The organism is Candidatus Mycobacterium methanotrophicum (assembly GCF_023515995.1).
Classification (GTDB): Bacteria; Actinomycetota; Actinomycetes; order Mycobacteriales; family Mycobacteriaceae; genus Mycobacterium; species Mycobacterium methanotrophicum.
Genome location: NZ_CP097320.1, coordinates 1,530,645 through 1,587,188, shown reverse-complemented (window position 1 = coordinate 1,587,188; position 56,544 = coordinate 1,530,645). Strand labels below are relative to the sequence as shown.

General features: G+C 64.6%; 54 protein-coding genes and 12 pseudogenes (2 of these 66 running past the window's edge). 36 read left to right on the top strand and 30 right to left on the bottom strand.

Translation table 11 applies throughout. The features are described 5' to 3' along the window. Positions 1-231, top strand: partial view of a DUF732 domain-containing protein gene (locus tag M5I08_RS08595; protein ID WP_219066829.1) — the 3' portion only. The gene continues 183 nt to the left of window position 1, outside the view; 231 of the gene's 414 nt are visible here — the last part of the coding sequence; its start codon lies beyond the left edge, outside the window; the stop codon is at positions 229-231. Here the strand turns inward: M5I08_RS08595 and M5I08_RS08590 are convergent. Further along, positions 228-500, bottom strand: coding sequence for a DUF3017 domain-containing protein (locus tag M5I08_RS08590; RefSeq protein ID WP_219066766.1), 273 nt, complete (start codon positions 498-500; stop codon positions 228-230). The genes M5I08_RS08595 and M5I08_RS08590 overlap by 4 nt on opposite strands. Further along, a complete protein-coding gene (locus M5I08_RS08585) occupies positions 497-1,342 on the bottom strand; it encodes a bifunctional methylenetetrahydrofolate dehydrogenase/methenyltetrahydrofolate cyclohydrolase (RefSeq protein ID WP_219066765.1) in 846 nt (281 codons plus the stop codon). Before M5I08_RS08585 ends, M5I08_RS08590 begins: the two co-directional genes overlap by 4 nt. 43 nt (positions 1,343-1,385) lie before the next feature. On the opposite strand from M5I08_RS08585, the pseudogene M5I08_RS08580 reads away from it, so the two are divergent. Further along, positions 1,386-1,733 (top strand): annotated as a pseudogene (locus M5I08_RS08580) (oxidoreductase); the annotation flags it as partial. A gap of 137 nt (positions 1,734-1,870) precedes the next feature. After that, positions 1,871-4,483 (top strand): FHA domain-containing protein, encoded by a 2,613-nt coding sequence (locus tag M5I08_RS08575; protein ID WP_219066764.1) that lies wholly within the window; start codon positions 1,871-1,873, stop codon positions 4,481-4,483. 22 nt (positions 4,484-4,505) lie between these two features. Here the strand turns inward: M5I08_RS08575 and M5I08_RS08570 are convergent. Next, positions 4,506-4,823: pseudogene (locus M5I08_RS08570) on the bottom strand (ATP-binding protein); the annotation flags it as partial. Positions 4,824-4,885: 62 nt separating this feature from the next. Between M5I08_RS08570 and M5I08_RS08565 the strand changes: the two are divergent. Together M5I08_RS08565 and M5I08_RS08560 are read left to right on the top strand one after the other, a co-directional pair. Further along, positions 4,886-5,170 carry a hypothetical protein gene (locus tag M5I08_RS08565; RefSeq protein ID WP_219066763.1) on the top strand — a complete coding sequence of 95 codons (285 nt, stop codon included), beginning with the start codon at positions 4,886-4,888 and terminating at the stop codon, positions 5,168-5,170. A gap of 677 nt (positions 5,171-5,847) precedes the next feature. Next, entirely contained in the window at positions 5,848-6,300 is a 453-nt protein-coding gene (locus M5I08_RS08560; RefSeq protein ID WP_370328628.1) for a tRNA (cytidine(34)-2'-O)-methyltransferase, read from the top strand. 77 nt (positions 6,301-6,377) lie between these two features. Here M5I08_RS08560 and M5I08_RS08555 read toward each other — a convergent pair whose 3' ends face one another. Next, complete coding sequence (locus tag M5I08_RS08555; RefSeq protein ID WP_219066762.1) at positions 6,378-7,022, bottom strand: nitroreductase family protein; 645 nt, start codon at positions 7,020-7,022, stop codon at positions 6,378-6,380. Positions 7,023-7,105: 83 nt separating this feature from the next. Beyond that, positions 7,106-10,387: an error-prone DNA polymerase gene (locus tag M5I08_RS08550; RefSeq protein WP_219066761.1), complete on the bottom strand. Its 3,282-nt coding sequence runs from the start codon at positions 10,385-10,387 to the stop codon at positions 7,106-7,108. A 55-nt stretch (positions 10,388-10,442) separates the two neighbouring features. On the opposite strand from M5I08_RS08550, the pseudogene M5I08_RS08545 reads away from it, so the two are divergent. From M5I08_RS08545 to otsB, 3 genes and pseudogenes are all read left to right on the top strand, one after another. After that, positions 10,443-10,611, top strand: a pseudogene (locus M5I08_RS08545) (membrane dipeptidase); the annotation flags it as partial. 234 nt (positions 10,612-10,845) lie between these two features. After that, a complete protein-coding gene (locus M5I08_RS08540; RefSeq protein ID WP_219066760.1) occupies positions 10,846-12,237 on the top strand; it encodes a WS/DGAT/MGAT family O-acyltransferase in 1,392 nt (463 codons plus the stop codon). A 59-nt stretch (positions 12,238-12,296) separates the two neighbouring features. Beyond that, on the top strand, positions 12,297-13,400 hold the full coding sequence (gene otsB / locus M5I08_RS08535) for a trehalose-phosphatase (RefSeq protein WP_219066759.1): 1,104 nt from the start codon (positions 12,297-12,299) through the stop codon (positions 13,398-13,400). On the opposite strand, the gene M5I08_RS08530 is transcribed toward otsB, so the two are convergent. The 4 genes from M5I08_RS08530 to ltrA all read right to left on the bottom strand — a co-directional run bounded on the left by M5I08_RS08530 (position 13,401) and on the right by ltrA (position 16,253). Then, complete coding sequence (locus M5I08_RS08530; protein WP_219066758.1) at positions 13,401-13,520, bottom strand: hypothetical protein; 120 nt, start codon at positions 13,518-13,520, stop codon at positions 13,401-13,403. After that, complete coding sequence (locus tag M5I08_RS08525) at positions 13,517-13,801, bottom strand: PaaI family thioesterase (RefSeq protein WP_219066757.1); 285 nt, start codon at positions 13,799-13,801, stop codon at positions 13,517-13,519. Before M5I08_RS08525 ends, M5I08_RS08530 begins: the two co-directional genes overlap by 4 nt. A gap of 4 nt (positions 13,802-13,805) precedes the next feature. Continuing rightward, a complete protein-coding gene (locus M5I08_RS08520; protein ID WP_219066756.1) occupies positions 13,806-14,063 on the bottom strand; it encodes a hypothetical protein in 258 nt (85 codons plus the stop codon). A gap of 381 nt (positions 14,064-14,444) precedes the next feature. Further along, positions 14,445-16,253 (bottom strand): group II intron reverse transcriptase/maturase, encoded by a 1,809-nt coding sequence (gene ltrA, locus M5I08_RS08515; RefSeq protein WP_219066755.1) that lies wholly within the window; start codon positions 16,251-16,253, stop codon positions 14,445-14,447. An 822-nt stretch (positions 16,254-17,075) separates the two neighbouring features. On the opposite strand from ltrA, the gene M5I08_RS26310 reads away from it, so the two are divergent. The 3 genes from M5I08_RS26310 to M5I08_RS08500 are packed head-to-tail and all read left to right on the top strand — an operon-like array spanning position 17,076 to position 19,567. Then, complete coding sequence (locus tag M5I08_RS26310) at positions 17,076-17,315, top strand: hypothetical protein (protein ID WP_219066754.1); 240 nt, start codon at positions 17,076-17,078, stop codon at positions 17,313-17,315. Between the two features lie 39 nt (positions 17,316-17,354). After that, entirely contained in the window at positions 17,355-18,281 is a 927-nt protein-coding gene (locus M5I08_RS08505) for a Rossmann-fold NAD(P)-binding domain-containing protein (protein WP_219066753.1), read from the top strand. Then, positions 18,281-19,567 carry a glycosyltransferase family 2 protein gene (locus M5I08_RS08500; RefSeq protein ID WP_219066752.1) on the top strand — a complete coding sequence of 429 codons (1,287 nt, stop codon included), beginning with the start codon at positions 18,281-18,283 and terminating at the stop codon, positions 19,565-19,567. The genes M5I08_RS08505 and M5I08_RS08500 overlap by 1 nt, the downstream gene beginning before the upstream one ends. A 251-nt stretch (positions 19,568-19,818) precedes the next feature. Here M5I08_RS08500 and M5I08_RS08495 read toward each other — a convergent pair whose 3' ends face one another. Beyond that, complete coding sequence (locus M5I08_RS08495; protein ID WP_249763208.1) at positions 19,819-20,265, bottom strand: DUF4352 domain-containing protein; 447 nt, start codon at positions 20,263-20,265, stop codon at positions 19,819-19,821. 824 nt (positions 20,266-21,089) lie between these two features. Between M5I08_RS08495 and M5I08_RS08485 the strand changes: the two are divergent. Together M5I08_RS08485 and M5I08_RS26305 are read left to right on the top strand one after the other, a co-directional pair. After that, positions 21,090-21,191, top strand: a pseudogene (locus tag M5I08_RS08485) (helix-turn-helix domain-containing protein); the annotation flags it as partial. A gap of 58 nt (positions 21,192-21,249) precedes the next feature. Further along, positions 21,250-21,957 carry a hypothetical protein gene (locus M5I08_RS26305; protein ID WP_219066750.1) on the top strand — a complete coding sequence of 236 codons (708 nt, stop codon included), beginning with the start codon at positions 21,250-21,252 and terminating at the stop codon, positions 21,955-21,957. Positions 21,958-22,485: 528 nt separating this feature from the next. On the opposite strand, the gene M5I08_RS27440 is transcribed toward M5I08_RS26305, so the two are convergent. Both M5I08_RS27440 and M5I08_RS08465 read right to left on the bottom strand, forming a co-directional pair. Then, positions 22,486-22,596: a DUF3761 domain-containing protein gene (locus tag M5I08_RS27440; protein ID WP_502213841.1), complete on the bottom strand. Its 111-nt coding sequence runs from the start codon at positions 22,594-22,596 to the stop codon at positions 22,486-22,488. After that, positions 22,562-22,774, bottom strand: coding sequence for a DUF3761 domain-containing protein (locus M5I08_RS08465; RefSeq protein ID WP_219070527.1), 213 nt, complete (start codon positions 22,772-22,774; stop codon positions 22,562-22,564). Before M5I08_RS08465 ends, M5I08_RS27440 begins: the two co-directional genes overlap by 35 nt. Positions 22,775-22,942: 168 nt before the next feature. On the opposite strand from M5I08_RS08465, the gene M5I08_RS08460 reads away from it, so the two are divergent. Together M5I08_RS08460 and lepB are read left to right on the top strand one after the other, a co-directional pair. Continuing rightward, entirely contained in the window at positions 22,943-23,392 is a 450-nt protein-coding gene (locus M5I08_RS08460; protein WP_219070529.1) for a hypothetical protein, read from the top strand. 810 nt (positions 23,393-24,202) lie between these two features. Beyond that, positions 24,203-24,959: pseudogene (gene lepB, locus M5I08_RS08455) on the top strand (signal peptidase I). Positions 24,960-25,028: 69 nt separating this feature from the next. Here lepB and M5I08_RS08450 read toward each other — a convergent pair. Further along, on the bottom strand, positions 25,029-25,895 hold the full coding sequence (locus tag M5I08_RS08450) for a helix-turn-helix domain-containing protein (RefSeq protein WP_249763205.1): 867 nt from the start codon (positions 25,893-25,895) through the stop codon (positions 25,029-25,031). 110 nt (positions 25,896-26,005) lie between these two features. Between M5I08_RS08450 and M5I08_RS08445 the strand changes: the two genes are divergently transcribed. Both M5I08_RS08445 and M5I08_RS08440 read left to right on the top strand, forming a co-directional pair. Beyond that, positions 26,006-26,251: a hypothetical protein gene (locus tag M5I08_RS08445; RefSeq protein ID WP_219070530.1), complete on the top strand. Its 246-nt coding sequence runs from the start codon at positions 26,006-26,008 to the stop codon at positions 26,249-26,251. Between the two features lie 4 nt (positions 26,252-26,255). Then, positions 26,256-27,104 (top strand): alpha/beta fold hydrolase, encoded by an 849-nt coding sequence (locus M5I08_RS08440; protein ID WP_219070532.1) that lies wholly within the window; start codon positions 26,256-26,258, stop codon positions 27,102-27,104. 3 nt (positions 27,105-27,107) lie between these two features. Here the strand turns inward: M5I08_RS08440 and M5I08_RS08435 are convergent, their stop codons facing one another. Continuing rightward, positions 27,108-27,341 (bottom strand): hypothetical protein, encoded by a 234-nt coding sequence (locus tag M5I08_RS08435; RefSeq protein ID WP_219070534.1) that lies wholly within the window; start codon positions 27,339-27,341, stop codon positions 27,108-27,110. A 58-nt stretch (positions 27,342-27,399) separates the two neighbouring features. After that, a complete protein-coding gene (locus tag M5I08_RS08430) occupies positions 27,400-28,272 on the bottom strand; it encodes a MaoC/PaaZ C-terminal domain-containing protein (RefSeq protein ID WP_219070536.1) in 873 nt (290 codons plus the stop codon). 93 nt (positions 28,273-28,365) lie between these two features. On the opposite strand from M5I08_RS08430, the gene M5I08_RS08425 reads away from it, so the two are divergent. The 3 genes and pseudogenes from M5I08_RS08425 to M5I08_RS08415 form a co-directional block, all read left to right on the top strand. Then, positions 28,366-29,070: a histidine phosphatase family protein gene (locus M5I08_RS08425; protein ID WP_219070538.1), complete on the top strand. Its 705-nt coding sequence runs from the start codon at positions 28,366-28,368 to the stop codon at positions 29,068-29,070. Positions 29,071-29,391: 321 nt separating this feature from the next. Then, positions 29,392-30,132 carry an SHOCT domain-containing protein gene (locus tag M5I08_RS08420; RefSeq protein WP_219070540.1) on the top strand — a complete coding sequence of 247 codons (741 nt, stop codon included), beginning with the start codon at positions 29,392-29,394 and terminating at the stop codon, positions 30,130-30,132. A gap of 155 nt (positions 30,133-30,287) precedes the next feature. After that, positions 30,288-30,848 (top strand): annotated as a pseudogene (locus tag M5I08_RS08415) (MMPL family transporter); the annotation flags it as partial. 157 nt (positions 30,849-31,005) lie between these two features. Here the strand turns inward: M5I08_RS08415 and M5I08_RS08410 are convergent. Beyond that, a pseudogene (locus M5I08_RS08410) lies at positions 31,006-31,542 on the bottom strand (ISAs1 family transposase); the annotation flags it as partial. Between the two features lie 192 nt (positions 31,543-31,734). On the opposite strand from M5I08_RS08410, the gene M5I08_RS08405 reads away from it, so the two are divergent. Genes M5I08_RS08405 through M5I08_RS08395 form a run of 3 tightly spaced genes read left to right on the top strand, consistent with a single transcriptional unit; the run spans position 31,735 to position 34,852 of the window. Continuing rightward, positions 31,735-32,937, top strand: a complete 1,203-nt coding sequence (locus M5I08_RS08405; protein WP_219070837.1) for a site-specific integrase — start codon at positions 31,735-31,737, stop codon at positions 32,935-32,937. Continuing rightward, positions 32,934-33,866 (top strand): tyrosine-type recombinase/integrase, encoded by a 933-nt coding sequence (locus M5I08_RS08400; protein WP_249762920.1) that lies wholly within the window; start codon positions 32,934-32,936, stop codon positions 33,864-33,866. The genes M5I08_RS08405 and M5I08_RS08400 overlap by 4 nt, the downstream gene beginning before the upstream one ends. After that, positions 33,863-34,852 carry a tyrosine-type recombinase/integrase gene (locus M5I08_RS08395; RefSeq protein ID WP_219070835.1) on the top strand — a complete coding sequence of 330 codons (990 nt, stop codon included), beginning with the start codon at positions 33,863-33,865 and terminating at the stop codon, positions 34,850-34,852. The genes M5I08_RS08400 and M5I08_RS08395 overlap by 4 nt, the downstream gene beginning before the upstream one ends. 102 nt (positions 34,853-34,954) lie before the next feature. On the opposite strand, the pseudogene M5I08_RS08390 reads toward M5I08_RS08395, so the two are convergent. After that, a pseudogene (locus M5I08_RS08390) lies at positions 34,955-35,629 on the bottom strand (ISAs1 family transposase); the annotation flags it as partial. 195 nt (positions 35,630-35,824) lie between these two features. Here M5I08_RS08390 and M5I08_RS08385 point away from each other — a divergent pair. The 3 genes from M5I08_RS08385 to M5I08_RS08375 all read left to right on the top strand — a co-directional run bounded on the left by M5I08_RS08385 (position 35,825) and on the right by M5I08_RS08375 (position 37,368). Next, a complete protein-coding gene (locus M5I08_RS08385; protein ID WP_219070808.1) occupies positions 35,825-36,226 on the top strand; it encodes a hypothetical protein in 402 nt (133 codons plus the stop codon). Continuing rightward, positions 36,219-36,800 (top strand): DUF6262 family protein, encoded by a 582-nt coding sequence (locus M5I08_RS08380; RefSeq protein WP_219070807.1) that lies wholly within the window; start codon positions 36,219-36,221, stop codon positions 36,798-36,800. The genes M5I08_RS08385 and M5I08_RS08380 overlap by 8 nt, the downstream gene beginning before the upstream one ends. A 421-nt stretch (positions 36,801-37,221) precedes the next feature. Continuing rightward, positions 37,222-37,368 carry a hypothetical protein gene (locus M5I08_RS08375; RefSeq protein WP_219070806.1) on the top strand — a complete coding sequence of 49 codons (147 nt, stop codon included), beginning with the start codon at positions 37,222-37,224 and terminating at the stop codon, positions 37,366-37,368. A gap of 172 nt (positions 37,369-37,540) precedes the next feature. Here M5I08_RS08375 and M5I08_RS08370 read toward each other — a convergent pair whose 3' ends face one another. From M5I08_RS08370 to M5I08_RS08355, 4 genes are all read right to left on the bottom strand, one after another. Further along, on the bottom strand, positions 37,541-38,173 hold the full coding sequence (locus tag M5I08_RS08370; RefSeq protein ID WP_219070805.1) for a hypothetical protein: 633 nt from the start codon (positions 38,171-38,173) through the stop codon (positions 37,541-37,543). Next, a complete protein-coding gene (locus tag M5I08_RS26650) occupies positions 38,155-38,349 on the bottom strand; it encodes a hypothetical protein (RefSeq protein ID WP_307728273.1) in 195 nt (64 codons plus the stop codon). Before M5I08_RS26650 ends, M5I08_RS08370 begins: the two co-directional genes overlap by 19 nt. A gap of 895 nt (positions 38,350-39,244) precedes the next feature. Beyond that, positions 39,245-39,817 (bottom strand): DUF6431 domain-containing protein, encoded by a 573-nt coding sequence (locus M5I08_RS08360; protein WP_249763204.1) that lies wholly within the window; start codon positions 39,815-39,817, stop codon positions 39,245-39,247. Positions 39,818-39,948: 131 nt separating this feature from the next. After that, positions 39,949-40,095, bottom strand: a complete 147-nt coding sequence (locus tag M5I08_RS08355; RefSeq protein WP_249763203.1) for a hypothetical protein — start codon at positions 40,093-40,095, stop codon at positions 39,949-39,951. A gap of 53 nt (positions 40,096-40,148) precedes the next feature. Between M5I08_RS08355 and M5I08_RS08350 the strand changes: the two genes are divergently transcribed. The 3 genes from M5I08_RS08350 (at position 40,149) to M5I08_RS08340 (ending at position 43,172) form a co-directional block, all read left to right on the top strand. After that, positions 40,149-40,322 carry a hypothetical protein gene (locus M5I08_RS08350; RefSeq protein ID WP_219070746.1) on the top strand — a complete coding sequence of 58 codons (174 nt, stop codon included), beginning with the start codon at positions 40,149-40,151 and terminating at the stop codon, positions 40,320-40,322. Positions 40,323-40,690: 368 nt separating this feature from the next. Next, positions 40,691-41,497 (top strand): L,D-transpeptidase, encoded by an 807-nt coding sequence (locus tag M5I08_RS08345; RefSeq protein ID WP_219070744.1) that lies wholly within the window; start codon positions 40,691-40,693, stop codon positions 41,495-41,497. Positions 41,498-41,732: 235 nt separating this feature from the next. Then, the gene (locus M5I08_RS08340; protein WP_219070742.1) at positions 41,733-43,172 is read left to right on the top strand and encodes an ISNCY family transposase; all 1,440 of its coding nucleotides are present in this window, start codon (positions 41,733-41,735) and stop codon (positions 43,170-43,172) included. Positions 43,173-43,262: 90 nt separating this feature from the next. On the opposite strand, the gene M5I08_RS08335 is transcribed toward M5I08_RS08340, so the two are convergent. Next, positions 43,263-43,703 (bottom strand): hypothetical protein, encoded by a 441-nt coding sequence (locus tag M5I08_RS08335; protein ID WP_219070733.1) that lies wholly within the window; start codon positions 43,701-43,703, stop codon positions 43,263-43,265. A gap of 186 nt (positions 43,704-43,889) precedes the next feature. On the opposite strand from M5I08_RS08335, the pseudogene M5I08_RS08330 reads away from it, so the two are divergent. Next, a pseudogene (locus tag M5I08_RS08330) lies at positions 43,890-44,024 on the top strand (recombinase family protein); the annotation flags it as partial. A 571-nt stretch (positions 44,025-44,595) separates the two neighbouring features. Here the strand turns inward: M5I08_RS08330 and M5I08_RS08325 are convergent. The 5 genes and pseudogenes from M5I08_RS08325 to M5I08_RS08305 form a co-directional block, all read right to left on the bottom strand. After that, positions 44,596-45,132 (bottom strand): annotated as a pseudogene (locus tag M5I08_RS08325) (ISAs1 family transposase); the annotation flags it as partial. 131 nt (positions 45,133-45,263) lie between these two features. Continuing rightward, the gene (locus M5I08_RS08320) at positions 45,264-46,253 is read right to left on the bottom strand and encodes a tyrosine-type recombinase/integrase (RefSeq protein WP_219070835.1); all 990 of its coding nucleotides are present in this window, start codon (positions 46,251-46,253) and stop codon (positions 45,264-45,266) included. Further along, positions 46,250-47,182 (bottom strand): tyrosine-type recombinase/integrase, encoded by a 933-nt coding sequence (locus M5I08_RS08315; protein WP_249762920.1) that lies wholly within the window; start codon positions 47,180-47,182, stop codon positions 46,250-46,252. The genes M5I08_RS08320 and M5I08_RS08315 overlap by 4 nt, the downstream gene beginning before the upstream one ends. Continuing rightward, complete coding sequence (locus M5I08_RS08310; protein WP_219070837.1) at positions 47,179-48,381, bottom strand: site-specific integrase; 1,203 nt, start codon at positions 48,379-48,381, stop codon at positions 47,179-47,181. The genes M5I08_RS08315 and M5I08_RS08310 overlap by 4 nt, the downstream gene beginning before the upstream one ends. A gap of 163 nt (positions 48,382-48,544) precedes the next feature. After that, a pseudogene (locus M5I08_RS08305) lies at positions 48,545-49,219 on the bottom strand (ISAs1 family transposase); the annotation flags it as partial. A 339-nt stretch (positions 49,220-49,558) separates the two neighbouring features. Here M5I08_RS08305 and M5I08_RS08300 point away from each other — a divergent pair. Continuing rightward, positions 49,559-49,990 (top strand): hypothetical protein, encoded by a 432-nt coding sequence (locus tag M5I08_RS08300; RefSeq protein WP_249763202.1) that lies wholly within the window; start codon positions 49,559-49,561, stop codon positions 49,988-49,990. Here the strand turns inward: M5I08_RS08300 and M5I08_RS08295 are convergent. The 3 genes from M5I08_RS08295 to M5I08_RS08285 form a co-directional block, all read right to left on the bottom strand. Then, a complete protein-coding gene (locus M5I08_RS08295) occupies positions 49,881-50,681 on the bottom strand; it encodes a transposase family protein (protein WP_249763201.1) in 801 nt (266 codons plus the stop codon). The genes M5I08_RS08300 and M5I08_RS08295 overlap by 110 nt on opposite strands. Positions 50,682-50,754: 73 nt before the next feature. Then, positions 50,755-51,309, bottom strand: coding sequence for a hypothetical protein (locus M5I08_RS08290; RefSeq protein ID WP_219070872.1), 555 nt, complete (start codon positions 51,307-51,309; stop codon positions 50,755-50,757). 803 nt (positions 51,310-52,112) lie between these two features. Further along, positions 52,113-52,868, bottom strand: coding sequence for a hypothetical protein (locus tag M5I08_RS08285; RefSeq protein ID WP_219070873.1), 756 nt, complete (start codon positions 52,866-52,868; stop codon positions 52,113-52,115). Positions 52,869-53,124: 256 nt separating this feature from the next. Here M5I08_RS08285 and M5I08_RS08280 point away from each other — a divergent pair, with 256 nt between their 5' ends. The 5 genes and pseudogenes from M5I08_RS08280 to M5I08_RS08260 form a co-directional block, all read left to right on the top strand. Beyond that, positions 53,125-53,925 carry a transposase family protein gene (locus M5I08_RS08280; protein WP_249762759.1) on the top strand — a complete coding sequence of 267 codons (801 nt, stop codon included), beginning with the start codon at positions 53,125-53,127 and terminating at the stop codon, positions 53,923-53,925. Positions 53,926-54,070: 145 nt separating this feature from the next. After that, entirely contained in the window at positions 54,071-54,871 is an 801-nt protein-coding gene (locus M5I08_RS08275; RefSeq protein WP_249763201.1) for a transposase family protein, read from the top strand. Between the two features lie 225 nt (positions 54,872-55,096). Next, complete coding sequence (locus M5I08_RS08270; protein ID WP_219070833.1) at positions 55,097-55,693, top strand: TetR/AcrR family transcriptional regulator; 597 nt, start codon at positions 55,097-55,099, stop codon at positions 55,691-55,693. Positions 55,694-55,741: 48 nt separating this feature from the next. After that, complete coding sequence (locus tag M5I08_RS08265; protein WP_219070834.1) at positions 55,742-56,188, top strand: MmpS family transport accessory protein; 447 nt, start codon at positions 55,742-55,744, stop codon at positions 56,186-56,188. Beyond that, a pseudogene (locus M5I08_RS08260) lies at positions 56,185-56,544 on the top strand (MMPL/RND family transporter) (it continues 2,555 nt past the right edge of the window). Before M5I08_RS08265 ends, M5I08_RS08260 begins: the two are co-directional and overlap by 4 nt.

Below are 56,544 nucleotides of genomic sequence, written 5' to 3'. Positions count from 1 at the left end.
GCGATGGCCGTGGGTCAGTCGATCTGCCCGATGCTCGCCCAACCGGGCGGCAGCTTCGCCGCTGCCGCGTCGGGCGTCGCCCACCGGGGCATGTCACCGCAGATGGCGCAGCTGTTCACCACCATCGCGATCCAGACCTACTGTCCGCAAGAGATGGCGAACATAATGGGCGGCAACGTTTCTGGACTGCAGCAACTCCCGGGCACCGCAGGGATGATACCGGGGATCTAACGGGTGCCCAGCGGGTCGATCGTCCAGGCGATATACACCATTCCCACGGCGACCAGCGCCATCGTGGTGAAGTCAATTCCCTTGCTGCGCAGCACCAGAAGCCCGGCACGATCGTCGGTGAGCGTTAACCGCAGCACCGCGGCGACCCCGACGCCGATCCCGATCAACAGCGCGCCGCGACGCCAGAAGTTCGCCGCCGCCAACCCGAACGCGACGACGAAGATCAGCATGACCGTCACGATCGGCCATTGCGAGCGGAACAGGCTCATTCTTCTTCAGCCAATTCGACGACATTCGTCAGCAGGAAAGCGCGGGTCAGCGGGCCGACACCGCCGGGATTCGGCGACACCTGACCGGCGACCTCCCACACCCCCGGGTGCACGTCACCAACCAGCCCGTCGGCGGTACGGCTGACACCGACATCGACGACCGCGGCGCCCGGACGCACCATGTCCGCGGTCAGCATGTGCGGCACGCCGACCGCGGCCACGACGATGTCGGCCTGCCTGGTCAACGCGGGCAGATCACGAGTTCCGGTGTGACACAGCGTCACAGTGGCGTTCTCCGAGCGGCGCGTCAGGATCAGCCCCAGCGGACGACCAACCGTTACACCGCGACCGAGGACCACGACGTGTGCGCCGGCGGTCTCGACGTCAAAGCGGCGCAACAGGTGGACGATGCCGCGCGCGGTGCACGGCAGCGGCGCCGGGGTGCCGAGCACCAGCCGGCCCAGGTTGGTCGGGTGCAACCCGTCGGCGTCCTTGTCCGGGTCGACGCGCTCCAGGGCGGCGTTCTCGTCCAGCTGCTTGGGCAGCGGCAACTGCACGATGTAACCGGTGCACTCGGGGTTGGCGTTGAGCTCGTCGATGGTCTCGTTGAGCTTGGCCTGACTGATGTCGACGGGCAGGTCGCGGCGCAGCGAGATGATGCCGACCTTGGCGCAGTCAGAATGCTTTCCGCGGACGTAGGCCTGCGACCCCGGATCGTCGCCCACCAGGATTGTGCCCAGGCCCGGTGTGCGCCCCGACGCCGTCAAAGCTGCCACCCGTTGCTTCAGGTCGACGAAGATCTCGTCGCGCGTAGTTTTGCCGTCAAGCGTGATCGCACCCACGCTCGACAGTCTTCCATGCCCGCGACACCCACAATGGCGACCCGCCGCGGCCCTGGCGCCGGTGCGGTTCTTCAACCCCATCGGCATGCGGTTCGCCAAGAAGGCGACCCGCGACGACATCGACGACGTTATCGCCGCGCACGCGAACGCCGCCCGACTTGCCATCGAGGCAGGCTTCGATGCCGTCGAAATCCATTTGGGCCACAACTAGCTGGCGAGTTCCTTTCTTTCGCCGTTGATCAATCGGCGCACCGACGGGTTCGGCGGATCGCTGCAGCACCGGGCCAAGGTCGCGCGCGGGACGCTGATGGCCGTTCGACGCGCAGTGGATCACGGGGGCACGCCGATCGCGGTCACCGCCAAGCTCAACATGGCCGACGGTGCGGTCGGCGTGCAGCCACCTGCAACCGGTGCGCGCCGACGATCTACACCCGCACCCGCTGCGTGGTGACCGGCGCGCCGGACACTGCCCGATGACACGCCGGTGTCGCGCTGAGCGGCTTAACACAAGCGGCTAAGGTTGAGACGATGAGTCAAGCAGCGCCGCCCGTGCTGACAGTCCGCTACGACGGATCTCAACGCACTTTCGCCGCCGGCCATGACGTCGTTGTCGGGCGCGATCTGCGCGCCGACATGCGTATCACGCATCCGCTGATCTCGCGCGCGCATCTATTGCTGCGCTTCGAGCAAGGGCGCTGGATCGCCATCGACAACGGCTCGTTGAACGGGACGTACGTCAATGGGCGTCGGGTCCCGGTGGTCGACATCCACGACGGCCAGACCATCAACATCGGCAATCCCGACGGACCGCAACTTGCGTTCGAGGTCGGCCAGCACGCGGGTATGGCCGGCCGGCCACCCCAAACCACGTCGATGCGGGCTGTTCACCAGTCCGCGGCGCCGCCGCGGCCGACGCGCCCGCTAGGCGTGCCCCCGGCAGCCGGGCCCCCGCCCGGCCTGATCCGGCCACCGGCAACCGGACCGCAACCGCATGCGGGCGGTCCCCCTGCACCACCAACCCTGGCGCATCAGGGCAGCGGGGGCCAGCGGCCGCCGGTTTACCCGCACCAGCCACCGCCGCCCCACCGGCCGTCCCCGCCGCCGCGGCAGCCGCCCACCCAGATCGCTCCGCCGATGGCCAGCAAGCCGCCCGAGGAGAGCAATCTGGCGACGAAGATGATGCAGGCGATCCTGCCTGGATCCGGCATACCGGCGACACCACCCGGATCCGCCACCATCGGCCGCGCCAACGACAACGACATCGTCATTCAGGACGTCCTCGCGTCGCGCCATCACGCGTTTCTGGTTCAATCCCCGCTGGGGACCGAAATCCGCGACGCCCACAGCGTCAACGGCACGTTCGTCAACGGCGTGCGCGTCGGTTCCGCGGTGCTGACCGAGGGCGACGTGATCACGATCGGCAACGTCGACCTGGTCTTCACCGACGGCAATCTGGTCCGCCGCACCGAAGCCGCCACCCGCACCGGCGGCCTGGAGGTCAACGGCGTTCACTTCAAGATCGACGGCAAGGAACTGCTGGACAACATTTCCCTGATCGCCCGGCCCGGCACGCTGACGGCGATCATCGGCGGCTCCGGTGCGGGCAAGACCACGCTGGCGCGGCTGATCGCCGGCTACACCCGTCCCAGCGCCGGGTCGGTCACCTTCGAGGGCCACGACATCCATGCCGAGTACGCGACCATGCGAAGCCGGATCGGGATGGTCCCGCAGGACGACGTGGTGCACCGCCAGCTGACGGTCAACCAGGCGCTCGGCTACGCCGCCGAGCTGCGGCTACCGCCAGACACCAGCAAAGAAGAGCGCGCCCAAGTGGTCGCGCAGGTGCTTGAAGAACTCGACCTGCCCAAACACGCCGACACCCGAGTGGAAAAGCTCTCCGGTGGGCAGCGCAAACGCGCGTCGGTGGCCCTCGAGCTGCTTACCCAGCCGTCGCTGCTGCTCCTCGACGAGCCGACGTCCGGTCTGGACCCGGCGCTGGACCGGCAGGTCATGCTGATGTTGCGCCAGCTCGCCGACGCCGGTCGTGTGGTGCTGGTGGTTACGCACTCGGTGTCCTACCTCGACGTCTGCGACCAGATTCTGTTGATCGCGCCGGGCGGTAAGACCGCCTTCAACGGCCCGCCCAGCCAGGTAGGTGCTGCATTGGGCACCACCAATTGGGCGGACATCTTCGCCAATGTCGGCGCCGACCCCGACGAAGCCAATCGCCGCTTCATCGAAAGTGAAGGCCGACAGCAACAGTCGCAAGCACCGGCCCGGGGAAGCCCCGCCGACTTGGGCGAACCGGTGCACACCGACCAGGTGCGTCAGTTCTCCACGATTGCGCGTCGCCAGGTGCGGCTCGTCGTCTCGGACCGCGGCTATTCGGTCTTCTTGGCGGTACTGCCGTTCCTGATCGGTGCGCTGTCGCTGACGGTGAAGGGACCCAAGCCGGGACTCGGTCCCGCCAACCCGCTCGGGGTGGCGCCGACCGAACCGCAGTACATCATGGTGCTGCTTAATATCGGCGCGGTGTTCATGGGCACGGCGTTGACCATTCGCGACCTGATCGGCGAGCGCCCGATCTTCCGCCGCGAGCAGGCGGTCGGTCTGTCGACCACGGCGTATCTGCTGGCGAAAGTTTTCGTCTTCACGGTTTTCGCGACCGCCCAGGCGGCGATCGCGACCTTTATCGTCAGGATGGGCAAAGGCGCGCCCACGGCGCATCCTCCATTCTTCGACAACGCCACGTTCTCGCTGTTCGTCACCGTCGCGGGAACCTGCATCGCCTCAGCGATCCTGGGCCTGATGCTGTCGGCGGTGGCACAGTCCAACGAGCAAATCATGCCGCTGCTGGTGGTATCGATCATGTCGCAGCTGGTGCTCGCCGGCGGGATGATCCCGGTGACCGGCCGGGCGGGTCTTAATCAGCTGTCCTGGGTGACACCCGGACGGTGGGGTTATGCCGCGGGGGCGTCGTCGATCGACTTCCCGGGCCTGGTGAAGGTCAAGCAGATTCCGACCAACGATCCGCTGTGGCAGTACTCCAAGCACATCTATCTCTTCGACATGGTCATGCTCGCGGTGTTGTCGCTGTTCTACGCCGGCTATGTGCGCTGGAGTATCCGACTAAAGCGCTGAATCAACCCAGTGCACGACGCAATCACCTGCCGGTAGGGCTCAACGTTGCCAGCGCGTACTCGCTGACCGCGATCAGTGCATCCGTCGCCGATCGACGGCCCGGGCGTCGATGTTGACGACCGGCACGTTCGGGCAGGGTCAGCGCTTTGCGCACCTCCGCGACGGGATATTTCGGGGCGCTTTCAAACTCGTTGACCGCTATAAGAAATGGCAAGTTGCGATGTTCGAAGAAGTCGACCACGGTGGTGCGTTCGTCCGGGGTGGCCTCCACCATGTCGACGCCTACCGAAGCGTCGGTGAGCATCGCCTCGGTTCGCAGTTTCAGATGGCCATTGACAGACGATCTTCGTCGACGCGGTATCGCGCGTCTTCGGCTGCGGTTGGGCCGCTGGCTTAGCACAGTTGGACGATCCTGCCCCGGGCCTCGGCAGCGTTGTGGTGGCCGGCGTGAATATCCCGATTGTGGTTGCTCGCGATATCGCTCCGCTGACGGTGGCCGGCACTGGCCGTGCGTTCTACCTGATCGACAAGACAGCGATCCAGCTCGTGTCTAACCCAACCGCTACGCGGGTCATCGCGAACTACTGGCAACCGGATGACACCTACCTGCTCACCGCTATTCAGCGTTGGGGACTGGCGGTTGTGCGTCCTGCGGCTATTGCAGTCGCCTACGACGTCAGCCCGTGACACTGAGTTGATCTAACCGCCGGTTGATCACCGGCGTTGAATGATGGCAGGCCCCGCAGTCCCTTCCGGCTGCGGGGCTTTGCCACACACAAGGGCCGCGCTGGCGCGGTCAAGCCCGCGGTAGGGCTCAAACTCAACCGGGAGCGTAACGCGCTCGTCCCACGTCGTGAGTCCGTCGCCGCATACGTACCGCCAAAGCCCGCCGTCCCGTACCCACAGGGTGCCCTGACGGTCTACGAGAACGTCGTAGGCACCCGATTCGGCCACCATGGCTAGCATGTCTCGGTCTCGGTTCATCGCAGGTATTTTTCCTCAGCTTCCGACAGTGTGCGGCCCATGCCGATCATGCCGATCATATTGTAGGCACCTGCCAGATAAACCTTGTAGTGCCGGGTCGGCTTGCAGCCCAGGGTGCCGGAAAAGTTGATCTGTAGCCCTGTGACCTTGGCTGTTATCGTCGTGTGACCGGCGTGGCGTAGGTGAAGGATGTGACCTACGGGCTTGGATGGGACTGCGAAACCAACCGTCCGAACCCGAGGTCACACCCACATGCCATCCTGTCCGACATCGGCCCCCGAGGCGAGCCTGACGCCAGCAGCAACTGCTCAACGTGCTGGGCGCCATTCCAGACCCTCGTGACCGGCGCGGGGTTGATAGCTTATCTTGTGTTCAAGGTGATGTTTTACTCCCCGCGTATCGCGCCCAATACCGGCAATGCGATCAGGACCGCGGCGGCCACCGGAGCCGAACTGCATCTCGTCGAGCCGCTGGGTTTCGACCTTTCCGAACCCAAGCTGCGCCGAGCGGGGCTGGACTACCACGACCTCGCCTCGGTCACCGTGCACCCATCACTGGACGCCGCCTGGAAGGCGCTGTCGGCGCGACGGGTGTTCGCCTTCACCGCCCATGCCACTTCGTTGTTCACCGAGGTGAGCTATCAGGGCGGTGACGTGTTGATGTTCGGCCCCGAGCCCACGGGGCTGGACTCGACGACGTTGGCCGACGTTCACATCACCGACCGCGTGCGCATCCCCATGCTGGCGGGACGACGGTCACTGAACCTGGCCAACGCGGCGGCGGTCGCTGTCTACGAGGCGTGGCGTCAGCACGGGTTCGCCGGCGCCCGGTGAGGTTTTTTCGCCGAGTGGCCAGTTGTGATACGCGATAGCGCATTTCACGTGCAATAACTGGCCACTCGGGACGAGGTCTACCAGCTGTTCCAGTGGGTCAGCTGTGCGGCCGGCAACCGCTTGGCCGGCCGGAAGTCCGTGCCTTTGGTGTAGGCGATCGGGAACAGTCCGCCCTGGCTGTACTGCTGGAAGGGAATGCCGAGCAGCTCGGCGACTTTTTCCTCGCCGCCGCGAACCAGGTGCAGCGTCGTCCAGCAGGAGCCCAAGCCACGGGAGCGCAGCGCCAGGCAGAAACTCCACACCGCCGGGAACAGCGACGCCCAGAGCGAGGCGCCGCCCAGCGGCGACGTCTCCTCCCGGCCCTCGATGCACGGGATCAGCAGGACCGGCGCCTCGTGCATGTGCTCGGCAAGATAGGCCGCAGAATCGCGCACCGCGCCCATTCGCTCACCGCGGGTGTCTCCCTCGGCGTATTCGGGCGAGGCCGAGCTGAGATAACCCCGCGCATTGGCCAGGTAGACCTCGCCGATCGCCTTTTTCTTGTCGGCATCCTCGATGAAAACCCACTGCCAACCCTGCGAGTTGGAACCGGTGGGCGCCTGCAGCGCCAAGTCCAGGCATTCCATCAACACGTCGCGGGATACCGGCTTGTCGAAGTCGAGGCGCTTGCGAACCGAGCGGGTGGTGGTCAGGACTTCGTCGACAGATAGGTTCAGGGTCATGGTGCGGAGACTACCGATGCCGCGAAAGTGCATTCGCCGACGTATTTCCCAAGTGCATGTGTCGGCGGTTGCACTTTCGCGTGTTAACGGAAGTCGCGGGACGTCGATCCCATCTTCAGGGTGAGCGTGGCCAACCGCTCGGCCACGACGGTGACTGCGCCACTGGCGTTTTGGACCTGCCCCCGGATTAGTAGCGCCGATGCCGTCTGCGCCAGTTTGCGGTGTCGGGCCCATACCCCAGGTGTGCAGAGCACGTTGACCATCCCGGTCTCGTCCTCGATGTTGAGAAACGTCACTCCCTGTGCGGTCCCGGGCCGCTGCCGATGGGTGACCGCGCCGGCGATCAGTACCCGGTCGCCGTCGGGCACCGACAGCAGCGCGTCGGCGGGCAGCACCCCCATCTCATCGAGATTCGACCGCAGAAACTGGGTTGGATAGCTGTCGGGGGAAATGCCGGTAGCCCACACGTCGGCCGCGGCCAACTCCAGCTCGCTCATCCCGGGTAACGCCGGGATGTGCGACGACGAGCCCACACCCGGCAAGCGGTCCGGACGTCCCGTGGCGGCCGCACCGGCCGCCCACAGGGCCTCGCGCCGGGAGATCCCAAAGCAGCTCAATGCTCCTGCAGTGGCCAGCGCCTCGGTCTGCGGCACGGAAAGCTGCACCCGGCCCGTCAAATCCAATAGAGAAGCAAAGGGGCCGTGCGCTTTTCGCTCTTCGACGATTTTCTCGGCCAGGTCATCTCCGATATGACGGACACCGCCCAGCCCCAGCCGCACGTCCAAACCGCCGTTTTCCAGCGTGGCGTGCGCCAGGCTGGCATTGGCGTCCGGGCCGTGCACGATCACGCCGTGCCTGCGGGCATCGGCCACCAGCGACTGCGGCGAGTAGAAGCCCATCGGCTGCGCGCGCAGCAGCGCCGCGCAGAACGCCGCGGGGTGATGCAGCTTGAACCACGACGAGTAGAACACCAGTGATGCGAAGCTCAGCGCGTGGCTTTCGGGAAAACCGAAATTAGCGAAAGCTTCCAGCTTTTCGTATATCCGGTCGATCAACTCGTCGTCGGCGCCGTGCATTCGCCGCATGCCGTCGTAAAACCGGCCGCGCAGCCGTCGCATGCGTTCCGCCGACCGCTTGGATCCCATCGCGCGCCGCAGCTGATCGGCCTCGGCGGCGGAAAAACCCGCGCAGTCCACCGCGAGCTGCATCAGCTGCTCCTGAAACAGCGGCACTCCCAACGTTTTCCGCAATGCCGGCTCCATCGACGGATGGTCGTAGACTATCCTGTCGACGCCGTTGCGCCGGCGGATGTACGGATGCACCGAGCCACCTTGAATAGGGCCAGGACGGATCAACGCGACCTCGACCACCAGGTCATAGAACACCCTGGGCCGCAGCCGCGGCAGGGTGGCCATCTGCGCGCGGGACTCCACCTGGAACACTCCGACGGAGTCGGCGCGGGCCAGCATCTCATACACCGCCGATTCGGACAGGTCCAACGTGGCCAAGTCCACCTCGACGCCTTTGTGCTCGGCCAGCAGATCGATGGCGTAGTGCAGCGCCGAGAGCATACCCAGTCCGAGCAGGTCGAACTTCACCAAACCGATTGCCGCGCAGTCGTCTTTGTCCCATTGCAATACGCTGCGGTTCTCCATGCGCGCCCATTCCACCGGACAGACATCAGCGATCGGACGATCGCAGATCACCATGCCGCCGGAGTGGATGCCCATGTGTCGCGGCAGGTTCTGGATCTGGGTGGCCAGGTCGATCACCTGCTCGGGAATGTCCTCGATATCCGACGGTCGCGCATTCCAGTGAGCGATCTGCTTGCTCCATGCATCCTGTTGGCCCTGAGAGAAACCCAGCGCGCGGGCCATGTCGCGCACGGCGATCCGCGGGCGATAGGTGATCACGTTGGCGACCTGAGCGGCATAGTCACGGCCGTATTTGCCGTAGACGTACTGGATGACCTTTTCACGTTGATCCGATTCGATGTCGATGTCGATATCGGGTGGCCCGTCGCGTACCGGCGACAAGAAACGCTCGAACAACAGCTCGTTGGCCACCGGATCGACCGCGGTGACGCCGAGGGCATAACAGACTGCCGAGTTGGCCGCCGATCCCCTGCCCTGACACAGAATGTTGTTCTCTCGGCAGAATCGGGTGATGTCGTACACCACCAGGAAATAGCCCGGAAAGCCCAGTTGCGCGATGACTTCCAGTTCGCGCTCGATCTGAGCATATGCTCGACGCGCCTGTGCTCTCGGCCCGTAGCGGCGCTGGGTACCCGCCATCGCCAGCTCGCGCAACCAGCTGTCCTCGGTATGGCCGGGCGGAACGTCGAACGGCGGCAGCTGCGGAGCGATGAGCGCCAAACCGAAGGCGCACTGCTCGCCGAGTTCGGCCGCGGCGGTCACCGCGCCGGGGTGCTGTGCGAACAGCCGCGCCATCTCCTCACCCGATCGCAGGTGGGAACCGCCCAGCGCGGCCAGCCAGCCGGCCGCCTCGTCCAGCGACTGCCTGGCCCGGATGGCTCCCATCGCCATCGCCAGCCGGCGCCGCGACGGCGCGGCGAAATGCGCACCGGTAGTCGCAACACAGCTAAGCCCGAATCGGGTTGCCAGGTCGGCCAGTTGGGCGTTGGTTTCGTCGTCGAGCGGATGCCCATGGCGGGTCAGCTCGACGCTGACCCGCGCACGTCCGAATCGGTCCACCAGATCGGCCAACGCCGCCGCGGCCGCGTCCGGTCCGCCGGTGGCCAATGCCGCGCGGACGTGACCTTTACGGCAACCGGTCAGGATGCGCCAGTGCCCGCCCGCCGCGTCGCTGAGCGCGTCGAAGTCAAACCGCAGCTTGCCTTTCTCGCCGCCGGCCAGATGCGCCGCGGCCAGTTGCCGCGACAACCGCCGGTAGCCTTCCGGGCCGCGAGCCAACACCAGCAGATGCGGGCCCGCCGGATCGGGGTCGTCGGTCCGGGCGCTGGACCCCAATGACAGCTCGGCGCCGAACACGGTTTGCATGTCCAATTCCGCGGCCGCTTCCGCGAACCGCACCGCCCCATAGAGGCCGTTGTGGTCGGTCAGCGCGATCGCCCGCAGATCCAGCCGCGCCGCCTCCTCGACCAGCTCCTCTGGCGTGCTGGCCCCGTCGAGGAAGCTGAACGCCGAATGCGTGTGCAACTCGGCATACACGACGGATGAGCGGACCGTCCGGCTATCGTCCGGCGGCTGATACGCCACCCGCTTGCGAGACCAGGGCACATCATCCGGTGGCCCCCACACAGATGGCGTGCCGGCACGGCGCGGCTTCCCGTCGAGCACCCGCTCCATTTCCGCCCAGCTCGGCGGGCCGTTGCTCCAACCCACAGCTGCAGTCTATCGAATGCACGTTCGATATTGCCATCGCAGCAGCAAATAGCCCACCATGCTGCCCACCTACAACCACGCCAACATTGCCGGCTGCGGTTGCCTCGACGCCGACGACACCGGTCTCACGGCGTGGGGACGGAAGCCGATCTGGAAAAATGAACGCGGCTGCGACGGCGCCCGCCGGATCGCACTGCAGCCCACGCACCGGCCTGGAGATCTGTTCCTGGGCCCCAACACTCCGACGCTCGAGGCCGACGTTGGCGCGGTGCTGGGCGCAAACTTTCGCCGCGTCGCCGAGCAAACCTGGTTGAGCGAGCACGATGAAGGTTCGTGAATAGCCTTGCCACACCGATGGACAGCAGTTGTTTACATGATTTAATCTCGCCGCCACCTTCCGCCCAGACGGCCAGCGGATACTCGTAGGGATCCCCAGACGTGAACGGCGGTAACAAGTCGTGGACCACCTCAATGCGCTCGATGCGGGTTTCCTCATGGCCGAAGATTCGGACCGAAACGTCAGCCTGGCGATCGGCGGAATCGCGATCATCGACGGCTGCGCTCCCGATCACGACAAGCTCAAAGACGTTCTGTCAGAGCGGATCCGGAAAATACCACGCTGCACGCAAATGCTGCATACCCAACCGTTCGATCTCGGTGCTCCGCAGTGGGTCGACGATCCGGAATTCGAGCTCAGCCGTCACGTGCGCCGCATAGCAGTCCCGCGACCCGGCGACGACGCCGAACTGTTCCGAGTTGTCGCCGACGTGTTGGAGCACCGCCTGAATCGCGATCGCCCGCTGTGGGAATGCTGGGTGATCGAGGGCCTCAAGGGCAATCGCTGGGCGATCCTGATGAAAATCCACCATTGCATGGCTGATGGAATCTCGGCGACGCGCATCCTGACCCGACTGTGCGACGACGTCGACGGGGACGCATTCGCCCGGCCCGTCGCCGCCAAACGGAAGGCGGTCGCACACCTGAAGCCGGTGCCCGAACGCAGCCCGCGCAGCAATCCATTGCACAACCTGTGGCGAACGGCCACCGGCATCACCGACGCGGCCGCGCGGACGGTGACCGGGGCCGCCGAACTCGCGGCCGGGTTGCTTCGGCCGAACGCCGACTCGTCGCTGGTCGGGCCGGTCACCGCGATGCGACGTTATCGCGCGGTGCGCGTTCCCCTCGCTGACATCGAACAGGTGTGCCGCAAGTTCGACGTGACCGTTAACGATGTCGCGCTCACCGCGATCACCGGGGGCTTCCGCTCGGTGTTGCTGCACCGCGGCGAGGAGCCACGACCGGACTCGTTGCGCACGCTGGTGCCGGTGTCCGTGCGTTCGCCAGACGCGCTCGACAAGCCGGGCAACCGCCTCTCGGTGTTGCTGCCCTATCTGCCCGTCGAACAAGACGACGCGATCCAGCAATTGCGGATCGTCCATAGCCGGATGACCAGGGCCAAGCACAGCGGACAGCGACAAGCGGGCAATGTGGCCGTGTCGGCGTCCAACTATGTCCCGTTCATGTTGTCTTCATGGGTGATTCGACTACTCACCCGTCTACCGCAACGCGGCATCGTGACGCTGGCAACCAATGTCCCGGGTCCACGGCGCCAGCTGAAGATGATGGGCAGCAAGGTGGCCGGCCTGCTGCCCATTCCCCCCATCGCGCTGCGGTTGCGCACCGGTGTCGCGGTGCTCAGCTACGTCGACGACCTGGTGTTCGGCATCACGGCCGACTACAGCGCCGCAGCCGACGTCGACGAACTGGCCAACGGTATTGAAGCGGCCGTCACACGTTTGGAAATGCTCAGCCAAGGTTCGGTCCTGCTGTTCGCCAACAAATCGGTCTGACTAGCACTAGCCTGGCTACCGGCGCCGCAGCGGCGCGCCGGGAAGGCAGGACAGCCGAATTGTCGGTCACCATCGACCCGCGCCGCCATGACGCGGTGTTGTTCGACCTGCACCGCCCGGTAACCGATCACCCGCTCGTCACGCAGCTGCACGACGCCGGTGTCGCCACAGACGACCGCCTGTCGGTGCTGCCCGGCCGGTGTGCCATCGTCACGGCAACCGCCGACGGCGTGGCCACCGCCCGGGCCGGTGGATTCGCATTGGTGGTAGGGCTCGACACCACCGGACGTGCCGACGAGCTGCGCGGCCGCGGGGCCGACGCGGTGATCACCGACCTGCATGAGATCAACGTGCGCGCCGGCGACCGCCGGATGTCCGAGCTGCCCGACGGGTTCGACGCTCTTGACGCGGTGACCGGCCGGCGCCCGGCGGTGTTCTTCGACTTCGACGGCACGCTCTCCGACATCGTCGAGATCCCCGACGCAGCCCGGCTGGTCGAGGGTGCGGCCGATGCGCTGAGATCGCTGACTGCACAGTGTCCCGTTGCGATACTGAGCGGCCGCGACCTCGCCGATGTGCGCGAGCGGGTCGGCCTGCCCGGCATCTGGTATGCGGGCAGTCACGGTTTCGAGCTGACCGGGCCCGACGGCGCACACCACGAAAATGCCGTAGCGGTGGAAAGTATCCCGGTGCTCGAGAAGGCGACCGCCGAGCTGGCCGACCAACTCGGTCACGTCCCGGGTGTCATGCTGGAGCACAAGCGGTTTGGTGTCGCCGTGCATTACCGCAACGTCGCGCGTGACCGGGTCGGCGAGGTTGCCGCAGCGGTACGAACCACCGGCCAGCGCACTGCGCTTCGTGTCACGACCGGTCGCGAAGTCATCGAGCTACGTCCAAATATCGACTGGGACAAGGGCAAGACGCTGCGCTGGGTACTCGCCCACATCGGCGATACCGAAAAGCCCAGTCCGTTATTGCCGATTTACCTCGGCGACGACATCACCGACGAAGACGCATTCGACGCGGTCGCCGATGACGGCATTGCCATCCTGGTGCGGCACGGCGACGACGGCGATCGCGCGACCGCAGCCAGCTACGCGCTCGATAATCCGGATCGGGCGCGCGAATTCACCGAGCTGCTGGCGCGCCGCCTCGCTCGCTGATCACAGAATCGCCTCGGTTTGCAGCACTTTCGCGGCCAGCGTGCCGTTGTCCCCGCGGACCTCCGTTTCGAGCACAATGACGCGCTTTCCGATGTGCAGTGGGCGGGTGTGCGCCTTCACCGTTCCGGAGCGGGTGGCGGCCAGGAAGTTGTCTTGGACTCGATGGTTGCGGTTCCTGCCGCCCCGTCGGGGAGATTCAGAAATGCACAGACCCCACCCGCCGAGTCCGCCAGTGCCATGACGATTCCGCCGTGCAGCACGTCGTTACCCGTGCACAGAGTCGGCGCCCAATCCAGACTCAGCACTACCTCGTCGGGCCGGAAGCTGTCCGCGGTGATACCCAGGGTCGCGCACAGCGGGACTTGCGCTTGGATCAACTCGGTTGCGGCGGTGTCGGTCATTGGCTCACTTTCCAATAGTGTGCAGCGCCGCAGCGGTTTCCGCGTCGGCGGGATAGAACGATTCGATCGCCACTTCGGCGACCGTCACATCCAGCGGCGCGCCGACCACGGCGGTCATGCTGAAAAAAGCCAACTCTCGGTGACCGTGACGAAGGCGCAGCGGCACCGCGACGTCGGTCAACCCGGGGCGCTCGGCCGCCGACCCGTTCTGGCCCCAACTCGCCGCCCACCTCGACAACGCCGCACGCGCGGGCGCCGACATCCCCACCCTCCTGTCCGACTCCCTTAACAGCCACGGCCCACGACCGACAGAAATGCCGGCCGCCGCCCTCTGGTGGCGCCTGGCCGGCACCCTGGCACCCCCCCACCCTGCACCGCCGCGACACCACCTTGCGCCCACCCTGGACCGCCGAACTGTGCCGGGCGCAAGACCAAGCAGCGCGGCTGCGCAAGCCTTCCGTCAAACGGAATGACCACGACGACCGTTGCGCCGCTGTCGGTGAGGACGAAGCCCCGAGCGGCCAACGACACCGACCACGTTGGAACCCTAAAACCGCCCCTGACCTGTTGGTCGGGTAGCCCCGGCGCATTGCTGCGCCAGGGCCCCCTCAGAACCGTGCGAGCGGGTTTCCCCGCACACGGCTCAAGCAAGCCCCGAGGGCGTTGCGGGTTCCGGTCTCGTGCCGTGGCGAGCCCGCAGGCTGCGATGACATGAGGTGTGTACCAGGCGGGTTCGGTTTCCGTCCGGCCCGCCGCCTCGCCCATGATGGGTGAGGTAGTCGGCGGCGATCGCCCGTTTGATGATGCTCAGCCACCAGCGCTCCCACTCGTGCGGGGATTGCGGGGGCTGATCCGGGGTCAAGACGTGCTCCCCGCACAGTGGGCAGCGCCCGTCCTGCTCGACGAGCAGGCGCAGGTTGTAGCTGTCCAACGGGGCCATCATCTTTCGCCGCCGCGCAGCCCAGTACTGGGACAGGTCGGGGTCGTCTTTAGACGCCCTACCCGCGACCAGTCGGTGCCGGACGATTTTGGTCCAGGAAAACTTGGTGAGAAAGGCGATATCGCCACGATCGTTGAGCACCCGATCGCGGGCACCGAACACCCACCGGTCATTCCTGAACCGGTTGAACCTGCCGAAGTAGCGGCGCACGACCCACTTCTTCGACTTATTGGGATGGGCGCGGCACGCCCACCGATAGGTGAGCCACCACACGTGGCTGTCCAGCGCCGCGAACACCTTGCTGGACACCACCCCCCGGTAGTAGGCGGCCCAACCCCGGATGATCGGGTTGAGCCTGGCGATAAGGGCCATCGCGTTGGAGCCACGCATACCACGTATCTCCTCGGCGAGCCTGCGCCGGATTCGCCTGACCGCATCCTGGCTCGGTGTGATCAACAGCTTGCCAGGCCGCTTCCCACGCCGGTAGCGGCGCAGGTTAAAACCGAGAAAGTTGAAGCCCTCTTCGAGGTGCGCGATGCGCGTCTTGTCCTCGTTGAAAACCAGCCCCCTCGGCGCCAGCCAGTGGGCAAGCCGCTCCTTGACATCGTCGGCCTGCCGCCGCGAAACACAACAGACCACCATGTCATCGGCATACCTGACCAGGGTTCCCGGCACCGCTGTCCCGGCGTTGACACCGGTTTGGCGGTAGCAGACCCCGGCAGCCTCCTCCAGCCCGTGCAGCGCCACGTTCATCAACAACGGGCTGATCACCCCGCCTTGCGGAGTTCCCTCCTCGGTCGGGGCGAAGCCCTTACCCGGCTCGAACACACCGGCCTTCAACCAGCCCGCGATCATTCCCCGTGCGGGGAAGTCGCCGAGCGCATCGAGCAGCCGGTCATGATCGATCCGATCGAACGCGGCCGACAGATCGGCATCGAGAATCCAAACCCGTTGGGCACCAGGGCCCCTCAGGATCGAATACAGCGAGCCGATCGCGTCGGCGCAGCCGCGGCCAGGACGAAACCCATACGAGCGGGCCTCGAATCTGGCCTCCCACTCCGGTTCCAGCGCGTTGCGAACCCGCGCCTGGTGGCACCGGTCCATCAACACCGGAATACCCAGCGGGCGCTGCTTGCCGCCAGCCTTCGGAATGTACACACGCCGAACCGGCATCGGGTCCCAGCTCGCGCGACTGCGGTGCACGCGCACCGCTATGTCTGCTCGCTGCAACGAGGCCAAAGCGACCTCGCCGTCGAGACCCGCCGTCCGACGCCCGGTATTGCGCTGGGTGACTTGCCGCACGCTAACAAGCGTGTTCGACCACGACCCCAGCATCAATTTCTGCAGCGACCCGACCTTGGCCCAGTCCTGCTCCCGCGTCGCCTTGAAGATCCTGCGCCGCAACCGGATTACGTTCTGCTCATGGGCACGCCAATCGACGAAATCCCACTCCACAACCCCGCCCTCGGGTCCGTTCACCGCGATGGTGTCCAACTTGTCCCTTCGGTTCATCAGGTCTTGGCCTCGGTGTTCAAAGGCTCACCTGCCCACGTCAGCACCCTTTCGGGTCCGGCCGCTCGGGCCGGCATCCGGCCGGTTCCCCACGACGACCGCCTTGGAGTGACGGCAATTCGCCGCGAGTCCCGTCGCCTTTCGGCCACCGGCATCCGCTTGTTGGGCATCCTGTCCCGCCGAGGGATTCCGCCCCTCTTGCGATCGGCCTACCGAGACAACGAAAGTCTCGGACCCGACGGGGTTTCCACGTTTCGCGTACACAAGACACGACCGGGATGGGCGCTCCCTCTACCCCGAGGCCAGCGGTGCTCACACGACCGACAGTTCTTCTCCGGTCGCCGCCTGCCGCCTCCACCAGCGGCCAGGCCCTACACCCGGGTAACCATCCCGCCTTCCCGAGCTTAAAGTGACGAGGCATCATCAGGAGTTCACTTACGTTCGCCCGTCCGGTCTTTCCCTCGCCCGGTCGCTCCCCCGGACGGAACGGAGGCCCTTAGGCTTTAACCCCGAGCTTCGCACCCCCGACAAGCAAGACTCACGGGCGCACGTCGAGGCGGGAACCGATCTTGAGCACTGATCGAGAACTACGCACCCGGCAAGACCGGCCTCCAATCTGCGAGCTCACTCGCCGTACGCGACCTCGTGTCGCACATAACTTTCCATACTGGGATCGAGCGTGATCGGCGCCCCGGTCGCCCACAGCCGGGTAATGGTCGCGGGGCGATCGAGCCTGAGATTCTCACCCACCCCTCCCAGCCTTGCCTAAAGCTATTCCCACAAACCGATGGGCGGCCACCGCGACGGCAGTAGTATCCGCGCATGCCGTTGGCGAGGGGGTACCGGTCTTTCATCCAACCGCGCGGCGTCGGCGCCCTCGACATAGTCCATCGCAATCGACAGTTCGCCATCGAACTCGCCGCGATCGTGCGCCGCGACAATATTCGGGTGCCAAAGCGTCGCGGCCAGATCGGCTTCGCGGTGGAATCTTGTGCGGTACTCGCGATCGGCCGTCAGGGTTCGCCGCTGAGCGAAGTCAGTGTCTCCAACAAGCTGGGGTGATCGCAGTCGATCACCTCGCCTAAAAGAATCGAGGGCGCCGTGTCTCGGATTGTCATCGTGGGTGCCGGGACCGTCGGCACCGCAACAGGCAAGGGCTTTGTATCGTACGGACATGACGTCTCCTACGTCGACATCAGCGCATCACGAGTGCAGATGCTGCGGCGAGACGGTCACAGAGCTTGTCTTCCGCCCGATCTGAATCTGGACGGAGTGGACCTAATCCTGGTATCGGTTCCGACACCTACTAATGATTTCGGGCTCGACTTCTCTCATCTCACGGAGTCGACAAACGATATCGGTGCCGCGCTCCGCCGGTGCCAATCAAACACCTATCCGGTTGTTGTCTATCGGTCGACGATGCTTCCGGGTTCAACAAGGAGTCGACTCGTTCCAAGGCTCGAAACGGTGTCAGGCGGACGTGCCGGGGTCGATTTCGGAGTCTGCTATAACCCGGAATATCTGCGGGAGCAGTCGGCGAGAGAAGATTTCCTGAATCCAACTGTAGTGCTATTAGGAACCGATTTGCAGGATCGGCGAACGCAACAGGAGATGTACGCACTGTACGGGACGTTTGAGGCAGAGGTCGTTCTCACGAGCTGGGATGTCGCCGAATTCCAAAAGTATATTCATAACCTTGCGAACGCAGCCAAGATCTCATTCTTCAACGAGATGCGTGAGGCGGCCGGTCAGATCGGGTTCACTCAGACCGAGATCGACTTGGCATTTTCTATCACTGTCAAAAGTGCCGAAAGCATCTGGCATCCTACCTACGGAACACTTAACTTGGGCGCCTATGGTGGCGCGTGCCTTCCGAAGGATGTATCGGCGGCATTGACGTTCGCCAAATCGTTGGGAATTTCCACGCCGCTAATTTCCGCAGTCGAAACAGTCAACAACCGGATTACTGCCAATCAGGTAGCCACATTGACTAACGGCGCCCTGATGCCAGCGAGAAGGATCTCCTAATGATCGAAAGCGCAAATTGGTTGCATGCAGTGCTCTGGTACGCTGCATTGGCCGCTTTCGGCATGCCGTATGTCGAACTCGCGTTGTTCAGCATCGGAGAGTGGTGGTTTCATGCCGCATTTCGTACCGATGAAAGCAAATATAAAAATCTGGTTATCCAGATAACGACACTCGGAAAAGAGCAGGAACGAGTCATCGAGATCATATCTCGGATTCACTCGTATAACCTGCCCATGCATTATCAGATTTGGGTTGTATTGGAGCCGGGATTCCCGACCCGGTACGACGATGCCGATTGCGTTTACGTGGTGCCCGAAGACTTCTCCTGTCTTCCCGTGGCGAAGGCCAGAGCGCTGGAGTACAGCCGCCGGATCCGTGAAGAGAACGGAATGAGTTTCGATCAGACTCTCAAGCTTCTCTTCCTCGATGACGATGTCGAGCCGACCCGTGAATATGTGATGACGGGGTTCATCGGGGATTACGACATCTGCCAAGGAGTTACTGCTCCACGTATTTTGTATGGAAATCACGGGATTAGGCACTTCCTGTTAAGTCATATGGACGATATGCGGTTGCTCACGTGCCTGGTCTGGTGCTCGTTCGCACAGGGGGTACTCAAGCGACCTGTGTATGCACACGGTGAAGGCCTGTTTATGACCGCTCGCACCGAGCGGATCGTAACCTGGGACTACAAGATCTTCGCGTCGGAAGATCTGGTGGTAGGTCAGAATGCCGCCGCCCTGGGTCTGCGCTGGGGCTGGTTCCATGAGTATGTTGAGCTAACTAGTCCATGGACCCGCAGCGACTACATCAAACAGAGACGGCGGTGGTTGTGGGGCAACATTCACGCCCTCACCCATCACGGGATTCTCCCAGTCTGGGGGCGCCTGTTCGTAGCTGCCCGCCACATCCTAGGGCCTGCCACCGCCGTTTTATCCGTGGCTGGAACCTGCGCCCTAGCTACCCATGCCCTACGTCCCACAGGGTTCTTGTTGGTGTATTGCCTGGGCGCGCTCGTCACGTGGCTCGTTTCCTTCTTCGTCGCTGGCTGGATCAACAGCGGTAGTCGAGACCCGCTGGATATGCGAAGCCCCGCCCATTTCTACTTGAACCGATTGTGGCAGTCCGTCGCTGCCATGGTGTTGGCGGCGTTGCTGATCACGCCCGCCTGGACTATGGCGTCGTTGATTGTGTGTTTTTTCAAAGGCAATCCTCGTGGCTTCGAAACGATCGCGAAGACCGCAAAGTCGTCAAGTGCCGCCCGCGCAACTCAAACTTTGTCGTGACACGCAACACTAACGCGATCAGTAGTCAACTCATTTGTCCTGCATTGCGCTCATTATCTGCGCACCACAGACGGTGAGGCCATCACCGACGTGGCGGTCACCGGTCCGACCCGGTGGGCGGTAATGGTCTACGAGGAGGAGGGAAAGTTCGCAAGGCCAGTGGCGCGGCCCCGCTACCGCAGAGAGCGACGGCACCGAAGAGCCGACAAACCGAGGGCTAGGACGCCGCAGACAATTCGTGTCTTCGCACCTCACAGCTTTACTGTCGCTCCGCCGCTGAACGCGGAGTCATGCAGTTCGATTGAGTCTGGGTTCGTCCCCACTGGAACATCGAACGACACCACTGTGTCAATGCCGAGTCCCGGGTTGATGGAATCGCCGTCACCTTTGAGGCCCAAGATCGACGCGGCATCGAATTTCTTGCCGCCGACGATGAGTTTCTGATTTGACGCGAAGTACGATTGCGCCTCGTTGCCGGTGTTCTTTACTGACAGGTGCACGTTAATGTATTCGCCCTGCGCGGTTGATTGCTCGTACTCGTTCGATGGGTTGCCGGCCGTTTTCGACCGGTCGACCGAGGTGACGATGAACTCGAACTTCCCATCCCGCACTGGCGTGCCGATAACAGCGGCCTGGGCGTGGGACTCGGCCGGTTTCTCCGTCGCTTGGTTACCTGCACCGCATGCCGCCAGCAGCACAATGCTCGCGGCGATGATTCCTAGCCGAACACGGCTCCTCATGTGCAAGCTCACACCTCTCTGGTCGGTGCTGTGAGTGCAGAGACTGTCGGGAACAGCTGAGATTCTGACCGCCCTACCCTCCGATGGAAACGATGACCGCTGCGGCAGTAGGAGTTGCCGACTATTGCCGCCCCCTTAACGTGTGCTGGATCGCGAAGGCGGTCCAGACCAGCACCCACATGCCTCCCCACGCCATCCAGAGCACGCCCAGCACCACGCCCGCACCCCCCTGCGTCTTTGTCGCCGGCAGTAGCGAGCATAGGCATGCCGAACAACAGGGTAACGCCCAGCGAGAACAGCGAAGCAAGTCCTGTCAATCCAGCGGATTTGCGACCACCTCCACGACTGCCAAAGCGTGATTCCCTGCGTGTCAGGGTGAGTTGAGTCCACAGAGCAAACGGGCTTGAGGCAGGGCGAGATACGGATCGGCATACCATGACCAATTCCACGATTACCTCGGTGAACGACAATGAACCGATGGATCCAACCCACCCGAGAGCCGGCGGGCCGCGCCGCCGCCCTGGGCTACACGCGCATTGAGCGACGACAGGAAGTAATGCGATGACCGCAACATCAGTGGTTCGATTGGGCACCAAGGCCGCAGCCGATTACCTGGGTGGGTTACCCGAGTCGACGCTGAGGTACTGGCTCTACATGGGTACGGGTCCGCGCAGTTATCGCCTTGGCCGACATATGTTTTACGACATCGCCGATCTGGACGCGTGGCTCGAGGCGGAAGCTGCCAAGACTGAGCGCGGGCGCTTGACCAGTCGAAAGCCGGCTTGGCGCAGCGGATGCACGCTAATGGTGAGTCGGCAAGCACTATCGCCGCCGCGCTCGGTGTAAGCCGGGCGACTGTGTACCGGGTACTCGCCGAGCAGTGACAGGATGGGCTGCTATCGTGCCCCCAATCTCGCCGACAACGGCGTAGGTTCGGTTGCCATGGACGACAGCGCGCACCACACCACGGGAGCCGCCGACTTGGCCGAGGACCACGCCGACACCATGGCGGCCACCAACTTCGCCGACGCCGCTGCCGGCTTGCCCGACGCGTCGCCGACCGAACTCGCCAAGTTGGCGTGGTCATGCGAGGACGAGGCTGAGCCAGACACCGTGCCCCGACGCTCGCTGCGCCCGCCGCTTCGCTGGTGCATGGTAGTTACTGCAGTGCTGGTCACCGGCGCGGCGGCGACGTGGTTCGGGACGGTCTTCTACCACGAGGAAAAGCCAACGCCCGCAATGGCGCCGACTCTGCAAGTGCCCACACCGCCAAAGCCGTCAGTGCCGCCCAAGCCGCCCGCGCAAGCCGCACCACCGGCAGCGCCGCAGCCATCAATACCGGTTCCGAAAGCGCCGGCACCCGCGCTGCAGCCCAACCAACGTCAGCCGGCAGCCCCACCCGCACACGGGCAAGGTGGCTTCTCAGCGGCAGAGGATCAATGGCTCTTGCAGCATATGCGCTCGCTGGGCTACGTCATCCTCAACCCGTCGCAGGTGATCGTCGAGGCGCATCATTATTGTCGGCTCTTGCAGCAAGGCGTGAGCCTCTACGATGCCGACAGCCAGATGGCAACTTTGACGGGCACCGACTCGATAGATACCGGCGAATTGGACTCCAGTGCGATGTTGGCCTATTCCAATTGTTACTGAGACCGACAACGGCGTAGTTGCCATGGACGACAGCGCGAACCACACCATGGGAGCCGCCGACTTGGCCGATGCGCCCGCCGGCATCCCCGACATGTCGCCCACCTAGGTCGCCGAGTTGGCGTGGTCATGCGAGGACGAGGGTGAACCAGATACCGTGCCCCGCCGCTCGCTGCGGCCCTAAGTCTAAGCGTCAGATTGGTGTTGACAACGGCTGCGCCCGGCATGGTGACGTTACTCATCGCGCGGTGGATGGACACCGTCGAAACCATTTTCAACGCGTTGGCGATGTTGCACATTGCTGCTGGCGACATCAGGTCGAGGCCGGCTTGATCGAAGTCATGCTCGTGCGGGAATAGCTGGCTGGCGTCGGCTAGCACCTCGGGGTTGTCGATGCGGAATTGCAGTGGCGCCGCGAGATGAGATACAGCGTCATTGTGTTCGGCGTGGTCATGTCTGCCAGTCTTGCAGCGCCGTAGTCAACTTGTGCCGATGAGATGACCTTTGCGCGTGTCGCAACGAGCCGCCGACTTAACAGCCTGCCACGAGCCACTCTGCGACGCCGCCATGATCCGAGCAGGTGCCGGAACAGTGCTGGCTGTCCGAGTTAGGTGCCGTCCCGGCATTGCGCGGTAGCGCCATACGGGTTAGCGCCGGGATCTGGGACGCACGCGCCGTTGGAGTCTTCGTAGGTGCCGGCGTCGCACGACGCATGGAACGGCCCGGGAAATAGGGGCGCCGAGGTTCCGGTGGCCGGTGCCGCCGAACCAACCGCGGCCGCGGCGGCCGCCGCGATGAGGATTAGAACACGGATGAACATTTCGCCAACCCCTTTGTTTGATGTTTGTCTAATCAGGCCGGCCTCGGACCGTCGAGGTGGTGGTTGGGCTGGTCGGTCGCGTGCGGTGATGCGGGTGTTGCGCTGGCGGTCCGACGCCGGCCCTGAAAGCGGCTGGTCAGGTCGGCATGTTGGGGCCACGCTTGGGTCATGGCTGCAACGGTAACGGTCAACGATGTGCTTGATGGGCATGTGCAGTTGGATCTCGAATGTCTGGATCGGATCTATTTGAACGGCTATGTGCCGAACCTGCAGGTGGGTGGGCAGGTGGTGCCGTTTATGACCGCGCATCTGGGCTATCCGATCCCCTCGCCGGCGATCCTGGAGAAGATCGGTGCCGCATTCCGGGCGGCGGTGGATCGTTTCGCCGTCGATGACCACATCCCGGTGGTGCGGTTTTGCAAAGGCGACCGCAAGGTCGATGCGATGCGCCCGTATCTGGCTGCCCAGGCGCGCACCGGCCGCTCCGGAGTCGCCACGATCGGGGTGGCTCAGGAGTTCCAGAACGTGTTCACCGCGCCCAAGCCGAGCCGGCCACAGATCCGCTGCATCGCCGGGGAGTCCTCACAGTCACGGAAGCCGTTGTCCAGGGCGCTGTAGCCGATGTCGAGCCGTTCGCACTGGCGCTGTGCGCTGGTGTGCCCGTTGAGCCAGATCCACACCGGCCAAGGGGCGTAGGCGTTGGTCTTCCAAAACGCCCCGCCCCACTCGTGGCTCATCTCTGCTGGTCAGATTGCAAGCGACGGGACACAATCCGGTCAGGATGCTGGCGGTATTGTTGGCGGGCTGACGATCCTTTGGATGTTTTGGTGTGGATGTGCAGTGATTTGGCTTGCCTTCGCGATAAATCACACGCTTAAGGCGTGCCGTCGATGAATTGTTTTGGAAGCCTTAGTCTTTCGCAGGGGCGGAAGGGACTACTCGACGCGCTTGATCACTGAAGCGACAATCCGGGCGCCCGGCGGCCAGTTCGCTGCCGGTTGCGGGCGGTGGTCTTGTTGGGGTCAGCGTGGGCGACACCACCACAGCCGAGCAGCGTTGCGGCGATTGCCGCCACGATCGGCTTCAGTCAAGTTCACCTAGTCTCCCCAGGAGCAGTGGGTGTCGGGGGCATGCCCCCGCTCCATCCCCGGTCGTCCGCTTTAGCCTGAACCTTTGCTGTCGTGCTGGTCATGTCTGGGCCGGTGTCCATCACCCAGTCGACGCCAGGCCCTGCGACCACAGAAATACAAGTGGTGGATACACCCACGGGCTGGCAGTCAGAGGAGTGCTCGGCGTCACACGATGCTAATGCGTGGGCAATCGCCGAGGTTCCACCCGCAGCGCCAGAAGCTCAGCGAGTATCCGGCGCAGCGCGGCGTCCATCGTGCTCACCTCCCCCCAGCTCAGGCGCATAGCTACGCTGATCCTGTGACTGGTGGCACCGACGCGGCGGACTTACCTGAGCGCTCCCCGGAAAACGTCAGTTCAGACGCATCCGGCAGTAGTAGCCCGACGACGCCCGCCGAGGCGTCCAAAGCGCCGGAACGAAGGCAGGGCGTGCTACGCAAAGTCCTTATCGTGGTGGTCATCCTGGTGGTCCTGTACTTCGTCGTGGTGATGTTCGTTGCTCGGCTGTACACGATCCCGTCCGAGGCGATGGAACCTACTATCCACGGCTGCGGCGGCTGTGTGGACGACCACGTCATCGTCGACAAACTCTCGTACCGCTTCGGCTCGCCGCAGCCAGGTGACGTGATCCTGTTTGAGGGCCCGTCGGTGTGGAACCCCGGTGATCAGGATCAGACCGACTTCGTCAAGCGGGTCATCGCGGTGGGTGGACAAACCGTGCAATGCCGAGTCAATACCGGGCTGACGGTTAACGGCACACGGTTGACGGAGCCGTATCTGGATCCAGCCACAATGAACGCCGACCCGTCGGTGTACCCGTGTCTGGGCCCCGAGTTCGGGCCGGTCCACGTCCCGCCGGGACGGTTGTGGGTCATGGGGGGACAACCGCACCCACTCGGCGGACTCCCGGGCCCACTGCACCAGCACCCCCGCCGACGCAATCAATGGATTGCTCTGCACAGGCGATCCCACGGCGGGCACCGTGCCGGTGGGCAATGTCATCGGTAAGGCAAGGTTCATTGTGTGGCCCACGTCCCGATGGGGTGGTGTGCGTTAGGTCAATCCGCAGTACTAAACCGTTGAATCCGTCGGTTCGGCAAGCACTCGGTAGAGAGCGTTGTACGGCTCACGCCGAATGCTTGGAGCTAGGCTGCGGAAAGCGACGCCGCACCCCTAAAGTCTCAACCCATGACCCGGGCTCGGCGAGGTGTGTGAGGTCGAAGACACCGTGATGGACCGCATGGTGGCAGTGAAGCTGCTGGCACCCGCATACTCGCAGAACGTGGTTTTCAGACAGCGGCAATACCCGAAAGCGCGTGCCGCTGGGCGGCTGTGCGGCATTGTGAACGAGCCGGGGAGACAAAGGGTAGCAGGCCGTGGCGAACTGCACCAACGGCCACACCCCCCGGGTAGGCCGACAACTCGGCCAGCTGTGCTTCCCCCGCGTGGTGTGCACTTGGCGGTGCCGCCGCTCGAGGATGTGCGCCCGCCACTGCGCCAGGTTGACGATCCGCGGCGCCATACCGTCCGGGTGCAGTGACGCCCGTAGCGCATTCACCGGCGGCGTCAACAGTGCGGGGTCGCATCCTTCGGTAAGCACCGCCACGGCCGCGTTGCCGTCGAGCATCTCCCACCATCGGTTGACGACCAATGCCGGATACGGCTGGTGTCCGGTGAGGATCTGACGCAACGCCGCGCGCAGCCGCGTCAATTCCGGCTCGTCGAGCGAATGCTCGGGATAGGCGGGCGCGTAGCCGCCGGCCAGCAGCAGCGCATTGCGCTCACGCAGCGGCACGTCGAGTTGCTCGCTGAGCCGCAGGATCATTCCCGGGGTCGGACGCGACCGGCCGGTCTCCACGAAGCTCAGATGCCGGGCCGAGATATTCGCCTGAATCGCCAAGTCGAGCTGGCTTATTCGGCGCCGCTCGCGCCATTCACGCAGCAGCTGACCGACCGAAGGTGTTGCCGAGGAACGCTGCGCCAGAGTCGTCACCGTCTCGATGCTAGTCGCGCAGGCACACGCCCACGATTACCTCTCGGGTAATCGACAGCATGCAGCGGACCCGTCCACGATCGAAGCCTGACCACCGAAAACGGAAGGACATGCACCATGAACGAGGCCAATTCCCCGGCCACGTCTTCGCTTTGGCCGGCCCGGTCGACGCCCACCACGACGACGCCCGATTCACCTGGGGCCTGGGCCGCGACGGCGATGATCCACTCGTGATCAGCTTCGACGTTGCGTCCGTCGGCGCCGACGGACGACTGGCCCGTGTCGTCGGCTTCCTGGGCAAGGTGCCGACGCAGGCACACGTCCGCTGCCGCGCACCGACCATCGACAGGAGTTAAGACCGTGCCATATATCCAAACAGCAGAACAGTTTTCGCTCTTCTACACCGACTATCCGGGCAACGAGCCGGTGGTGTTCGCGCACGCCTGGGCCCTCAACGGCGACATGTGGGGCTACCAGCTCACGGAATTGATGGCGGCTGGATTTCGCTGCATCACCTACGACCGTCGTGGCCACGGACGCTCCGACCGGCCACCGACCGGCTACGACATTGACACGCTGGCCGACGATTTGGCCGCGCTGATCGAGCAGCTCGATCTGTCCGACATCACCTTGATCGGTCATTCGATGGGATCGGGAGAAGTTGTTCGCTACCTGACTCGGCACGGGGCCGGACGCGTCGCCCGCGTTGTGCTGAGTGGCACGGTGACGCCAATGCTCTTGCAGGGCCCCGACAATCCCGAGGGGATACCCGACGAACTCGCGGCGCAGTCGCGCGAAGTCATGCTTCGCGACATCGGCGACTGGATGGAGATCAGCGGCAAAGCCGAGTACTTCTATGGCGAGCATCGCGTGTCCCAGCAGCTGATGGACTGGACGCTGAACACGATCGCCGCGGTGCCGCTGCCCATCCTCACCCGGACCAGTGATGCATTCGTGCGCGCCGACTTCCGTTCGGAGTTCGCTGAGCTCACGGTCCCGACTCTGCTCATCCACGGGACCGCCGACGCCTCGATGCCGATTGATCTGACCGCGCGTAAGACCGTATCGCTGATTCCCGACTGCCGGTTAATGACCATCGACGGCGCCGGCCACGGTCTCTACCTCAGCGAGTCTCGCCGGTATAACGCAGCGCTGCTCGAGTTCATCACCTCGACGCGGGCTCCCGCGGGCGCCGTAGCGAGCGGCTGATGATCAGCTGTCGTCCTTGTCGTCGCCCTTGTCGTCGTCTTCGTGGTCGCCGTCGTCGCCTTTGTCGGAATCTTTGCCCGTCACCAGCTCGAGGGTCGCCCAATGACTCGGGGAGAGAAAGACCGTCCAGCTGCCTGCCTCGCGGCCCATCTTGACGACACCGTTTTCGACTTCCCACTTCGTGTTGTCGTCGTACTCAGTCTCATGCCCGTCGCTGTAGGTGAGTTTGAATGCCATGGCCGCAGAGTGCCGCGATGGCGGCGCCGCTAAACCAGCAAAGCCAAATCGCTGGGCGTTAGCGCGCGGTGTATTCGACCGCGCCGTCCTCGAGCACGAGCCGCGCATCGCTGCCGTCGGGCGCGCCAGCCTCGGTGCGAAACACCGCCTTGCCGGGTTCGGTGTGCCAGATCAAGGTGGTCAGCGTCTCGCCGGGAAAGACCGGTTTGGTGAACCGTGCATCGATCGAGGTGATGGCGCTGGCGTCGCCATTGCCGAGTTCGGCGACCAACGCTCGGCCGGCGAACCCATAGGTGCACAGCCCGTGCATGATCGGCTTCGGAAAGCCGGCCAGCTCCTTGGCGAACCACGGGTCGCTGTGCAGCGGATTGCGGTCCCCGGAAAGCCGGTAGATCAGCGGCTGATCCTCCCGAGTGGGCAGGGCGACCCGGGCGTCGGGCTCGCGGTCGGGGATCTCCGGCGCGAGGGGCCGCTGGCCCGGCTCTCCCCCGAAGCCGCCCCCGCCGCGGATCACCAGGGTGGTGAAGGTCTCGGCGAGCAGCGTCCCGGTGTCGGGGTCGCTGCCGCGGCCGCGCAACATGATGATCGCGTTCTTGCCCTCGCCCTTGTCCTGGATGTCTGCCACTTCGGTGACCACCGACAGCTTGCCCGCGGGCGGCAGCGGCGCGTGCAGCCGGATGCCCTGCGAACCGTGCAACAGCATCGCCCAGTTGAACGACCCGATCTTGCCGGCGGCGCCGAACGCCGGGCAGCAGATCACCGCATACGTCGGCAGCACCTGCTGATCAATGCCGTGGCTGTTCTCGGTGGTGAACGACAAATCCTCGGTTCCGGCACCGACACCGAGCGCATACAGCAAGGTGTCGCGGTCGGTCCATTCGAACAGCATCGGCTCGGTGGTTGCACCGACGGCCTTCGGGTCGATCGCCATGCGGGTCTCCTCTCGATCGGATTCATGCGGCTAACCATGGCGAACCTTTGCAAACCCGCCACGCCGACGCCGTCGACAAGGCAGGCTATCGCCGTGCGCAACCGCACCGTGATCTGGAAGGCTCTGGCCGCACTTGTCGTGACGATCGTGCTCGGCGCCTGCTCGGGAAGCCCGCACGCCCGCAGCATCACGTTGACGTTCATCCGGCAAGCCCAGTCCCAAAGCAACGCCGACCACGTGATCAACACCGACATCCCCGGCCCAAGTCTGACCGAGGAAGGCCAGGCGCAAGCCGGAAAGCTGGCACATCAGCTCTCCCGCAAGAACTTCGACGCCGTCTACGCCTCCGACATGCTCGGTGCCGAACAGACCGCGCAGCCGCTGGCCCAAACGCTCGGTAAGAAGGTCGAGATCCTGCCGGGCCTGCGGGAAATCAACGCCGGCTGGTACAACAACACGCCGTCGAAGCGGGCTGACCTGACGTATCTGCTCGCGCCGGCGGATTGGCTCAACGGCGACCGCACGGACGCCATCCCGGGCTCGATCAGCGGTAACGAATTCAACGAGCAGTTCAGTGCCGCCGTCCAAAAGATCTACGACAGCGGGAACACCAAACCGGTGGCGTTCTCGCACGCCGAGGCGGTCATGTATTGGGCGTTGATGAACGTCAAAAACCCCAAGAACAGCCTGGCGACCACCCATCCCTTGCCGAACCTGGGCCGCGTGGTCATCACCGGCAACCCGACGACGGGATGGACGCTGGTCGACTGGGACGGCATCCGCGACTTCAGCTACTAAGCCTCCAGGCCCCGTGCCGAATGTGGACTCAATGCACGCCGTAGACAGATTCGCGTGACCAGGACTCCTGATGACCGGGCGACCGGTCAACAATCCCTACCGCCGGCATCCCATTCTTGAAAGCTGTTTCGCCGGGCGCCGACCGTGGTCTATGAGCCGCGGAAAAGCGTTGTCCCAGAGTGCTTCGCGGCATTTATGGCGAAAAGACAGCAGCCCCGGGTCAGCCCCAAAAGGCACCTGAACTCTGTCTTCGCTCACGCGTCGGAACCTACGAGGTCGTCGTCCCATGCTCGTTCCCCCGGGTTTGCGTAGGCTCCAATCATGAAGGCAACGGTTACCCCCGAGGCCGCCAAGGCCGTAGGCGAGATCGCTGCGCGTCACGGACTCTCCCAGGACGCGGTGCTCACCATGCTGTTCGCCCTGCGTGCCGGGAGCGGCACCATGGCCCAATTCAACATCCCCGAGCTCGGCGGGAGCGGGCAATGGATGCGGGGCGGGATGACGCTGGTCGGCAACATGTTCGACAACGCGCTCAAGGCGCGCGTCGACGCGCTGTGCAACGAGTTGGTTCAGTTGCTCGCCACCACCACGGTATTTCCCGCGTCGAGCACTCAGTCCCAGATCGGATTCTCGGCGAACAACTGGTGGCCGGCCGATCTCGGCGTCCCGAGCGCGGTGGGTGCGCAGAACAACGTCCGCTACGCGTTCTTCCCGGCCACTCGGCGGTTGGCAATCGAGATCGACGGTTTCACAAAGGTTTTCGATACCGGCGAACACCACATCGGCGGCGTGCAACAGCAGCAGAGCGGCGGGATCAGCTCGGTCGGCTTCACCAGCCAGCTCGGCACGTTCGGCGTGCTAAGTCTGCGTGAGCTCGGCGTGCGGCCGGTGGCCGAAACACCCGCGGCCGAAACACCGGCGCCCGCGGCCGCAGGAAGCTCATCCGGAGATGCCGCGACCATCATTGCCGCCATCGAATCACTGGCCGGATTACACGAGCGCGGCATCCTCTCCGACGAGGAGTTCGCCGCGAAGAAGGCCGAACTGCTCGCCCGACTCTGACGGGCTACAGCGTCGCGGGGCGGATCACCACCACCGGCTTGGTCCGCGAACCCTCGTCGCAGCAGCGCGATCGCCCGGCCGACGTCGTCCCTGGCGGCATAGACGCCGTCGTGACCGGCCGCCTCGGCCTCCTCCGGAGTCAGCACGCAGTCACCGTTATGAACCTGCTCTCGCTGGTCGCCGCGTTCGGCGCAATGGTGTGGATCTTCCAGGATGGTCATTTCCATGGCTTCGGAACAACTAGTACCGGCCACCTAAACGCGGCATTCCAACCGTTTACGTTCTGTATCGCGTTTGGCCTGTCTATGGATTACGAAGTCTTCGTGCTGTCGAGTGTGCGTGAAGAATGGATGAAAACCAACCGCGGGGTCGGTGACAACGAAACCGCTGTCGCCCTTGGTTTAGCTCGCACAGGGCGAATCGTCACCGCGGCCGCAACTGTGATGGCAATAGTGTTCGTCTCTATGGTTGCCTCACAAGTGCAACATATGCGGATGCTGGGCACAGGACTTGCGATCACCGTGCTCGTGGACGCCTTTCTAGTCCGAACGATTCTGATATCCGCCTTTATGCGACTCATGGGGCGTGCAAACTGGTGGGCGCCCGCGCGATTGGCTCGCTGGCGCGCTAAATGGGGGCTCAGCGAAGAACACCGCAAATCAGCAACGCCCTTCGGGCGACGGCGGCCACGTTTATCCGAAGAGGTCTTACCTTGACCCCAGGAAATAGCGTTAACGCATTCCCGAGGGGCAGGCGAAGCGGTCATTCCGACGCATGCGTAACCACATTCAGACAGGCGCAGGTCGACCGCTATCGCGTACAACGTGTGGCCCCTAACCGGTCTCTAAAAACCCAGGGCTCAGGCGTTGTTGATTAGCACGCGTGTGACCAGGTGTTTCGATGCTCGGTGAGCAGGTGAAGTCCGCGGTCGGTGCTGAAGGCAGTTGCGCGGCAGGCCTCGGCGATGTTGTCGGCCCGGTCGAGGCGGTGCAGGTTGAGCGCGGTGTTGCGCAGCGAGGCCAGGACCTGAGCCGCGTTGCCGGTGCGCGTGGTGGATCGGTCCTCGTCGAAGGTGACATCGCGCACCCAGTGCACCCGATTCTCTATCCCCCAATGGTGGCGCAGCCAGCGCGCGATCATGGCGGGCCGGGCGTGCTCGAACGGCAGGCTGCAGATGGCATAGACGATCTCGACGGTGCGTTGCCCGGTCGCGGTGACCAGCCGTTCGCGGGTGATTCGGACGATCTGTTTGGCGTAGGGGAATCCGATTCCCCTTGCGGCGGTGAGTGTTTGCAGTGTCCTGGTCTCGACTCGGCCGTGGCCGCGGCTGTCGTCGGTGGCGGTGGGCGGGACCTGGGCCCAGGGCAGCGCGACGATGCGGGCCAGCAGGCCGGGCTGATTCGACTTCACCGTCTATGCCGATATCGGCATAGACCGTCTTATGCCGTTGCTGGGACTATGCCGAGTCTGTGGGTGTTCAGGGCGGAGAGTGGTTGTGGGGCGGCATGTCTGGGGTCGGTGCCGGATCGAGCATCGGCATAGTTGCGGTTCCCGGTTGATGCTCATTGTTGCGGGCACGGTGCCTGCAACGAGGAGGTCGAGATGGGAACTGTGTCGTGTTGCCGTATCCGGGGCGTGCTGGCCGAATACGAGTTCGGGTTCAGGGTCGAGCTGGCATCGTTGGGGTATACGCCCTCGTCGATCGAGTGGAAGATCAACGACGCGAGCCGGCTGAGCCGGTGGATGACCGCGCGAGGCCTGCCGCCGAGTGGGCTCGACGGTGATCATCTGGCAGCCTTCGTCGCTGAGTTCGCGGCATCACGGAAGACGCCGCCGAGCCGCGGGAGGTTCGAGCAGCTACTGCGGTTTCTGCGCTCGCGGGGCGCCGGAGTGCCCGGCACTGTCGCCGAGCCGGACAGACTTGACGGGCTGATGGCCGCTTATCGGGGCTGGATGGTGGATCAGCGTGGTCTTGCCGTGCGCACGATGGAACGCTACGAGAGGACGGCCCGGCGGTTCCTCGAGCAGTGCGGATCTGCGGATGTGGGGATCGGATCGCTGACGGCGCGGTCGGTGACCGATTTCCTGCTCGGCGTGGTGTCGCGGGGGTTGTCCACCGGGTCGCTGCGTGCGAACGTTTCCGAGTTGCGCTCGGTGCTGCGGTTCTTGTACGTCAACGGCCTGATCGACGCGCCGCTGGTACAGGCGATCCCGCCGGTGCCCGGCTGGAAGGGTGTGGCGGTCCCTGCGCGGATGCCGGCCGGGCTGGTTCAGGAAGTGCTGGATAGCTGTGATCGCAGCACTGCGGCGGGGACCCGGGATTTCGCAATGCTGACCCTGCTGGCACGCCTTGGGCTGAGGGCCTGCGAGGTGGCCGGGTTGACCCTGGACGACCTGCGGTGGCGTGACGGCGAGGTGGTGGTGCGCGGCAAGTCGCGGCGCACCGACCGCATCCCACTGCCCGTCGACGTCGGCGCCGCTGTTGCGGAGTATCTGCGCGCGGCCCGCCCCACGGCGCAGACCAGGGCCGTATTCGTGACCGTGCGCGCACCGCACCGGCCGTTGTGTCCGGCAGCGGTCAGCCAGACGGTGTGGCGGCAGTGTGACAAGGCCGGGCTGCCTGGGGTGCGGGCGCACGCACTGCGTCATGCACTGGCAACGAACCTGCTTGACCGCGGGGTGCGCCTGCCCGAGATCGGCCAACTGTTACGGCATGTCGATCTAGCCACGACCGCGATCTACGCGAAGGTCGACTACACGGCGCTACGGGAGCTGGCACCGGCATGGACGGCGGCGGCACGATGAGCGCCCTCGAAACGTCCTTGGACGACTATCTGCGGCTACGGCGCGCCTTCGGGCACAAGCTAGCCGGCGCCGAGCGGTATTTACGACAGTTCATCGCAAGGCTCGACGCGGCCGGCACGCAAGTGATCACGATGCCAGACGTGCTGGCGTTCGTGTCTGATCCGCGACTTGCCCCGGGCTCCGTCGTTGCGCAGCACCGGCTGATGGCAGTACGCGGCTTCGCCCGCTACCTGGGCGCAGCCGAGCCGCGCACCGAGATCCCGCCAGCCGGCCTGGTCGCCTACCGTGCCCGCCGCCGGAATCCGTACCTGTTCACCGACTGCGATATCGAGGCCTTGGTGCGCTGCGCGCGGGCCGGCACACGGTCGCCGTTCCGGGCGAACACCCTGGAAACAATGATCAGGCTGCTGATGATCACGGGCATGCGGGTAGGTGAGGCGATTCGCCTTGGCCGCGGCGACATCGACTGGGATGAGGCTGTCATCCGGATCCGGGACAGCAAATTCGGCAAGGGCCGGGACCTGCCGGTGTCCCCTTCGACCATCGCGGCGCTGCGCAGCTACGCAGACAGCCGCGATCGGCGGGGCAGCGTCGACATCGACCGGTTCTTCGTGTCGCTAGCCGGCACCCCGGTCGACTACAACCACTTCCGCGCAACGTTCCGCAAAGCAGTCGACGCCGCCGGCATCGCGCACGGCCGACCGAGCCCGCCACACATTCATGATCTCCGACACCGATTCGCGATCAGCACCGTGACCGGCTGGTATAGCCAAGGCCGCGATGTCCAGGCGCTGTTGCCCCGGCTGTCGACCTACCTCGGGCACCGCGATCCGGTCTCCACCTACTGGTATCTGACCGCCACTCCCGATCTTCTCGCCCAGGCCGCCGTCCGGCTCGAAGAAGCCGCATCGAAGGCAGCGGGCCGATGACCGCCGTCGCCACCACGCTGGAGATGTTCTTCATCGAGCGGCTCACCCGGCAGCGACAAGTCAGCCCGCAAACCGTCGCCTCCTACCGGGACTCGCTGCAACTGCTGCTGCGCTTCGTGAACGAACAGACCGGCAAGGAACCGTGCACCCTGGACTGGGCCGACTTGGACGAGCCGGTGATCTCATCGTTCCTGGACCATCTGCAAACCCGGCGGGGAAACAGCGCACGCACCCGCAACCTACGGCTGACCGCGATCCGGGCGCTGTTCCGCTACGCCGCGTTCCGCCACCCCGAGCACGCCGCCGTCATCCAACGAGTACTGGCCATCCCGGCCAAACGGGCCGACAAGCGCACCGTCACATTCCTGGCCGGCGATGAAGCGGCAGCCCTGATCGACGCCCCGGACCGCGCTCGCTGGGAAGGCCGCCGCGACCACGCCTGGCTGGCGTTGGACATCCAGACTGGACTGCGGGTTTCCGAACTGATCGGGCTGAACTGTGGCGACATCACGTTGGGCCCCGGAGCGCACCTGAGATGCGAAGGCAAAGGCCGCAAGCAACGCGCCGTTCCGTTGACCGCCACCATCCAGGCGGTACTCGCGAACTGGATCGCCGAGCTCGCCGGCAGGCCCGGCGATCCGCTATTCCCGACCCGCAGTGGGCGGCGCCTGAGTAGGGACGCGATCGAGCAGCGCATCGCGGTGCACGCCCACAAGGCCGCCCAGAGCTGCCCCTCCCTGAAGGCCAGACACCTGCACCCCCACGTCCTCAGGCACACCTGCGCCGTCGCACTGCTCCAAGCCGGTGTCGACACCTCCGTGATCGCTCTCTGGCTTGGTCACGCCGACGTCCGATCAACGAACCCATACCTGCACGCTGACCTGACCATCAAGGAAAAAGCCCTCGCCATAACCGCCCAACCGACCGTCGCACCGGGACGCTACCGGCCCTCCGACACCGTCCTCGCCTTCCTCGAAGGCCTGTAACTATGCCGATGCTCGATCCGGTACCGACCCCAGACATGCCGCCCCACAACCACTCTCCGCCCGAACACCCACAGACTCGGCATAGTCCCAGCAACGGCATAACACGATCATCAGGTAGTGCGACTTCAGGGTGGCGCAGATCAGTCTGGCGGTAGCGGTCTGGGTGTGCATCGCATCCACGGTGACCAGCAGCCGCACCCGCGGCAGAAGCTTGAGCAGCATACGCACGCAAGGGATTTCGTTGCTCTTCTCCGCAACAGCGAGCTGGCCGAGCACCAGCCGGGTACGGTGGGCGAACACCGCCACCAGATGCGCCGCCGTCGACCCCAAACGCCGCGCACCGCGCAGCGTCTTGCCGTCCAACGCGACCGCCAGCAGCCCGCCGTCGGCTGCGTCCTGCGTGACGGCCAGGGTAGTGAAGTAGGCGCCCAAGCGGCGGTCCAGATCAACCGGATCCAGCCGAGACAGCACCGAACGGAACGTCTTCTCGCTCGGGCAGCGGAACCGAATCCCCAACTGCGCCATCACGTCTTCTGGAGCAGTCCGCGACCACGTGGCGAATCCCGCGTACCCGCGCATTCCGGCCGCCGTCGCCAGGATCGCGATCGCCAGCAGCGCCATCAGCGAGTAGCGGCATCCACGCCGATCACGCGGGTCCGGAACCGACGCCAACACGTCCCGGAACTTCGAACTCACCACGTCGACACGCTCCCCGGCGCGCCAGCGATCCAGCGCCTCCGCGACGGACGGCTCGGGTGATACTGAACGGGCAGGCACGGGCGACTCCAACCGGACGATCGAGCACAGGAAACTTAATCGTCCTCGAGAAGCCCGTGTCTGCCTCGCAGCGAAACGCCGAACTATCCAAGTCCGTCACCGCAGGTAACAGAGCCGGAAGTCAACAACGCCGGAACCCTGGACCGCGGTGCCTTGCGCCCTGCCGCTGATCAAATCGAATACGAACGACGTTCCGTGTCAACACTTCTCGGCGGCTGCGTGGAGCCGTCCAACGTCAAATCGGGTGGCCGATCCTGCCCAATCCGGTTCCAATGCGGCGGGTGCGACCACTACCGACCCGACCCGTCCTACATTCCCGAGATCGAAGCCGAGATCCGCAAGATCAAAGCCGACATCATGGAGGCGCAGCTGTGTGCCGCGCCGCAGGTCGTCGACAACCTCCGCTACAACCTGGCCATGTTCGAATCCATCCTGGCGAAGATGACCACCAATCTCGCCCAGCTCGACGCGGAAGAGCGTGCCAGCCTCGATGCCGCGATCGGCACCATCCGCCGAGCCCGAGAACAGCACTGCCACTCACTGCCGCTCTACGTCACGCAGCGCCAGCCAGACAGTGCAAGCAACGGCAATGACTGACCCCCGCACCGACAAACTCATCGCCGCGCGCCGCCTGGACAGTCGCACGAAATACGAACGCACCCAACAAGCCCTGGCCACCCTCGTCAAGAACGGAAACCAGATCAGTTTCGCGAGTGTGGCACGGGAAGCAAAGGTCTCCACGTGGCTGCTCTACAACAACAGCGACCTCAAACAGGCCATCACCGAAGCGATCAACCACCAAACCAATTCAGCATCCCAGCCAGCCTCGACCGCTCGATCGGCTTCTGTCGACAGCCTGCGCACCGATCTCGAACTGGCCCGTCAGGAGATCACCCAATTGCGTCGATCCGAACGCAAACTCCGCGATCGGCTACAGCGCACCCTCGGCGCCGAGATCGAGCAGATCGACCGGTCCGAGCTGATCGCGCGTATCGCCGATCTGGAAATCCTGGTTACGAAGCTGCGGGCCGACAACACGGAGTTGCTTGAGACCAATGCGCGGCTCACCGAACTCGTCGACCAACAAGGCGACGACCTCGACAGTGCCAACACCCTGCTCCGCCGATACATGAAAGAGGCGAGCCGGGCACAGTCGGCGGCGCCGTCGTGACAGTGGTCAGCCTCCGTCGCGCTCGCGGTGCCACTTGCTGTGGCCCCAGAGCGCGTCTCGAATCTAGAGAACCGAGATGCCTCAGATTCGGTCTCGTCAGTTCAGCACGAATTTTTGCCCCAGCTCGTCAGGCGGCCACCCCATCTCCGGGGATCTGCACGCGGGTGCGGTCTGCGGAGATGATGACGTGCGATCATCGCCAGCTCTGGCGGCCAGTGGGGGCATCGGCTGAAACCGTTGCACCGGTCACTTTCAAATGAGCCGCCGCAGCCGCCGACAGACATTTCATCAATCACCGCCCCGAAAGTCGCCCGCGCGACATCAAACTGCGGTAAAGCTGCCTGAACGTTCCGCTATCGCAAGGGCGGACACCCGCGAGGAAACGCAGCGGCTGCGCCAGCAGCTGCGACAGGATGCCGGTTTGCGGGCGCGGGTCGCGCAGTTGGAGGCGATGTTGGCCGGTGACGCCGACCGGCCGCGCCACGAGGCCAGCGGGCAGGGGCAGGTGGTGTTGAGCCGCCAGCAGCGCCGCGCCGCCCAACGCGCCGCACGCAAAACGCCGACCTAGTGGCCGCGGCTAAAACCGCGGCGGAAGGGTGAATCAGGACGCTGATGGGCGACAACAACTGGGCTGGCCGGCGGCGGGTGATCGGCGCGCCGATGGGCCGGGCTCCTCACCATCGGGGCTGCGCAACCTGCGGTAGGCCACCAAGGCCCGAGTCGCGCAGCGCTTCCCTGAGCTATGACCCGATTGACGAGAGCAGGTCGGTGAAAACGGATGGGTCGATCGCCGCGGCAGGGTCCAGGCTGGCGGCGAGATCGGCGGCCGGCGACGCGTCAAGTGCGCCAGCCGAGTCTGCAAGGGCATCCGGGCTTATCGGTTCGACGTTGGGGAAACCGACGAACAAGGTGGTGAATTCGGCGTTGAGTTCGGCGGGAAGGACTTGCAAAACCGCAGTGCCGACCAGATCAAGTCGGTCGAAGTATCCGGTCAGCTCACCGGCGAAAGTGGCCCCCGTCGCGTAGTCGCCGGCGTCGGCGGCGTTCACAGTGGTGTTCACCGCCGAGAGCATGTCGCCAGACGCCGTGGCGAGCTGGTTGTCGGCGCCGACGAGCTGCGAGTTGGATTGGAGAGCCTCAGGCAGCGCGTCTTGTTGTGCCTGGATTTGCGAGATCAGATCGCTTTCTTTTTGCAGGCCCGACACCTCGCCGCCGATATCTGCCTTCTGCGCCGGGAGCAACGAAGCATCAATACCAGAATAGAGGCTGGCGGCATCGTTGAAGTCGCCCTCAGCCTGAGTCAACAAAACATCGATGACATCGGCGCGGGCCACCGGCGTCCCGGCGACCCCGATCATCGCAGCAGCCGCCACCGCCCCACCAGCCAAACCCAGCCCCGCAGCCCATCTGCGCACACTACTGACCACCGCCACGACACCGTGAGCAGCCGGTGTGGCGGCATGTTGTGCGCGAGGCCGGCTTTGGCGGCATAGCGGGCGAGCATCACCTCGCGCAGATTGCGGCCCAGCCGGTCCAGAGTGTGCACCACGATGGTGTCGCCCTCGCGGGCGTAGCCGAGCAGCTTCGTCAGCCCGGGCCGATCGACGGTACGGCCGGTCTTCTTGTCGCTGTAGATCCCGCGAGGCGGGGATGCCGGCGGCAGTGAGTGCGTCGAGCTGGCGTTCTAGGCTCTGCTTGGTCGTAGACACCCGGGAGTAACTGAGTTCGAGTCCGCGTAGTGGGCGTTCCTGACCGGTTCCCATGCCGATACCGTACCGGAAGTCACCAGCGTACGGTTATTTTAGAATATACTTAAGAGGAACGACTTGCGGAACGATGGCGGGCGCAAAACCCCGCGTCGGCGGTCGTGAACCGCTGCGTGCGACACGCGTTCCGCTTCCAAGGAACCGGAGCATCGGTGCTGTTGCGGTTAGCGCCGCGTCACCGGGCATTGTTGCGGGCAGGTCTAATAAGACTGACTAAGGTTAAATGTTGCTATGCTAGCCCCATCCGGATGGGGTGGCGTCGGTGCCGGTCGACCACCTGGCTTCTCCAGGGCGAGAAGCGAATACATTGCGGTGCAGAGCAATTGAAAGCCCATGACGCGCTGCGCGGTGACGCGCGGAGACAATCCCGATCCCCCATCACACCTTCATCCACGCCGTGATGGCCCAACACCCACGGCTTCCCCGCTGGCTTGCCATGTGTTGGCCGTCGCTGAGGATGACGATGACGGCGTCACGGTGATTGACGACGAGTTTCTGGCCGTTCTTGGGCAGGGTGACTCGGTGCTCGGCGGGGTGACGCGGTCGTGGCTGTGATGACGCCGCGATCCGGCGTTGTTGGTGACGACGAAAGGGTTGGCGGGCAGGATCGACGCGGTGGTGCGAGGTGCCGGCACGGCGAGGCCCCTCGGGGTCGATGCACCCGGGGAAGTGGCGCGATCAGTCTGGCGGGGCGAGCAGCCTGCCCAGGGTGTAGATGCCGACCATCGTCCAGGGCGGGTCGGGCAAGCCGAGCCGGTGGCGGTCCCAGTAGGCGGCGGCACAAAGCACCGACAGGGTGTCGCGCAGTTGGTGGCCGACGAATCGCAGTTCACCGAAGACGTCGGGGGCTACCTCGATCAGCCGCTGCGCGCCACGCTGGTACATCCAGTGCAGGTGCTTGGGTGCGGCGCGACGCAGCCAGCGACGCACGGTCGACTCGGATCGGTGGATGCGGGCGGCGATGCGCCGGTAGCCCAGTCCGTTGACCTCGTGCAGCAGTGCCTGGCCGATCACCGCTGTGGTGTCGGCATGGCGGGCCTGGAATGCCGCCGGCAACACGATGTGGGTGGATTCGCAGTCCGGGCAGCGCACCCGCCGTGGTCGCAGCGTCACTGTCGCCGTGCCGTGGGAGCGGATCGTGCGGCGCCGGCCAAACCCCCATTTGGCGAGCCGGCCGGCGCACCGTGGGCAGTGCAGCGTGCCAGCGTTGAGATGGTCCTCGGCCAGCTCGGCGGTTCGGGTGACGATCACCGCTGCGGTCGACAGTCATGGTTCATCAGCTTTGCCTACCACAAGCGGATTCCGTCAGGGGCCAATTCGTGTTGGGGCCAACCTATCTGGCCGCCGATCGTCAGTGTGGACGACAATCAAGGATTCGGCCGTCACCATGCCCACGATCCGCTGGCCGTGGCGGGGCGCTCACCGGGGAGTCCGGCATTCATGTGCACGCTGATGATGCAGGCGAACACCGTCGCCTGTAGCGGTCCGTCGGCGCCCCCGGTGACGATCAAGCGGTCCGTGGTCGCCACCGAGAGAGACGGTCAACAGCCATGGGCCACCGCCTGCCCAGCCCGACGCCGCGGTGTGTAACGGCTTTCGGGCTGTCGGCATCGCGTCGAACATCATCGTCGGCGTCGAGGTCCTTGACGGTGAAAAAGGTCATCCGGACGTGCCCGTGGGAACCCGGGCTATCGACCTCGCCGAGCTCATGCTGCGCAAGGCCAACGCCGGCGTGAATAGGGGCGCGCACCGGTAAGGGTCGTGTCACAACCCGTACAGACCGGGGTCTTGAGGGGGCGACCTTCGAGTCAGCTTCCAACGCTCCACCCCTGCCAACAATTACGTTGGGACAAAACGTTACCACCTCGTGACCTGTATGCAAGAGGTGTGATATGCGGGAGAGGGCAGAAGTTAGGGTGGCCTAAGCGTTGGTGGGTGAGCGGTCAGGCGATAAGTGCCCGGCAGTGGCCTGGCGGTTTCTCACAGCGTTGCAAAACTCGCCGTGGTCAAACCGTGATGAAAATGTCATCAAAACGCTAATGTGCCCTGGCAGTTTCGCCTGCCAGTGTCCCTACGATTCCTGTTGAATCCTATTGAAAATGTGTCAATAAAGGGGTCGGGGCCATGCGGGCGTTTGCGCAGTGTCTTCTTGCATTGAGCGTGGTCGCTGCGAGCGTGGTCGGGAGACCCGCCGGCGTCAGCCTGGCGGCAGCCCACCGATCATCCAGGTTTGCCATCGCATCTGTGCTTCCAACGGCAAACGAGGTGGTGGGCGTGGCGCACCCCGTCGTGGTGACGTTCAGCGCGCCTGTCGGCAACCGGTCCGCGGCTGAGCGCGCTGTCAAAATCACCTCGACACCTGCGATGACCGGAAAATTCGAATGGCTCGACGACGACGTGGTGCAGTGGATTCCGGACCGATTCTGGCTGGCGCACACCGCGGTGGCGCTCTCCGTGGGCCCCCTGTCGACAGACTTCAAAACCGGCCCTGCCGTCCTGGGCGTCGCTGACATCTCCGAGCACACGTTCACCGTCAGCATCGACGGGAACGGCGCGGCGCCACCGCCGCCACGGCCCGCGCCGCATCACCAGCCTCACTGGGGAGAAGACGGAGTGATGCCGGCTTCACTGGGGCGACCGGACTTTCCGACGCCTGTCGGGGTTTACACCGTGCTCTCTAAAGACCGCTCCGTGCTGATGGATTCGAGCAGCGTCGGGGTTCCGCTCACCGATCCCGCGGGTTACCGGGTCCCGGTGGATTACGCCGTTCGCATCACCCGTCGCGGGATCTTCGTGCACTCGGCGCCATGGGCTGTCAATTCCCTGGGGCTTGAAAACGTCAGCCATGGGTGCATCAGCCTCAGCCCCGCCGACGCAGAGTGGTACTTCAACACCGTCAATGTCGGCGACCCAGTAATCGTGAAGGAATAGCAGAGCACCGGCACATCACCGGCCAGCACCGGAGCGAAAATGCCTTTACCGGAACTTATTTCCCGTTGAGGACTGAACTATCAGGGATCCCACATGGCATACATCGCGAGTGCGTCCGAGTCAGCGCAGCTAGCTACTTCGACCTGAAAAAGTCGGTGGGTTGATCCGCGGGTTGGCGGTGCTGAGCTGGAAAGATGGCCTCAAAGCCCTTATTGCGGAAGGGATTGAGGCCATCGTGTTTCGTACTGTAGGTGATCAGCCGTCGTTGTGGGAGTCGTTACTGCCGGAGGAGGTGCGGCGACTTCCCGAGGAGTTGGCGCGGGTGGATGCGCTGTTGGACGATCCGACGTTCTTCACACCGTTTATGCCGTACTTCGACCTGCGGATCGGTCGGCCGTCGACGCCGATGGAGACCTATCTGCGGTTGATGTTCTTGAAGTTTCGCTATCGGCTGGGCTACGAAAGCCTGTGCCGGGAGGTCTCGGACTCGATCACGTGGCGGATGTTCTGCCGGATCCCGCTGGAGGTGGCGGTCCCGCATCCGACGACGCTGATGAAGCTGACCACACGCTGCGGGTCGGCGGCGGTGGACGGGCTCAACGAAGCCCTGTTGGCCAAGGCGGCCGAGGCGAAGGTGCTGCGCACCAACCGAGTACGGGCCGACACGACGGTGGTTCCGGCGAACGTGGCTTATCCCACCGACTCGGGGCTTTTAGCCAAGGCGGTACGGCGGATCGCAACAACCAGCAAGCGGATCCAGGCCGCCGGCGGTGCGGTACGCACCCGGGTGCGGGATCGCTCCCGCGCGGCAGGTAAGCGCGCTCACGCGGTCGCGGCCAAGCTGCGCTCTCGCACCGCACTGGGCCGCGACGAGGCCACCGCCGCGGTGCTCAGGAGCACCGGTGAGCTGGCCGGGTTGGCGCAGACCGCCGTGCGGGACGCCGAGCGACTGCTGGTCAACGCCAAGCGGGCGGTGCGCCGAGCCGAAGCCAAAGCCGCCGCACTGCGTGCTCAAGGTGGGCGCGACGCAGTGGCCGGCCGGCGGCGGGGCCGGCTCGTGCGCGCGGTCAACGACCTGCAGAAACTGCTGGCCGCGACCCGGCAGATCGCCGCGCAGACCAGCCAACGGGTTTCCGGACAGACCCCCGAGGGCGCCACCCGGCGGGTCAGCCTGCACGACGACGATGCCCGCCCGATCGCCAAGGGCCGCCTCGGGCGACCGGTCGAGTTCGGCTACAAGGCCCAGGTCACCGACAACGACGACGGCGTCGTGCTCGACCACACCGTCGACATGGGCAACCCGCCCGACGCCCCCCAGTTGGCACCGGCGATCGCGCGGGTCACCACCCGCACCGGGCGCACACCACGCACCGTCACCGCAGACCGCGGCTACGGCGAGAAACGCGTCGAAGACGCCCTGCACGACCTCGGTGTGCGCACCGTCGTGATACCCCGCAAGGGCAAACCCTCCCAAGCCCGGCGCGAAGAAGAACACCGACCCGCGTTTCGGCGAACCATCAAGTGGCGCACTGGCTGTGAAGGCCGTATCAGCACCCTCAAACGCGGCTACGGCTGGGATCGAACCCGCATCGACAACACCGAGGGCGCCCGGATCTGGGCCGGACATGGAATCCTGACCCACAACCTGGTCAAGATCAGCGCCCTCGCCGCGTAATCGACACCGCCGAAGCAACATTCATGCGCCAAATTGGGCACAGCCAGCACACCCGCTCACCACACGCGGGGGTTTTTCAGGTCGAAGTAGCTAGGCCGAAGGGGGGCCGGGCTGGATCGGCTGACCGGGCACGGGTCCGCCGGCCGGCGCCGGGCCGGTCGGCGCACCCTTGCCGCCGAAGGGACCAGCCGGCGCCGGATCGTCAGCCGCCACCGGAGCGCCCACCGGCCCAAGCGCAATTAGCGGCACGCCCGCGGGAACCGGCACGCCCGCAGGAACCGGCACGCCCGCAGGAACCGGAACGCCCGCAGGACCGGCGACGCCGGAGAGCGCAGGAGGAACGCACACCGCAGCGACCACCGGTCCACCGGCAACTCCTGCCGGAGCAGCCTCACCCGCCAATCCCTGGACACAGGCGTAGCCACCCGTCATCAGCGGGACCGCACCCGCGTTGGAGCTCAACGCAATAGCGGCCCCGCACAAGCCAGCGCTGGCAACCGCTGTGACCTTGGCTCGATCGAAGGTTGTCATCAACGTCCACTCCTCTATTAGGACTTCTGTCCGGACTCAGATCTGTGTTTATGCAATCAGACGGTGCAGCAGAACCGCGTAGCCGCACCGGAGTCGACCGTCGACACTGGCTCAATTTTTAATAGACAATGTTTACTACGCACCGCAACGCGCCGAACAGTTTCCAAATAGTGATCTTGGACCCCCGAATTTGAGGCCAACCTCGCCCGGGCCCGCACCCGAGAAGGAATGGCCGTTGCGAAAGCCAAAGGTCGGCTCCGCGGCAAGAAACCCAAACTCAGCCCGCACCAGGAAGCCCACCTCGTCGAGCTGCACCGCGCCCTTCTCACCGTCGGGTGCCGCGTCGTAGGCGGCCAGGACCTCCAGCTTGTACTTCGCGGTGAACGTCCGCCACCGGGCCCGTTCGGGCACCTCGGGATCGGGACGTTGCGTTGCAACATCAGCCACCCGACCAGGATCTTCCATCCCGGCCGCGCGAGCCAACGTCGTCACCTTGCTTGTCATTTCGGGGAGTCTCTCCATCCCCGCCCTCGGGGTCACCAATTGCCAGGGGGCGGGTGCCTCAATCCAGGTTGACAGAGAGGGGAACTTCGCCGCATGCACGGCAACCCGCGCGTACACCATCACCGACCGCACCGAACTGTTCTGATCGCGCTCACTGTCTTGATTTATCCGGCCCTATCATGGGCATTGGTTTAGGCGAGGTTTAGGCGGCCGCGGCGATGAACTGCTGGCGCTCAAGATCGCGGCCACTGCTGCTGTCGGCACCAACTCGTCCATACCGCAATCCTCTAGCGGCCCTTACGTTCCTCGTAGCGCAAAGAATCCATCGGACCGCCTGCCTCGTCACACCCAACTGCCCAGCGATCCATCAGGGCTCAGGCGTTGTTGATTAGCACGCGTGTGACCAGGTGTTTCGATGCTCGGTGAGCAGGTGAAGTCCGCGGTCGGTGCTGAAGGCAGTTGCGCGGCAGGCCTCGGCGATGTTGTCGGCCCGGTCGAGGCGGTGCAGGTTGAGCGCGGTGTTGCGCAGCGAGGCCAGGACCTGAGCCGCGTTGCCGGTGCGCGTGGTGGATCGGTCCTCGTCGAAGGTGACATCGCGCACCCAGTGCACCCGATTCTCTATCCCCCAATGGTGGCGCAGCCAGCGCGCGATCATGGCGGGCCGGGCGTGCTCGAACGGCAGGCTGCAGATGGCATAGACGATCTCGACGGTGCGTTGCCCGGTCGCGGTGACCAGCCGTTCGCGGGTGATTCGGACGATCTGTTTGGCGTAGGGGAATCCGATTCCCCTTGCGGCGGTGAGTGTTTGCAGTGTCCTGGTCTCGACTCGGCCGTGGCCGCGGCTGTCGTCGGTGGCGGTGGGCGGGACCTGGGCCCAGGGCAGCGCGACGATGCGGGCCAGCAGGCCGGGCTGATTCGACTTGACGGTCTATGCCGATATCGGCATAGATCGTGTTATGCCGTTGCTGGGACTATGCCGAGTCTGTGGGTGTTCGGGCGGAGAGTGGTTGTGGGGCGGCATGTCTGGGGTCGGTACCGGATCGAGCATCGGCATAGTTACAGGCCTTCGAGGAAGGCGAGGACGGTGTCGGAGGGCCGGTAGCGTCCCGGTGCGACGGTCGGTTGGGCGGTTATGGCGAGGGCTTTTTCCTTGATGGTCAGGTCAGCGTGCAGGTATGGGTTCGTTGATCGGACGTCGGCGTGACCAAGCCAGAGAGCGATCACGGAGGTGTCGACACCGGCTTGGAGCAGTGCGACGGCGCAGGTGTGCCTGAGGACGTGGGGGTGCAGGTGTCTGGCCTTCAGGGAGGGGCAGCTCTGGGCGGCCTTGTGGGCGTGCACCGCGATGCGCTGCTCGATCGCGTCCCTACTCAGGCGCCGCCCACTGCGGGTCGGGAATAGCGGATCGCCGGGCCTGCCGGCGAGCTCGGCGATCCAGTTCGCGAGTACCGCCTGGATGGTGGCGGTCAACGGAACGGCGCGTTGCTTGCGGCCTTTGCCTTCGCATCTCAGGTGCGCTCCGGGGCCCAACGTGATGTCGCCACAGTTCAGCCCGATCAGTTCGGAAACCCGCAGTCCAGTCTGGATGTCCAACGCCAGCCAGGCGTGGTCGCGGCGGCCTTCCCAGCGAGCGCGGTCCGGGGCGTCGATCAGGGCTGCCGCTTCATCGCCGGCCAGGAATGTGACGGTGCGCTTGTCGGCCCGTTTGGCCGGGATGGCCAGTACTCGTTGGATGACGGCGGCGTGCTCGGGGTGGCGGAACGCGGCGTAGCGGAACAGCGCCCGGATCGCGGTCAGCCGTAGGTTGCGGGTGCGTGCGCTGTTTCCCCGCCGGGTTTGCAGATGGTCCAGGAACGATGAGATCACCGGCTCGTCCAAGTCGGCCCAGTCCAGGGTGCACGGTTCCTTGCCGGTCTGTTCGTTCACGAAGCGCAGCAGCAGTTGCAGCGAGTCCCGGTAGGAGGCGACGGTTTGCGGGCTGACTTGTCGCTGCCGGGTGAGCCGCTCGATGAAGAACATCTCCAGCGTGGTGGCGACGGCGGTCATCGGCCCGCTGCCTTCGATGCGGCTTCTTCGAGCCGGACGGCGGCCTGGGCGAGAAGATCGGGAGTGGCGGTCAGATACCAGTAGGTGGAGACCGGATCGCGGTGCCCGAGGTAGGTCGACAGCCGGGGCAACAGCGCCTGGACATCGCGGCCTTGGCTATACCAGCCGGTCACGGTGCTGATCGCGAATCGGTGTCGGAGATCATGAATGTGTGGCGGGCTCGGTCGGCCGTGCGCGATGCCGGCGGCGTCGACTGCTTTGCGGAACGTTGCGCGGAAGTGGTTGTAGTCGACCGGGGTGCCGGCTAGCGACACGAAGAACCGGTCGATGTCGACGCTGCCCCGCCGATCGCGGCTGTCTGCGTAGCTGCGCAGCGCCGCGATGGTCGAAGGGGACACCGGCAGGTCCCGGCCCTTGCCGAATTTGCTGTCCCGGATCCGGATGACAGCCTCATCCCAGTCGATGTCGCCGCGGCCAAGGCGAATCGCCTCACCTACCCGCATGCCCGTGATCATCAGCAGCCTGATCATTGTTTCCAGGGTGTTCGCCCGGAACGGCGACCGTGTGCCGGCCCGCGCGCAGCGCACCAAGGCCTCGATATCGCAGTCGGTGAACAGGTACGGATTCCGGCGGCGGGCACGGTAGGCGACCAGGCCGGCTGGCGGGATCTCGGTGCGCGGCTCGGCTGCGCCCAGGTAGCGGGCGAAGCCGCGTACTGCCATCAGCCGGTGCTGCGCAACGACGGAGCCCGGGGCAAGTCGCGGATCAGACACGAACGCCAGCACGTCTGGCATCGTGATCACTTGCGTGCCGGCCGCGTCGAGCCTTGCGATGAACTGTCGTAAATACCGCTCGGCGCCGGCTAGCTTGTGCCCGAAGGCGCGCCGTAGCCGCAGATAGTCGTCCAAGGACGTTTCGAGGGCGCTCATCGTGCCGCCGCCGTCCATGCCGGTGCCAGCTCCCGTAGCGCCGTGTAGTCGACCTTCGCGTAGATCGCGGTCGTGGCTAGATCGACATGCCGTAACAGTTGGCCGATCTCGGGCAGGCGCACCCCGCGGTCAAGCAGGTTCGTTGCCAGTGCATGACGCAGTGCGTGCGCCCGCACCCCAGGCAGCCCGGCCTTGTCACACTGCCGCCACACCGTCTGGCTGACCGCTGCCGGACACAACGGCCGGTGCGGTGCGCGCACGGTCACGAATACGGCCCTGGTCTGCGCCGTGGGGCGGGCCGCGCGCAGATACTCCGCAACAGCGGCGCCGACGTCGACGGGCAGTGGGATGCGGTCGGTGCGCCGCGACTTGCCGCGCACCACCACCTCGCCGTCACGCCACCGCAGGTCGTCCAGGGTCAACCCGGCCACCTCGCAGGCCCTCAGCCCAAGGCGTGCCAGCAGGGTCAGCATTGCGAAATCCCGGGTCCCCGCCGCAGTGCTGCGATCACAGCTATCCAGCACTTCCTGAACCAGCCCGGCCGGCATCCGCGCAGGGACCGCCACACCCTTCCAGCCGGGCACCGGCGGGATCGCCTGTACCAGCGGCGCGTCGATCAGGCCGTTGACGTACAAGAACCGCAGCACCGAGCGCAACTCGGAAACGTTCGCACGCAGCGACCCGGTGGACAACCCCCGCGACACCACGCCGAGCAGGAAATCGGTCACCGACCGCGCCGTCAGCGATCCGATCCCCACATCCGCAGATCCGCACTGCTCGAGGAACCGCCGGGCCGTCCTCTCGTAGCGTTCCATCGTGCGCACGGCAAGACCACGCTGATCCACCATCCAGCCCCGATAAGCGGCCATCAGCCCGTCAAGTCTGTCCGGCTCGGCGACAGTGCCGGGCACTCCGGCGCCCCGCGAGCGCAGAAACCGCAGTAGCTGCTCGAACCTCCCGCGGCTCGGCGGCGTCTTCCGTGATGCCGCGAACTCAGCGACGAAGGCTGCCAGATGATCACCGTCGAGCCCACTCGGCGGCAGGCCTCGCGCGGTCATCCACCGGCTCAGCCGGCTCGCGTCGTTGATCTTCCACTCGATCGACGAGGGCGTATACCCCAACGATGCCAGCTCGACCCTGAACCCGAACTCGTATTCGGCCAGCACGCCCCGGATACGGCAACACGACACAGTTCCCATCTCGACCTCCTCGTTGCAGGCACCGTGCCCGCAACAATGAGCATCAACCGGGAACCGCAACTATGCCGATGCTCGATCCGGCACCGACCCCAGACATGCCGCCCCACAACCACTCTCCGCCCTGAACACCCACAGACTCGGCATAGTCCCAGCAACGGCATAACACGATCATCAGGTAGTGCGACTTCAGGGTGGCGCAGATCAGTCTGGCGGTAGCGGTCTGGGTGTGCATCGCATCCACGGTGACCAGCAGCCGCACCCGCGGCAGAAGCTTGAGCAGCATACGCACGCAAGGGATTTCGTTGCTCTTCTCCGCAACAGCGAGCTGGCCGAGCACCAGCCGGGTACGGTGGGCGAACACCGCCACCAGATGCGCCGCCGTCGACCCCAAACGCCGCGCACCGCGCAGCGTCTTGCCGTCCAACGCGACCGCCAGCAGCCCGCCGTCGGCTGCGTCCTGCGTGACGGCCAGGGTAGTGAAGTAGGCGCCCAAGCGGCGGTCCAGATCAACCGGATCCAGCCGAGACAGCACCGAACGGAACGTCTTCTCGCTCGGGCAGCGGAACCGAATCCCCAACTGCGCCATCACGTCTTCTGGAGCAGTCCGCGACCACGTGGCGAATCCCGCGTACCCGCGCATTCCGGCCGCCGTCGCCAGGATCGCGATCGCCAGCAGCGCCATCAGCGAGTAGCGGCATCCACGCCGATCACGCGGGTCCGGAACCGACGCCAACACGTCCCGGAACTTCGAACTCACCACGTCGACACGCTCCCCGGCGCGCCAGCGATCCAGCGCCTCCGCGACGGACGGCTCGGGTGATACTGAACGGGCAGGCACGGGCGACTCCAACCGGACGATCGAGCACAGGAAACTTAATCGTCCTCGAGAAGCCCGTGTCTGCCTCGCAGCGAAACGCCGAACTATCCAAGTCCGTCACCGCAGGTAACAGAGCCGGAAGTCAACAACGCCGGAACCCTGTCTAAAAACCTTTGGGTCTGCTCGATCAGAGCGTCTGAACGGAAGGGCGACTGGTTCGATCCCAGCCGGGACCACAACTAAAACATATGTGGCACAAGGTATCTCGCTGTTTTAGGGCTGGTCATGCAACATACGGGCAATATCGTGCAGCAAAGCAAGCTAAGTTGGTGATATGGCGACTTCGACAATCGGAACTTGGTGACCGAAGCGATGTTTGAAGCACTCGTCCTCAAAGTCCTGATCTCGTCGCCGGGCGACACGGGGGATGAAGTCGCCGCCGTCGTGGAGAGCCTGCACGGCTGGAATGGCTCACGCGCCGAATCCGCTCAGGTGATCTTGCTGCCGCGCCAATGGAAGTTGGATTCCGTGCCACGCCTCGGCAGCGCCGGCGGCCAAGGCGTGATAAACGAGCAATTGGTGGACGATACCGACATCGTGATTGCGTTGTTCGACAGTCGTCTCGGGCAGGCCACCGCAGCGGCAGTTTCCGGTACCGCCGAAGAGATACAGCGACGTTTTCTCAGTAATTTCCGCGTTGGAGAGTCGATAGTACGATGGCCGCTGCAACAACTGCGCCAATCCTGTTTGGGCACAGGCGGATTCGACGGAGGCAGCGCCAACGTTGTTTGAGTTCGGCGTTGGCGCGTTCACCGATGGCGCGCGCCGCGGTGAGCAGCATGTTGCAGCTCTGATTCTCCACGTCCAGGCCGTGGCCCTTGACCGGAGTGTGCACCCCGATCCCGGCACCTTCGTAGCCCTTGTCGGCCAAGGTCGGCACCCCGTCGGCCGCGGACTTGTACAACGCGCCCAGACAGTACTCGCGGGCGGCAGTGATGTCGTGAACACTGCCCGGTTCGACCTCACTGGACCACACCGGGAACCCGCCCGGGTCGGCCAGTATCTGCACATTGCCGCCCTGGGTCTTGTGCTTGCCCGAATACCACAGGTGATGGCCGTTGTCGTTGCGCTCGTCCACCCGATCGATGGCGATCAGCGTTCCGTCCAACGTCACGTGCGACCACTGTTCCCGCTTGGCCCGCTCAAGCACTTCGTGCAGGTCGGGGGCCTGTTTGGCGATCACGTCGATCGCCTCGTGCAGGTAGCGGTAGGAGGTGGAGATCGGCAGGGCGGCCTCGAAGGCGAGCAGTCGTATTGGGGCGTCGTCACGAAACCACCGCAGCACCAACTTCGCCTGGGCGCGGGCCGTGCCGGCACGTCGTCCGGCACGGGTTCTGATCTCGCGCCGGTGGGCGTGCAGCAGCGCGGTTACATGCAGCAGGGTTTCCTGCGGGACGTCGCAGATGGCAGAGTAGGTGAACACGTGGGGTCCTTTGCAGCGGTACGGCTTTCTTGGTCGAAACCGAATCCTCAAGCAAGGACCCCACGTCCCGCCGCTACGACACGCCTGAAACTCCAGTCACAACAAACTCACAAGCCCCAAGTGAGAAAACCTCAATATCCTGCTGAAACACTATTTGCCCGCCAAGGACTTGGGCTTCCAGGCCGGCCGGCAAATTACTTGCGGGCTGACCCTTCGCATTCTGGAAAACCGTGTTCAAATAAGTTGCGTTAGTGGTGATTTGTTCCTGCACTTGCGCCAGAACGCTGCTGACTGTTGGGACTGCGGCTGCGGCTGCCCCACCCGCAGCCGCAGCAATCGTCGCAGCAGTCGAAATCGCCGTTTCGATATCTGCGACAATCGATGATGCTAGGATACCGGCCGTTAACGCTTCGTTGATCACGGCTTGAAAATCTTGGGCAAACACGTTCCCGACGTCGCCCCCTACCTGTCCGAAGTCAAGAAGGGCCGAGCCTAGAGCAGCAAAGTCTATGCCTGATTGCACGGCGCCGGGTGCGGCAGTATTTACCAGCAATTGAGCGGCGGTGACGGATGTGGTGATTGTATCGTCGAACAGCGTTAGCGCGTCGGACAAGACGGGTGCAGTCATAGCCTTTACTAGTAGCCTTCGTTTCACCTGTCAGTCAAGGCTCGGTGTCGGCCTAATCTGAAAACTATCAATGAATACCCGGCCGGGGAATATCCAGGGCCAGGGCGGGTCCCTTCCGCCGCTGTGAAGGACAAATCACGATGAGCGGTCGCTTCGGTATCGCATCGACACACATTCGGATTGCCGGCGAGATCCGCGCCGGCCCCGCGGCTCATTTTGCCCGACTCTCACCGCCCGGCCGCCCCAACATCCAACGTCCGAGGCCGACATAACACGACCAGCTGCCCGCCCCACGCGGAATTACGCCTTGTCCGCAACAGCCTTGAACCTGGCCGTGTTCAGGAGATCCTGTACCGACCATGGTCACAGGCCGCTCATCAGGAAAGGACGGTACCTTCACCGGGGCCAGTCGGCCCTACGCCGCTCACAAGGTTTCCCGCTACGGCGTCGATGGGCGGTGGTGGAGCATCGCCCGGTGCTGGATCTTCGTTTGGTCCGTGGTACCACGATGTGCCCTGGCACCAGGGTGGAGGCACATAACCGGGTTGCTTGAGGTAACGGACGTGGGGACCGTCGCATATGTTAATGAAGGGACCAATCGCCTGGATGTGGGGTTGCGCCGAAACCCACCAGGGGGCGCCGCCGTGGCTGAGCAACGCAGCCCCGACGGTTAGTAGTGCGCCGGCAAGCGCAGCCATGGCGACCGCTCCAGCGGTTATTGCGCGTATCGTGCGCCGCCACGGCGTTGGCGAGACCTGCATAGTCATTGAAAGCACCCCCCTCTCTACCCATTCTATCGAGGATCAGCTGTAGAAGTAGAAGAACGCTCTGCCGGCGCCGCCGGCGCCGCCCTTTGCGGTGTTGATCGCGGCGCCGGCGGTACCGCCCGCGCCGACGCTGCCGGTGATCTCGGTGATGCCGGAGGTGATGGCGATGGTTTCTGTGGCCCATGCGCCGGCGGCCCCGCCTTGCCCGCCGAAGCTGCCGAATGAGCCACCGCCCCCGCCGCCGCCGCCGGGCGCCGTACCGTTGCCGCCGGCGCTGTTGTTACCCACTGCGCCCCCGGTGCCGCCGGTGTAGTTTTGGCCGTCAAAGGATTCGTTGCCCGGTGACCCGCCGGCGCTGGCGGCTGCAGTCTCGCTGCTGGCGCCGCCGGTACCGCCCGCTGCGGTCAACGTCGAACCTCCCGTGGGGGTGGCCGTGGTGTCTCCCCCGTTACCGCCGGTGCCCGAGCCAGCGGCGTTGTAGCCGCCGCCACCACCGGCGCCGCTAATCAGGACGATGTCCACGAACTTCGCGCCAGACGGGACAGGGACGGTGTAGGTGCCGGCGGCGCTGACGGTGACGAGCTCTCCGGTGAGCGGTTCCAGCGCGAACAGCGCGTAGATACCGGCGGCAATGCTGACGTCGGTAATGATGGCCGCGTCAGCGAGCACCAATGTAACGTTGAGACCGGTCAGACTGATTGGTTGCTCAAGGTTGTTGTTGGTGTCGATTTCGGAGAGAATTGTACTCAGATTCTGTTCGGTGAGAAGCAGGTTCTGAAGGGTTGCAATCAAAACTGTATTGGATTCGTTTTCGTCCGACACGGACGCCGGAAAAGAGTTGATGACGGCGTCAATATCTTGCTGAAACACTATTTGCCCGCCAAGGACTTGGCATTCCAGGCCGCCCGGTATATTGAGGTTTTCTCACTTGGGGCTCGTGAGTCTGGTGTGACTGGAGTTTTCGGCGTGTCGTAGTGGCTGGGCGTGGGGTCCTTGCTCAAGGATTCGGTTTCGACGAGGAAACCCGCTCCGCTGCAAAGGACCCCACGTGTTCACCTACTCTGCCATCTGCGACGTGCCGGAGGAAACCCTGCTGCATGTGACCGCGCTGCTGCACGTTCACCGGCGCGAGATCAGAACGCGGGCCGGGCGGCGGTCGGGTACGGTGCGCACGCAGGCCAAGCTGGTGCTGCGGTGGTTCCGCGACGACGCCCCGATCCGGTTGTTGGCGATGGAGGCTGGGCTGCCGATCTCCACCAGCTACCGCTATCTGCACGAGGCGATCGACGTGATCGCCGAACAAGCTCCTGACCTGCACGAAGTGCTCGACCGGGCCAAGGCCGAACAGTGGTCGCACGTGACGCTGGACGGGACGCTGATCGCCATCGACCGGGTGGACGAGCGCAACGAGGCCGGCCATCACCGGTGGTATTCGGGCAAGCACAAAACCCAGGGCGGCAATGTGCAGATACTGGCCGACCCGGGCGGGTTCCCGGTGTGGTCGAGCGAGGTCGAGCCGGGCAGCGTGCACGACATCACCGCCGCCCGCGCGCACTGCCTGGGCGCGCTGTACAAGTCCGCGGCCGACGGGGTGCCGACGCTGGCCGACAAGGGCTACGAAGGAGCGGGGATCGGGGTGCACACTCCGGTCAAGGGCCGCGGCCTGGCCGTGGAGAATCAGAGCTACAACATGCTGCTCACCGCGGCGCGTGCCATCGGTGAACGCGCCAACGCCGAACTCAAACAGCGTTGGCGCTGCCTCCGTCGAATCCGCCTGTGTCCAACCAGGATTGGCGCAGTTGTTGCCGCCGCGATCGTACTATCGACTCTCCAACGCGGAAATTACTGAGAAAACGTCATTGAGGTTTTCTCACTTGGGGCTTGTGAGTTTGTTGTGACTGGAGTTTCAGGCGTGTCGTAGCGGCGGGACGTGGGGTCCTTGCTTGAGGATTCGGTTTCGACCAAGAAAGCCGTACCGCTGCAAAGGACCCCACGTGTTCACCTACTCTGCCATCTGCGACGTCCCGCAGGAAACCCTGCTGCATGTAACCGCGCTGCTGCACGCCCACCGGCGCGAGATCAGAACCCGTGCCGGACGACGTGCCGGCACGGCCCGCGCCCAGGCGAAGTTGGTGCTGCGGTGGTTTCGTGACGACGCCCCAATACGACTGCTCGCCTTCGAGGCCGCCCTGCCGATCTCCACCTCCTACCGCTACCTGCACGAGGCGATCGACGTGATCGCCAAACAGGCCCCCGACCTGCACGAAGTGCTTGAGCGGGCCAAGCGGGAACAGTGGTCGCACGTGACGTTGGACGGAACGCTGATCGCCATCGATCGGGTGGACGAGCGCAACGACAACGGCCATCACCTGTGGTATTCGGGCAAGCACAAGACCCAGGGCGGCAATGTGCAGATACTGGCCGACCCGGGCGGGTTCCCGGTGTGGTCCAGTGAGGTCGAACCGGGCAGTGTTCACGACATCACTGCCGCCCGCGAGTACTGTCTGGGCGCGTTGTACAAGTCCGCGGCCGACGGGGTGCCGACCTTGGCCGACAAGGGCTACGAAGGTGCCGGGATCGGGGTGCACACTCCGGTCAAGGGCCACGGCCTGGACGTGGAGAATCAGAGCTGCAACATGCTGCTCACCGCGGCGCGCGCCATCGGTGAACGCGCCAACGCCGAACTCAAACAACGTTGGCGCTGCCTCCGTCGAATCCGCCTGTGCCCAAACAGGATTGGCGCAGTTGTTGCAGCGGCCATCGTACTATCGACTCTCCAACGCGGAAATTACTGAGAAAACGTCAGCGCGCGGTCACCGCCGGAAAGCACGTGCATGTGTGGTTCTCCAATGAACCGATAGACCGTCACGCCGACCTCGACCAGGTGGGACGTGGTTGTGCGACTGCGGGAACACCAGCTATGGCCCGGAGTTGTGACACAAGCCCACGCTCAGCCGTTTCGAGAAGCCCTGGCGGTACGGTACTGGACAGTACTGCCATCGCGGTTCTATCGTTAGCCGGTGACTCGGACTGCCCCTCGGGCCACGGAGCCGTCACCGTGGTCGCCGCGCGAGGCCGAGTTGCTCGCCGTGACGCTGCAGCTCCTGCAAGAGCACGGTTATGACCGGCTGACAGTGGACGCCGTGGCGGCCACGGCCCGCGCCAGCAAAGCCACCGTGTACCGGCGCTGGCCGTCGAAGGACGAATTGGTGTTGGCCGCGTTCATCGAGGGCATCCGCCAGGTCGCCGTCCCGCCCGAAACCGGCACGCTGCGGGATGACTTACTCCGCCTCGGAGAACTGATCTGCCAGCAGGCTCAGCAGCACGCCGGCACCATTCGCGCGGTGCTAGTCGAGGTTTCGCGCAACCCCGCACTCAACGACGTGATGCAGCAACAGTTCATCGGCCAGCGAAAGGCGTTGATCAGCCATGTCTTTCAGGAGGCCGTCGGCCGCGGCGAGATCGCGACGTCCGCCATTAACGATGAGCTGTGGGACCTGCTGCCCGGCTACCTCATCTTCCGGTCGATCATCCAAGGCCGGCCCCCGACACGGCAGACCGTGCAGGCTCTCGTCGACGACATCATGATCCCCAGCCTGACCCGACCTACGAAGTAACAGGCCGGGCAGCGAACCGATGTGTCTGGGTGGGCGAAAGGAAAACGCGTGAAAGGGTTTTCACTTACTCACGTGATCAGACGAAATTGGATAGTCCTGGTCGCGGTCGTCATCGTGGCTGTCGCGGGGTTTTGCGTTTATCGGCTTCATGGGATCTTCGGGTCGCACAACAACACGTCGGCCGGCGGCGGCATCTCCGAACAGACTGAGCCGTTCAATCCCAAGCACATCACCCTTGAGGTCTTCGGCGATCCGGGAGCGGTGGCAACCATCAACTACGTGGACATCAACGTTGAGCCGCGCCAAGTCTTAAACGCCGTCCTGCCGTGGTCGCTGACGATGGTGACGACACAACCAGGGGCCTTCAGCAACCTTGTGGCACAGGGCAACAGCCCTTCCCTGGGCTGTCGCATCACGGTGGATGGTGAAGTCAAGGACGAAAGGATCGTCAACGCAGTGAACGCCTACACCTTCTGCCTGGTGAAGTCGGCATGAACGAGCGTCACGCCCCAAGGCCTGCAGTGGCGCGCACCATCCGGCGGCTTTGCGTGCCGATTCTGCTGCTGTGGGTGGGCGTGGCGGCCATCAGCAATATCGCCGTGCCCAATCTGGAGGACGTCGCCAAAGCGCATAACGTGCCGCTGAATTCACCGGATGCGCCGTCGTTTCAAGCGATGAAGCACATGGGCAAAGTGTTTCACGAGTTCGATTCCGACAGTGCGGCCATGATCGTCCTGGAAGGCGATAAGCCGCTAGGCGACGCCGCGCACCGGTTCTACAACACCCTGGTCCGCAAGCTCGAGCACGACACCAAACATGTCGAGCACGTCCAGGATTTCTGGGGGGACCCG

Bases quoted from the DNA above. Each gene is read 5' to 3' on its own strand.
- ltrA (WP_219066755.1), bottom strand. From the start codon at position 16,253: ATGAACCGAAGGGACAAGTTGGACACCATCGCGGTGAACGGACCCGAG.
- M5I08_RS08320 (WP_219070835.1), bottom strand. From the start codon at position 46,253: ATGACCGCCGTCGCCACCACGCTGGAGATGTTCTTCATCGAGCGGCTC.
- M5I08_RS08405 (WP_219070837.1), top strand. From the start codon at position 31,735: ATGGGAACTGTGTCGTGTTGCCGTATCCGGGGCGTGCTGGCCGAATAC.
- M5I08_RS08420 (WP_219070540.1), top strand. From the start codon at position 29,392: ATGAAGGCAACGGTTACCCCCGAGGCCGCCAAGGCCGTAGGCGAGATC.
- M5I08_RS08465 (WP_219070527.1), bottom strand. From the start codon at position 22,774: ATGTTCATCCGTGTTCTAATCCTCATCGCGGCGGCCGCCGCGGCCGCG.
- M5I08_RS08555 (WP_219066762.1), bottom strand. From the start codon at position 7,022: ATGACCCTGAACCTATCTGTCGACGAAGTCCTGACCACCACCCGCTCG.
- M5I08_RS08460 (WP_219070529.1), top strand. From the start codon at position 22,943: ATGGCTGCAACGGTAACGGTCAACGATGTGCTTGATGGGCATGTGCAG.
- M5I08_RS08590 (WP_219066766.1), bottom strand. From the start codon at position 500: ATGAGCCTGTTCCGCTCGCAATGGCCGATCGTGACGGTCATGCTGATC.
- M5I08_RS08290 (WP_219070872.1), bottom strand. From the start codon at position 51,309: ATGACTGCACCCGTCTTGTCCGACGCGCTAACGCTGTTCGACGATACA.
- M5I08_RS08310 (WP_219070837.1), bottom strand. From the start codon at position 48,381: ATGGGAACTGTGTCGTGTTGCCGTATCCGGGGCGTGCTGGCCGAATAC.
- M5I08_RS08315 (WP_249762920.1), bottom strand. From the start codon at position 47,182: ATGAGCGCCCTCGAAACGTCCTTGGACGACTATCTGCGGCTACGGCGC.
- M5I08_RS08500 (WP_219066752.1), top strand. From the start codon at position 18,281: ATGATCGAAAGCGCAAATTGGTTGCATGCAGTGCTCTGGTACGCTGCA.
- M5I08_RS08345 (WP_219070744.1), top strand. From the start codon at position 40,691: ATGCGGGCGTTTGCGCAGTGTCTTCTTGCATTGAGCGTGGTCGCTGCG.
- M5I08_RS08560 (WP_370328628.1), top strand. From the start codon at position 5,848: ATGTTTTACTCCCCGCGTATCGCGCCCAATACCGGCAATGCGATCAGG.
- M5I08_RS08445 (WP_219070530.1), top strand. From the start codon at position 26,006: ATGCACCATGAACGAGGCCAATTCCCCGGCCACGTCTTCGCTTTGGCC.
- M5I08_RS08525 (WP_219066757.1), bottom strand. From the start codon at position 13,801: ATGACCGACACCGCCGCAACCGAGTTGATCCAAGCGCAAGTCCCGCTG.
- M5I08_RS08435 (WP_219070534.1), bottom strand. From the start codon at position 27,341: ATGGCATTCAAACTCACCTACAGCGACGGGCATGAGACTGAGTACGAC.
- M5I08_RS08335 (WP_219070733.1), bottom strand. From the start codon at position 43,703: ATGACAACCTTCGATCGAGCCAAGGTCACAGCGGTTGCCAGCGCTGGC.
- M5I08_RS08520 (WP_219066756.1), bottom strand. From the start codon at position 14,063: ATGTCGGCGCCCGCGCGTGCGGCGTTGTCGAGGTGGGCGGCGAGTTGG.
- M5I08_RS08400 (WP_249762920.1), top strand. From the start codon at position 32,934: ATGAGCGCCCTCGAAACGTCCTTGGACGACTATCTGCGGCTACGGCGC.
- M5I08_RS08430 (WP_219070536.1), bottom strand. From the start codon at position 28,272: ATGGCGATCGACCCGAAGGCCGTCGGTGCAACCACCGAGCCGATGCTG.
- M5I08_RS26305 (WP_219066750.1), top strand. From the start codon at position 21,250: ATGGACGACAGCGCGCACCACACCACGGGAGCCGCCGACTTGGCCGAG.
- M5I08_RS08575 (WP_219066764.1), top strand. From the start codon at position 1,871: ATGAGTCAAGCAGCGCCGCCCGTGCTGACAGTCCGCTACGACGGATCT.
- M5I08_RS08395 (WP_219070835.1), top strand. From the start codon at position 33,863: ATGACCGCCGTCGCCACCACGCTGGAGATGTTCTTCATCGAGCGGCTC.
- M5I08_RS26310 (WP_219066754.1), top strand. From the start codon at position 17,076: ATGCCGTTGGCGAGGGGGTACCGGTCTTTCATCCAACCGCGCGGCGTC.
- M5I08_RS08380 (WP_219070807.1), top strand. From the start codon at position 36,219: ATGACTGACCCCCGCACCGACAAACTCATCGCCGCGCGCCGCCTGGAC.
- M5I08_RS27440 (WP_502213841.1), bottom strand. From the start codon at position 22,596: ATGGCGCTACCGCGCAATGCCGGGACGGCACCTAACTCGGACAGCCAG.